General features: G+C 59.1%; 64 protein-coding genes and 1 pseudogene (2 of these 65 running past the window's edge). 27 read left to right on the top strand and 38 right to left on the bottom strand.

Annotated elements, in window-relative coordinates; all coding sequences use genetic code 11:
• From WH7805_RS14365 to WH7805_RS14355, 5 genes are all read right to left on the bottom strand, one after another.
• Window positions 1-2,672, bottom strand: partial view of a cadherin-like domain-containing protein gene (locus WH7805_RS14365; RefSeq protein ID WP_038004422.1) — the 5' portion only. It extends 8,278 nt beyond the left edge of the window; 2,672 of the gene's 10,950 nt are visible here — the first part of the coding sequence; the start codon lies at window positions 2,670-2,672; the stop codon falls past the left edge of the window.
• Between the two features lie 492 nt (window positions 2,673-3,164).
• Window positions 3,165-3,374, bottom strand: coding sequence for a hypothetical protein (locus WH7805_RS04690; RefSeq protein ID WP_232198951.1), 210 nt, complete (start codon window positions 3,372-3,374; stop codon window positions 3,165-3,167).
• A 63-nt stretch (window positions 3,375-3,437) separates the two neighbouring features.
• On the bottom strand, window positions 3,438-3,614 hold the full coding sequence (locus WH7805_RS04685; protein WP_198005732.1) for a hypothetical protein: 177 nt from the start codon (window positions 3,612-3,614) through the stop codon (window positions 3,438-3,440).
• 41 nt (window positions 3,615-3,655) lie between these two features.
• Complete coding sequence (locus WH7805_RS14360; protein WP_156783611.1) at window positions 3,656-4,060, bottom strand: hypothetical protein; 405 nt, start codon at window positions 4,058-4,060, stop codon at window positions 3,656-3,658.
• Window positions 4,061-4,991: 931 nt separating this feature from the next.
• A complete protein-coding gene (locus WH7805_RS14355; protein WP_156783609.1) occupies window positions 4,992-5,633 on the bottom strand; it encodes a hypothetical protein in 642 nt (213 codons plus the stop codon).
• An 865-nt stretch (window positions 5,634-6,498) separates the two neighbouring features.
• Here WH7805_RS14355 and WH7805_RS14925 point away from each other — a divergent pair.
• Window positions 6,499-6,801 (top strand): hypothetical protein, encoded by a 303-nt coding sequence (locus WH7805_RS14925; protein WP_232198950.1) that lies wholly within the window; start codon window positions 6,499-6,501, stop codon window positions 6,799-6,801.
• 6 nt (window positions 6,802-6,807) lie between these two features.
• Here the strand turns inward: WH7805_RS14925 and WH7805_RS04670 are convergent, their stop codons facing one another.
• Complete coding sequence (locus WH7805_RS04670; protein WP_006041845.1) at window positions 6,808-7,047, bottom strand: hypothetical protein; 240 nt, start codon at window positions 7,045-7,047, stop codon at window positions 6,808-6,810.
• Between the two features lie 100 nt (window positions 7,048-7,147).
• The gene (locus WH7805_RS14345; protein ID WP_006041844.1) at window positions 7,148-7,300 is read right to left on the bottom strand and encodes a hypothetical protein; all 153 of its coding nucleotides are present in this window, start codon (window positions 7,298-7,300) and stop codon (window positions 7,148-7,150) included.
• Window positions 7,301-7,400: 100 nt separating this feature from the next.
• Here WH7805_RS14345 and WH7805_RS04665 point away from each other — a divergent pair, with 100 nt between their 5' ends.
• Window positions 7,401-7,586 carry a hypothetical protein gene (locus tag WH7805_RS04665; RefSeq protein WP_006041843.1) on the top strand — a complete coding sequence of 62 codons (186 nt, stop codon included), beginning with the start codon at window positions 7,401-7,403 and terminating at the stop codon, window positions 7,584-7,586.
• A 108-nt stretch (window positions 7,587-7,694) separates the two neighbouring features.
• Here WH7805_RS04665 and WH7805_RS04660 read toward each other — a convergent pair whose 3' ends face one another.
• From WH7805_RS04660 to WH7805_RS04645, 4 genes are all read right to left on the bottom strand, one after another.
• Complete coding sequence (locus tag WH7805_RS04660; protein WP_006041841.1) at window positions 7,695-7,982, bottom strand: hypothetical protein; 288 nt, start codon at window positions 7,980-7,982, stop codon at window positions 7,695-7,697.
• Window positions 7,983-8,125: 143 nt separating this feature from the next.
• Window positions 8,126-9,397 (bottom strand): MFS transporter, encoded by a 1,272-nt coding sequence (locus WH7805_RS04655; protein ID WP_006041839.1) that lies wholly within the window; start codon window positions 9,395-9,397, stop codon window positions 8,126-8,128.
• A complete protein-coding gene (locus WH7805_RS04650) occupies window positions 9,394-10,032 on the bottom strand; it encodes a secondary thiamine-phosphate synthase enzyme YjbQ (protein WP_006041838.1) in 639 nt (212 codons plus the stop codon). Before WH7805_RS04650 ends, WH7805_RS04655 begins: the two co-directional genes overlap by 4 nt.
• Window positions 10,033-10,059: 27 nt before the next feature.
• Window positions 10,060-10,803, bottom strand: a complete 744-nt coding sequence (locus WH7805_RS04645) for an MBL fold metallo-hydrolase (RefSeq protein ID WP_006041837.1) — start codon at window positions 10,801-10,803, stop codon at window positions 10,060-10,062.
• Between the two features lie 192 nt (window positions 10,804-10,995).
• Here WH7805_RS04645 and WH7805_RS04640 point away from each other — a divergent pair, with 192 nt between their 5' ends.
• Window positions 10,996-11,706, top strand: coding sequence for a putative 2OG-Fe(II) oxygenase (locus WH7805_RS04640; RefSeq protein ID WP_038005039.1), 711 nt, complete (start codon window positions 10,996-10,998; stop codon window positions 11,704-11,706).
• Between the two features lie 70 nt (window positions 11,707-11,776).
• Window positions 11,777-12,031 carry a hypothetical protein gene (locus WH7805_RS14685; protein ID WP_006041834.1) on the top strand — a complete coding sequence of 85 codons (255 nt, stop codon included), beginning with the start codon at window positions 11,777-11,779 and terminating at the stop codon, window positions 12,029-12,031.
• Here the strand turns inward: WH7805_RS14685 and WH7805_RS04630 are convergent.
• The 6 genes from WH7805_RS04630 to WH7805_RS04605 form a co-directional block, all read right to left on the bottom strand.
• The gene (locus tag WH7805_RS04630; RefSeq protein WP_006041833.1) at window positions 12,010-12,276 is read right to left on the bottom strand and encodes a DUF3764 family protein; all 267 of its coding nucleotides are present in this window, start codon (window positions 12,274-12,276) and stop codon (window positions 12,010-12,012) included. The genes WH7805_RS14685 and WH7805_RS04630 overlap by 22 nt on opposite strands.
• Window positions 12,277-12,373: 97 nt before the next feature.
• Window positions 12,374-13,246 carry an EamA family transporter gene (locus WH7805_RS04625; protein WP_006041832.1) on the bottom strand — a complete coding sequence of 291 codons (873 nt, stop codon included), beginning with the start codon at window positions 13,244-13,246 and terminating at the stop codon, window positions 12,374-12,376.
• A complete protein-coding gene (locus WH7805_RS04620; protein ID WP_156783607.1) occupies window positions 13,247-14,449 on the bottom strand; it encodes a chloride channel protein in 1,203 nt (400 codons plus the stop codon).
• Complete coding sequence (locus WH7805_RS04615) at window positions 14,446-14,697, bottom strand: 2Fe-2S iron-sulfur cluster-binding protein (RefSeq protein WP_006041830.1); 252 nt, start codon at window positions 14,695-14,697, stop codon at window positions 14,446-14,448. Before WH7805_RS04615 ends, WH7805_RS04620 begins: the two co-directional genes overlap by 4 nt.
• Window positions 14,698-14,705: 8 nt before the next feature.
• Window positions 14,706-16,187, bottom strand: a complete 1,482-nt coding sequence (locus tag WH7805_RS04610; protein ID WP_038005037.1) for a cobyric acid synthase — start codon at window positions 16,185-16,187, stop codon at window positions 14,706-14,708.
• 91 nt (window positions 16,188-16,278) lie between these two features.
• The gene (locus WH7805_RS04605) at window positions 16,279-16,665 is read right to left on the bottom strand and encodes an Npun_F0494 family protein (RefSeq protein WP_038004418.1); all 387 of its coding nucleotides are present in this window, start codon (window positions 16,663-16,665) and stop codon (window positions 16,279-16,281) included.
• A 48-nt stretch (window positions 16,666-16,713) separates the two neighbouring features.
• On the opposite strand from WH7805_RS04605, the gene WH7805_RS04600 reads away from it, so the two are divergent.
• The 4 genes from WH7805_RS04600 (at window position 16,714) to WH7805_RS14335 (ending at window position 18,111) form a co-directional block, all read left to right on the top strand.
• Window positions 16,714-17,289, top strand: coding sequence for a nucleoside triphosphate pyrophosphatase (locus WH7805_RS04600; RefSeq protein WP_038004415.1), 576 nt, complete (start codon window positions 16,714-16,716; stop codon window positions 17,287-17,289).
• Between the two features lie 75 nt (window positions 17,290-17,364).
• Window positions 17,365-17,625: a hypothetical protein gene (locus WH7805_RS04595; RefSeq protein WP_006041826.1), complete on the top strand. Its 261-nt coding sequence runs from the start codon at window positions 17,365-17,367 to the stop codon at window positions 17,623-17,625.
• Window positions 17,626-17,716: 91 nt separating this feature from the next.
• Complete coding sequence (locus tag WH7805_RS14340; protein WP_156783606.1) at window positions 17,717-17,866, top strand: hypothetical protein; 150 nt, start codon at window positions 17,717-17,719, stop codon at window positions 17,864-17,866.
• Window positions 17,867-17,937: 71 nt separating this feature from the next.
• Window positions 17,938-18,111 (top strand): hypothetical protein, encoded by a 174-nt coding sequence (locus WH7805_RS14335; protein ID WP_156783605.1) that lies wholly within the window; start codon window positions 17,938-17,940, stop codon window positions 18,109-18,111.
• Between the two features lie 105 nt (window positions 18,112-18,216).
• Here WH7805_RS14335 and psbC read toward each other — a convergent pair whose 3' ends face one another.
• Both psbC and psbD read right to left on the bottom strand, forming a co-directional pair.
• Entirely contained in the window at window positions 18,217-19,605 is a 1,389-nt protein-coding gene (gene psbC, locus WH7805_RS04585; protein ID WP_006041824.1) for a photosystem II reaction center protein CP43, read from the bottom strand.
• Window positions 19,589-20,644: a photosystem II D2 protein (photosystem q(a) protein) gene (gene psbD / locus WH7805_RS04580; protein WP_006041823.1), complete on the bottom strand. Its 1,056-nt coding sequence runs from the start codon at window positions 20,642-20,644 to the stop codon at window positions 19,589-19,591. Before psbD ends, psbC begins: the two co-directional genes overlap by 17 nt.
• Before the next feature lie 221 nt (window positions 20,645-20,865).
• Between psbD and WH7805_RS04575 the strand changes: the two genes are divergently transcribed.
• Both WH7805_RS04575 and WH7805_RS04570 read left to right on the top strand, forming a co-directional pair.
• Window positions 20,866-21,402: a photosystem I assembly protein Ycf4 gene (locus WH7805_RS04575; protein WP_006041822.1), complete on the top strand. Its 537-nt coding sequence runs from the start codon at window positions 20,866-20,868 to the stop codon at window positions 21,400-21,402.
• 7 nt (window positions 21,403-21,409) lie between these two features.
• Window positions 21,410-22,096 (top strand): peptidylprolyl isomerase, encoded by a 687-nt coding sequence (locus WH7805_RS04570; protein ID WP_006041821.1) that lies wholly within the window; start codon window positions 21,410-21,412, stop codon window positions 22,094-22,096.
• A gap of 17 nt (window positions 22,097-22,113) precedes the next feature.
• Here WH7805_RS04570 and ilvN read toward each other — a convergent pair whose 3' ends face one another.
• Both ilvN and WH7805_RS04560 read right to left on the bottom strand, forming a co-directional pair.
• The gene (gene ilvN / locus WH7805_RS04565; protein ID WP_006041820.1) at window positions 22,114-22,644 is read right to left on the bottom strand and encodes an acetolactate synthase small subunit; all 531 of its coding nucleotides are present in this window, start codon (window positions 22,642-22,644) and stop codon (window positions 22,114-22,116) included.
• The gene (locus WH7805_RS04560; RefSeq protein ID WP_038005034.1) at window positions 22,641-23,621 is read right to left on the bottom strand and encodes an alpha/beta fold hydrolase; all 981 of its coding nucleotides are present in this window, start codon (window positions 23,619-23,621) and stop codon (window positions 22,641-22,643) included. The genes ilvN and WH7805_RS04560 overlap by 4 nt, the downstream gene beginning before the upstream one ends.
• On the opposite strand from WH7805_RS04560, the gene WH7805_RS04555 reads away from it, so the two are divergent.
• From WH7805_RS04555 to WH7805_RS04535, 5 genes are all read left to right on the top strand, one after another.
• A complete protein-coding gene (locus WH7805_RS04555; protein ID WP_156783604.1) occupies window positions 23,563-24,786 on the top strand; it encodes a N2,N2-dimethylguanosine tRNA methyltransferase in 1,224 nt (407 codons plus the stop codon). The two genes, WH7805_RS04560 and WH7805_RS04555, sit on opposite strands and share 59 nt — an antisense overlap.
• A 39-nt stretch (window positions 24,787-24,825) precedes the next feature.
• Window positions 24,826-24,924 carry a cytochrome b6-f complex subunit PetM gene (gene petM, locus WH7805_RS04550; RefSeq protein ID WP_006041817.1) on the top strand — a complete coding sequence of 33 codons (99 nt, stop codon included), beginning with the start codon at window positions 24,826-24,828 and terminating at the stop codon, window positions 24,922-24,924.
• A 54-nt stretch (window positions 24,925-24,978) separates the two neighbouring features.
• Window positions 24,979-25,941 carry an NAD(P)H-binding protein gene (locus WH7805_RS04545; RefSeq protein WP_006041816.1) on the top strand — a complete coding sequence of 321 codons (963 nt, stop codon included), beginning with the start codon at window positions 24,979-24,981 and terminating at the stop codon, window positions 25,939-25,941.
• Window positions 25,942-26,014: 73 nt separating this feature from the next.
• Window positions 26,015-26,230, top strand: coding sequence for a hypothetical protein (locus WH7805_RS04540; RefSeq protein ID WP_006041815.1), 216 nt, complete (start codon window positions 26,015-26,017; stop codon window positions 26,228-26,230).
• Entirely contained in the window at window positions 26,230-27,009 is a 780-nt protein-coding gene (locus WH7805_RS04535; RefSeq protein ID WP_006041814.1) for a methyltransferase domain-containing protein, read from the top strand. The genes WH7805_RS04540 and WH7805_RS04535 overlap by 1 nt, the downstream gene beginning before the upstream one ends.
• Here WH7805_RS04535 and WH7805_RS04530 read toward each other — a convergent pair.
• Entirely contained in the window at window positions 26,984-27,619 is a 636-nt protein-coding gene (locus WH7805_RS04530; protein ID WP_232199033.1) for a pseudouridine synthase, read from the bottom strand. The two genes, WH7805_RS04535 and WH7805_RS04530, sit on opposite strands and share 26 nt — an antisense overlap.
• A pseudogene (locus tag WH7805_RS04525) lies at window positions 27,598-27,834 on the bottom strand (Nif11-like leader peptide family natural product precursor); the annotation flags it as partial. The gene WH7805_RS04530 and the pseudogene WH7805_RS04525, both read right to left, overlap by 22 nt.
• Before the next feature lie 241 nt (window positions 27,835-28,075).
• Between WH7805_RS04525 and infA the strand changes: the two are divergent.
• Window positions 28,076-28,345 carry a translation initiation factor IF-1 gene (gene infA / locus WH7805_RS04520; RefSeq protein ID WP_006041809.1) on the top strand — a complete coding sequence of 90 codons (270 nt, stop codon included), beginning with the start codon at window positions 28,076-28,078 and terminating at the stop codon, window positions 28,343-28,345.
• A 3-nt stretch (window positions 28,346-28,348) separates the two neighbouring features.
• On the opposite strand, the gene trxB is transcribed toward infA, so the two are convergent.
• The 3 genes from trxB to WH7805_RS04505 form a co-directional block, all read right to left on the bottom strand.
• Entirely contained in the window at window positions 28,349-29,710 is a 1,362-nt protein-coding gene (gene trxB / locus WH7805_RS04515) for a thioredoxin-disulfide reductase (protein ID WP_006041808.1), read from the bottom strand.
• Window positions 29,711-29,837: 127 nt separating this feature from the next.
• Window positions 29,838-30,086 (bottom strand): hypothetical protein, encoded by a 249-nt coding sequence (locus WH7805_RS04510; RefSeq protein WP_006041807.1) that lies wholly within the window; start codon window positions 30,084-30,086, stop codon window positions 29,838-29,840.
• A gap of 96 nt (window positions 30,087-30,182) precedes the next feature.
• A complete protein-coding gene (locus WH7805_RS04505) occupies window positions 30,183-31,541 on the bottom strand; it encodes a DEAD/DEAH box helicase (RefSeq protein WP_232199032.1) in 1,359 nt (452 codons plus the stop codon).
• Window positions 31,542-31,720: 179 nt separating this feature from the next.
• On the opposite strand from WH7805_RS04505, the gene WH7805_RS14680 reads away from it, so the two are divergent.
• Complete coding sequence (locus tag WH7805_RS14680) at window positions 31,721-31,897, top strand: hypothetical protein (RefSeq protein WP_006041805.1); 177 nt, start codon at window positions 31,721-31,723, stop codon at window positions 31,895-31,897.
• A gap of 38 nt (window positions 31,898-31,935) precedes the next feature.
• Here the strand turns inward: WH7805_RS14680 and WH7805_RS04500 are convergent, their stop codons facing one another.
• Window positions 31,936-32,514 (bottom strand): hypothetical protein, encoded by a 579-nt coding sequence (locus WH7805_RS04500; RefSeq protein ID WP_006041804.1) that lies wholly within the window; start codon window positions 32,512-32,514, stop codon window positions 31,936-31,938.
• 122 nt (window positions 32,515-32,636) lie between these two features.
• On the opposite strand from WH7805_RS04500, the gene WH7805_RS04495 reads away from it, so the two are divergent.
• Genes WH7805_RS04495 through WH7805_RS04480 form a run of 4 tightly spaced genes read left to right on the top strand, consistent with a single transcriptional unit; the run spans window position 32,637 to window position 36,688 of the window.
• Window positions 32,637-33,776: a Re/Si-specific NAD(P)(+) transhydrogenase subunit alpha gene (locus WH7805_RS04495; RefSeq protein ID WP_198005731.1), complete on the top strand. Its 1,140-nt coding sequence runs from the start codon at window positions 32,637-32,639 to the stop codon at window positions 33,774-33,776.
• On the top strand, window positions 33,776-34,081 hold the full coding sequence (locus WH7805_RS04490) for an NAD(P) transhydrogenase subunit alpha (RefSeq protein ID WP_006041802.1): 306 nt from the start codon (window positions 33,776-33,778) through the stop codon (window positions 34,079-34,081). Before WH7805_RS04495 ends, WH7805_RS04490 begins: the two co-directional genes overlap by 1 nt.
• Window positions 34,081-35,499, top strand: coding sequence for an NAD(P)(+) transhydrogenase (Re/Si-specific) subunit beta (locus WH7805_RS04485; protein WP_006041801.1), 1,419 nt, complete (start codon window positions 34,081-34,083; stop codon window positions 35,497-35,499). Before WH7805_RS04490 ends, WH7805_RS04485 begins: the two co-directional genes overlap by 1 nt.
• A gap of 22 nt (window positions 35,500-35,521) precedes the next feature.
• The gene (locus tag WH7805_RS04480) at window positions 35,522-36,688 is read left to right on the top strand and encodes a YheT family hydrolase (RefSeq protein WP_038005033.1); all 1,167 of its coding nucleotides are present in this window, start codon (window positions 35,522-35,524) and stop codon (window positions 36,686-36,688) included.
• A gap of 48 nt (window positions 36,689-36,736) precedes the next feature.
• On the opposite strand, the gene WH7805_RS04475 is transcribed toward WH7805_RS04480, so the two are convergent.
• Window positions 36,737-37,732 (bottom strand): fatty acid desaturase, encoded by a 996-nt coding sequence (locus tag WH7805_RS04475; protein ID WP_232198949.1) that lies wholly within the window; start codon window positions 37,730-37,732, stop codon window positions 36,737-36,739.
• Between the two features lie 357 nt (window positions 37,733-38,089).
• Window positions 38,090-38,368, bottom strand: a complete 279-nt coding sequence (locus WH7805_RS14920; protein ID WP_369776012.1) for a ferredoxin — start codon at window positions 38,366-38,368, stop codon at window positions 38,090-38,092.
• On the opposite strand from WH7805_RS14920, the gene WH7805_RS15170 reads away from it, so the two are divergent.
• The gene (locus tag WH7805_RS15170) at window positions 38,312-38,467 is read left to right on the top strand and encodes a hypothetical protein (RefSeq protein WP_156783602.1); all 156 of its coding nucleotides are present in this window, start codon (window positions 38,312-38,314) and stop codon (window positions 38,465-38,467) included. The genes WH7805_RS14920 and WH7805_RS15170 overlap by 57 nt on opposite strands.
• Here WH7805_RS15170 and WH7805_RS04465 read toward each other — a convergent pair.
• Window positions 38,434-39,687 (bottom strand): 1-deoxy-D-xylulose-5-phosphate reductoisomerase, encoded by a 1,254-nt coding sequence (locus tag WH7805_RS04465; RefSeq protein WP_038005029.1) that lies wholly within the window; start codon window positions 39,685-39,687, stop codon window positions 38,434-38,436. The two genes, WH7805_RS15170 and WH7805_RS04465, sit on opposite strands and share 34 nt — an antisense overlap.
• 84 nt (window positions 39,688-39,771) lie before the next feature.
• On the opposite strand from WH7805_RS04465, the gene WH7805_RS04460 reads away from it, so the two are divergent.
• On the top strand, window positions 39,772-41,118 hold the full coding sequence (locus WH7805_RS04460) for a sodium-dependent transporter (protein ID WP_038005027.1): 1,347 nt from the start codon (window positions 39,772-39,774) through the stop codon (window positions 41,116-41,118).
• A gap of 6 nt (window positions 41,119-41,124) precedes the next feature.
• Here the strand turns inward: WH7805_RS04460 and WH7805_RS04455 are convergent, their stop codons facing one another.
• Window positions 41,125-41,538, bottom strand: coding sequence for a DUF2721 domain-containing protein (locus WH7805_RS04455; protein ID WP_006041795.1), 414 nt, complete (start codon window positions 41,536-41,538; stop codon window positions 41,125-41,127).
• A gap of 85 nt (window positions 41,539-41,623) precedes the next feature.
• On the opposite strand from WH7805_RS04455, the gene WH7805_RS04450 reads away from it, so the two are divergent.
• The gene (locus WH7805_RS04450; protein ID WP_006041794.1) at window positions 41,624-41,869 is read left to right on the top strand and encodes a hypothetical protein; all 246 of its coding nucleotides are present in this window, start codon (window positions 41,624-41,626) and stop codon (window positions 41,867-41,869) included.
• Window positions 41,870-41,879: 10 nt separating this feature from the next.
• Here the strand turns inward: WH7805_RS04450 and cysS are convergent, their stop codons facing one another.
• Genes cysS through WH7805_RS04435 form a run of 3 tightly spaced genes read right to left on the bottom strand, consistent with a single transcriptional unit; the run spans window position 41,880 to window position 47,597 of the window.
• Window positions 41,880-43,379, bottom strand: coding sequence for a cysteine--tRNA ligase (cysS, locus tag WH7805_RS04445; RefSeq protein WP_006041793.1), 1,500 nt, complete (start codon window positions 43,377-43,379; stop codon window positions 41,880-41,882).
• A 51-nt stretch (window positions 43,380-43,430) separates the two neighbouring features.
• Window positions 43,431-46,397 carry a DNA polymerase I gene (gene polA, locus WH7805_RS04440; protein WP_006041792.1) on the bottom strand — a complete coding sequence of 989 codons (2,967 nt, stop codon included), beginning with the start codon at window positions 46,395-46,397 and terminating at the stop codon, window positions 43,431-43,433.
• 24 nt (window positions 46,398-46,421) lie between these two features.
• On the bottom strand, window positions 46,422-47,597 hold the full coding sequence (locus WH7805_RS04435) for an efflux RND transporter periplasmic adaptor subunit (RefSeq protein WP_038004407.1): 1,176 nt from the start codon (window positions 47,595-47,597) through the stop codon (window positions 46,422-46,424).
• An 85-nt stretch (window positions 47,598-47,682) separates the two neighbouring features.
• Here WH7805_RS04435 and ychF point away from each other — a divergent pair, with 85 nt between their 5' ends.
• Complete coding sequence (ychF, locus tag WH7805_RS04430) at window positions 47,683-48,774, top strand: redox-regulated ATPase YchF (protein WP_006041790.1); 1,092 nt, start codon at window positions 47,683-47,685, stop codon at window positions 48,772-48,774.
• Between the two features lie 18 nt (window positions 48,775-48,792).
• On the opposite strand, the gene WH7805_RS04425 is transcribed toward ychF, so the two are convergent.
• Window positions 48,793-49,161, bottom strand: a complete 369-nt coding sequence (locus tag WH7805_RS04425) for a hypothetical protein (protein WP_006041789.1) — start codon at window positions 49,159-49,161, stop codon at window positions 48,793-48,795.
• A gap of 51 nt (window positions 49,162-49,212) precedes the next feature.
• Between WH7805_RS04425 and WH7805_RS04420 the strand changes: the two genes are divergently transcribed.
• A complete protein-coding gene (locus WH7805_RS04420) occupies window positions 49,213-49,482 on the top strand; it encodes a SemiSWEET family sugar transporter (RefSeq protein WP_006041788.1) in 270 nt (89 codons plus the stop codon).
• On the opposite strand, the gene WH7805_RS04415 is transcribed toward WH7805_RS04420, so the two are convergent.
• Together WH7805_RS04415 and WH7805_RS04410 are read right to left on the bottom strand one after the other, a co-directional pair.
• A complete protein-coding gene (locus WH7805_RS04415; protein ID WP_232198948.1) occupies window positions 49,479-50,156 on the bottom strand; it encodes a Coq4 family protein in 678 nt (225 codons plus the stop codon). The genes WH7805_RS04420 and WH7805_RS04415 overlap by 4 nt on opposite strands.
• Entirely contained in the window at window positions 50,122-51,315 is a 1,194-nt protein-coding gene (locus WH7805_RS04410; protein ID WP_006041786.1) for an MFS transporter, read from the bottom strand. Before WH7805_RS04410 ends, WH7805_RS04415 begins: the two co-directional genes overlap by 35 nt.
• A gap of 62 nt (window positions 51,316-51,377) precedes the next feature.
• Between WH7805_RS04410 and WH7805_RS04405 the strand changes: the two genes are divergently transcribed.
• Window positions 51,378-53,012, top strand: a complete 1,635-nt coding sequence (locus WH7805_RS04405) for an alpha/beta hydrolase (RefSeq protein ID WP_006041785.1) — start codon at window positions 51,378-51,380, stop codon at window positions 53,010-53,012.
• Window positions 53,013-53,027: 15 nt separating this feature from the next.
• Here WH7805_RS04405 and WH7805_RS04400 read toward each other — a convergent pair whose 3' ends face one another.
• Window positions 53,028-53,147 carry the final stretch of an ABC transporter permease gene (locus WH7805_RS04400; protein ID WP_006041784.1) on the bottom strand. 900 nt of this gene lie beyond the right edge of the window, so only the last 120 of its 1,020 coding nucleotides appear in the window; its start codon lies off the right edge, out of view; its stop codon occupies window positions 53,028-53,030.

Raw genomic sequence — 53,147 nt, 5'->3', positions numbered from 1 at the left:
CCATTCCCATCAGAGACGGAGTAGGAGATGTCAACGGTGCCATTGAAGTTTTGAGGAGTCGTGAGCGTCCAGGTGCCATCGTCATTGTTGGTGAAGTAGCCAACAGATGTCGTGAGGTTAGTGACTGAGAGAGTGTCTCCATCAACATCGGTGTAGCCCTGCAGAAGATCAGAAGCTTTGAGGGTGTAAGGGATATCTTCTTTTCCGTTAGGCAGCGATGCTGGAGTACCGGTCAGTTCTGGGGCGTCGTTCACTGGAGTGACGGTGAGATCAGCCATAGCTGTTGTCACCTCGCCCGTTTGAACAGTGGCTGCAGAGGTGCCTGCTGAGAAGTTGCTCTTGATCTTCAGCGTGAAAGCGTCATTGGAGCCGATTTGGCTTGTCAGTACTTTCACATCCTCACCAACCTGGAGAGCACCAGTCGTTGATCCAGAGATGATCAGCTGACCATTGTTGGTCTCGAGTATTTCTCGGGGATAGAGGGTGCCTTGGTGATCAATAACCTGCGTTATACCGAAGTTGCCATCTGAACTGACAGCTTGTATTTCTAAGGTTCCGTTGCTGCTGGCTTGACTCAATAGAATTCCGCCATTTGCCGCTTTACCGAGTCGATAGTGGTTGTTCGCGATAGGCTTGCTCCACAGGGACTTACCAGTGCTTCCTTGGATCTTCTCTAGGTTGCCCTTGTCGATAAAATAAAGACCATCCTCTTCTTCTATGACAACGATGTTGGAGCGGATCCAATTCTCCATCCGCGTCCATATCGTGGCGCCGGTTGTTTCATCGCGCGCAATCAGGTAGTTGTTGGCGCCAGCAGTATCACCATTTCCGATTGTCCCCACGCCATTCACTGAGCCAAAGGTGTACCCGTTGATGTAGGCAATGTTGCGGGACTGATCACTGACGATTTGGTTTCCGCCGGAGTTATATGAACCGGTGGTGTAGGCCTGTCTGATAGTCCCGTTTTCGGGGTTGAGTTTCAGTTGAAAGCCCTTCCATCCACCTGTGAAGTCAGCTCCATAGAAATTTGGGACGTCTTTGATGAAGGTGTAGGCATCATTGACTTCACTGATGCGTCCATTGATCAGTAGATTGCCGTTGGCATCGAGTGCAGCGGTTGCGCCGATTTCATGAATGCCAATACCGTAGTTCTTGTACCAGAGCTGGTTGCCATTGGTACTGATCGCGGTGGCATAGACATCAGAGTCGTTTTTGCCCGATTCACCGGAGGCACCTGTCTTGGTTCCGCCTGTGATGAATACGGTGTCATCACCATTAACCAAAATTTGACCGGCACTAGGTGCGTAATCAGCATTGATGTCAAGTGACCAGACAACCTGTCCACTGGTGGTCACTCGTTGAACGGTGACGGTGGATGAGCCGTTGTCATTTTGGCTGCTGACGGCGTGGGCGAGATCTCCATTGCTGAAGATCGCAAGACCACCGGAGTAATCATTACCGCTAGTGCCGCCGTATCGCAGCCATTGCTCGCTGACAGGCGTGCTTTCACCATCACTGACGGTGTATGAGAAGGAAACATCACCGTTGAAGTTTCCTGCTGGTGAGAAGGTCCAGGTGCCATCGGCGTTTTCCGTGATGGAACCTTGGCCCTCAATGAGCTTGAGGTTGGAGATGGAGAGGGCATCCCCATCGGGATCGGAGGCATTCGCGAGGAGTTGCTCAGAAGTGATGAGGAAGCTTGTGTCTTCTGGTGTTGAGCCAAGATCAACAGCTCCGGGGACGATCGGAGCATCGTTAACAGGAGTTAGTGAGAAAGTCTGGTAAGCGGGAGTGTATGCACCATTTCCATCAGTAACGGAGTAGGAGAATTCAACGGAGCCGTTGAAGTTTTGAGGAGTCGTGAGTGTCCAGGTGCCGTCGTCATTGTTGGTGAAGTAGCCAACAGATGTCCTCAGTTCAGTGACTGAGAGCGTGTCACCATCAGCATCGGTGTAGCCTTGCAGAAGATCGGAGGTTTTGAGTATGTAAGGGACATCTTCTTTCCCGTCAGGTAGTGTTGCAACAGTTCTAGTTAAAGCTGGGGCAGTGTTTGTATTGACTGATTTTGCTATTGATGCCGTGAATTTGAAGTCGTCGTCTCCATCCCATGTTCGCGGAGAAGTGACAAAATCAACGACATCTCCCTGAGAAAGCTGGATGTGTACATTGTAGTTGTATGCAGCAGTTGAATTAGTCGCAATCTGTGAATATACAATTTCGCCATTAACGGTGATAAATCCTTCGACGCCATCGCCTCCGCCCCCTTTGTTTGTATCATCAAAAATTCCGGTTATCTGAAATTCACCTGAAGACTCTGCAATCCATCGTCTAACAGTCCAGTGCACAATACCCGAGGTTGGCTTTGTGCTGATAGGACCATGCGGATGACCACCGTCAGGCCTTAGGCGTGTGTAATATGTTGAGTCAATATCCCAAAAAGTTCCGTTGTTATTGTAGTTCTGAAACTGATGGAAATTGTTTTGGTTGAGCTCCCCGCCATTGTAATATCCATAATACCAGTTGTTTTCTCCTTGAGTTGCTGAAAATTCTGTTACAGAATTTGCGACTTCAATTAGGTCATTTTCTAGGGTCGCTGCATCCGGTATGGCATGGGTGCCGTCATTGCTGCCTGTGTTGGTCTCCATGGTTTCGGCTTCGGTAATTGTGCTCATTGCTTTTTGTCTTGGGTGGTTTTCGAAGAGACTCTTGGGTTTGCTTGCTCCTCGGTGAGTGACTGTTAGGCACTATTACTTAGCCAAAAGCCAGGGTCTTGAGAAAAGCTTAAGTCCCTGGGTTTTCGTCTTTCTGGAGTAAAAGAAATGCTTTTTAGAGTTCATTTGCTCTGGTGAGCTGTTCATCCTCTCGGAGATTGCTTAGTGATAAATACCTGCAACACCTGTTCCGTTTGTGCAACGCAGCAGCCGAGTTCACGGGTTGGACCCTGCTGATAAGCGCAGCTTATGTCCTAACTCCACAACGATTCCATCTTCGGCGTGATGGATGCTCTGGTGATGGGTACCGCAAATGAATTTTCTGCAAGTTGGGTGAAGAAAATTTGCCCATAGAGGACTTTTGTCTGCTTCCGACTGCCTCTTGAAATCAGTGACCTTCCACATCCTCCAATGCTGTCGTTGCCGAAGTTGCCCTGGAGATTGTCGTTGCCATCACCGCCACGTATGAGGTCGGATCCAGCTCAGATCTCCGTTGATCGAGAGGATGTGCTGCATCAACACGGTGGATTCCAGGGGTAGAGCAGTGTGAAAAGTCTTGGTTTCGTTGATCAGCTGATCGACAACCGCCATGGCCACCTCCATCACCTCAGCGCTGACCAGTTCATCGCTGGATCGCACCGACATACGCCTTGCCTGCGTCATTGACCGTCAATGTCGCCAGTGCCGATGGACGCAGCCCCATGTATCCCACCAACCCGACGCCAGTCATAAATCCTCCCGACTGGCTTCCAGAGCGGCATCAGCAGGGGGGAGATAACATCTGGCGACTTCGTAGCGCTCAACGCCAAATTTCAGAAAGCGGCTGACGCCATCGAGATTGCGTTTACGCCCCACGCCACCCGTCGTCATCTCCGGAAAGTGGCGGTCAGCGTATGCCTTCATCACCGCCAGCCCCGTTTGTGGCTTGGGTTTCGTCTCTTCCATCACGATGACGATCCGCTTGAGCTAGGCACTGGTGTTGTCCCGTAGGCCGCTATGGGCATTGAGAAATCCGTTTCGAATGTGATCCAGCCGCCTGATGCACCTGTTGCATCACTCCCCAGGGGGTGGGCAGTTGAAGCCCGGTAACCATCGCGAGATTCTTTAACGGTGAGTTCGGGATGCTCTTCGAGCCTTGTTCGGATTCCGCTGACGCTGTTCAAGATTGCGGTTCTGTTGGCCGGGGCCCATTCGATGTCGAACACCACCGACTGTTCAAAGTTCTCAAGCCTGCGGATCAGTTGCGCTTTTCCCCATCGGTTCTTTAGAGACCAACCCAGACCATGTTCATCCTTGAGCGATTGCCTTAACCGCTTCTCCCATGGCGTTTCCTGCGTCTTCCTGGGCACCTCGTCTCAGCAGGGAACACTGCTGGAAATGTACCCAAAAATGTGCCCAAAAATGCTGTAACAAGCCATATCGGGTTGCAATAAGCGTGCCCATGCTCAGCCTGAATTCCAGTGAGAAATTGGCTTTATGACAGTTTTATGCGATGGTTTGACCCCGCAGGTTTGGATTTTGACCCGGCAGATACCATGCAGGGGGTCAGGAGTTCGAGTCTCCTTGGCTCCATTGAATGTAAGGACGAAAAGTGAGTGATTGTGGCTCTTTTTAGAGATTCAAATTAAGTGTTTAGTTTGTGTTGGATGTATTTGCATCGTTTATCTTTCTCGCTTCTCGGTGGTTGATACTAGTTTTTGATTGATTGCATTTTGGGGTTTGATTTTCTTGAGGTGGTTAAGGAAAGCCTGCCTCCCTGGTTATGAGTCGTTCTCAATGCTGCAGTGAGTTTGGGGTTTGTGCCTCTTCAGAGGGCGTTGGTTCTTGCCTCAACTTGTCTCAAGGTTTCGGATTGTTTTGTGGCGATGTTCAGGTTGGCAATTCTCAGGTGGGATCAATGTAAACGGCATTACTCGGCGTTGTCTGCGGATGGAATGGATTTATGCGTAAAGCGAATTGATGGGTTTGAGTCGCATCAGGCGATTGTCGCTCGTTACTTTAACGATGACGACCTGCTTACTAGTAGTCAGATGAAATGCCAAGATTCTCCTTTATGGTCACCACAATCTCATTCTGAAAAGGAGATGATTGATTGGTTAGAACGCGAGATCGCGCGAGACTGGGTTTGGCCTTTGCTCAAGCAAGAACGTGATGATTACGAAGACCACTTTTTCTCATGTGAGGAGAATGAATTTATCTTTTAGGTGATCTATTTAGCGTTTTCCTTGTTTTGTGCTGAGGCCCTCAGTATTAAGAGGGGGATTAGAGGCTTAAGCGCTTTTAGTCTGCGCTGCTAGCGTTCAAGAGTGTTCTTCCATCACCCGAGATCCATACTCTGGTTGTTGTTTCTGGTTGAGCATTCGACTGTTCCCACCCTGGCTTGCCGCCTGGGACTAGAAACTGGAAGCCGTCCCGACTCGCGTGAATGAGGCATGGATTGTTCACGGCACTCGTAAACATGCATGATCCTGGCCGGTAAATCCTTAGGCCTCCGTTGAATGTTACGACTGATCCTCTTGCTAGATTAATAGCGCGTCGAGCTGCGAGTGGGAAGCTTCGCGGATAGACGTTGACTTGATCTTGTGTTTGAGTCGCTAATGATTCCCACGCTTGTTTTTCAAAATTGATCGTAGTCTTGAAGGTTGAAGCTTCTTCGTTTGCAGAAGGGTTTTCAGGCGTTGATGTGTTTTTGTCTGTTTCTTCGGGTACTTGTGAATTCCTTTCGGGCGTTATCAACTCACAACCTATTTCTTCTGTGCTCAAGTCGACACTGCTGGCTGCGATGGGTCTCTTGGTTTTGCGATCAAAGCACTGATAAGTCACGTTGAGTTCGTCAGCGTTGATGCTGTACGCGGTTGCGCCATAAATAAGAGCAAGAGCAGCAAGCGTGAATCTCATCATGGTGAATTGATCTCGCGCCATCCTACTGCTGATCATGTTCAAATCGTTTCCAGAAGATGAGTAACTTGTTTCCTTCTGTAACTGATGGATTCGTTTGTCTCTTTTTGTTGGGGGTTGAAGGTCTTCCTTCGGTTCTTGTGGCGCGCTTGTTTGGGTTTAATGGTGGGTATTCTCTTGCTATTGTTTGATTATTGGCTCACTTGATTTGCTCTATTGAGTCAACGGTCGGATGCTTTTCGATCGCGAAGCGATGTTTTTGGCCCTATTTCGTGGCCATCCAATGCGGCTGTTGCTTTGATGTACAGATTGGGACTGTAGTGGAGTTCTGTGAGCTTGTTTGCATCGACTCATTGGTCGCTTTTGTGGGCATGCTGGCGGCGATGGGGGGTATGGCACCTAACGCAGCTGCCAAATAATTTGCCGTTCCTGTGTCCGTTTGGATGTGTTGAATCTGACTGATTAATGATTTTGTTGAATGAATGATGGCCTGGTTGTTTTGATTATTGCGGAATGATTTGCCTCTTCAGGGTGGCCTTTGCTGTCGTTCAATCTGTTTGTGCTGTTAGGCCTTGTCGCCTGCCCTTTGGTGGTAACTCGACTCCTGGGCCTCTTCGTGCTTGGTATTAGACTGATTTTCAGATGATGATTGCGCATGGGATGGAGGGATAATGCAAATGCGCTGTTGACAGGTCTCACGATCAAGCAGCGTGAAGGTCTCCGCCAAGTTCTCATTGATGTTCATCATGCCGGTGTTTGGTCTTGGTCGCTACCTGTTTTATTGAGAGATCGTTGCTGGATGCGCCTTGACCGTATTCAGCTCAGTCAGCTCCGTTGTTACCTTCCGCCTGAGGGGCGTGAGGAATCTCCTGAACTTGTGCATTACCGCATGCTGATCGCCGATGGAGTGGAGCCGCTGGTTGCTCAGCAAGTTTGCTGGCAACACTTCGGCATGGATGACTGTCAACGATCTCTTCGTGATTACTGGCAAAGCTGTATGGTCGAACACCATGGTTGGACTGCCTGTCGATATCGCCAACTCGTGATCGCTTATAGAGAGCGGATTGAACGCGGTGATGTTGTTGTCCCGATGCTTGTTCTGGCTCGGAGGGGGAGCAATGAGCAACATCGGTTGCACTGGATTTGCTTCACGCCATCGCTAAATGACGTCTCCACAACAGTTGCAATTTGATCCCACTTAATCCCAAGTCACGGTGCAGCGGTAGAGAGTTTCACCCCCGATCCCTCCGGCTTGTTTTTCTTCGCAGGATGTGTCGGTGACCGTTTTTCCTGCAGGAACTTTGCCCAAAGCACGATTTGTGGCCACGTCCTGATCGACCGACTGAAACGAGGCTGAACCCGCTTTGGAGCTGAGACCGCTTGTTCCGATTAAGAAAAGCGCAATTGATAGCGGAGCGATTCTGAGCAGGTTGTTCATGAGATTTCTTTTGTTGATTGAGTCGTTCTCATCTCAGTTGATTCTTTGCTTGCAGAGATGATGATGACTGGTCTGATCGGCGACGTCCTGTAGCCGTTTTTCAGCAGTCGTACTCGATGTGATTGAGGCGTTCCCGTCGGTTGATGTCGTCGTCGCGCATCCAGGCTTCGATGTACTCCTGTTGAGCTCTTCGATCCGGCTTGCTACCCGGTTTCAAGGTGGTCGTTCGCTGCCCTGCAGTAGGTGTTGTCATGGCTGATCATCTTCACTGTCTACACCGTTGAAATCTGCAGGCTTTTCGTCAATGAGTATTCACAGCCATTCCCAACAGTTCATGCAAGGCTGATGCCTTGATGTCTGAACGATTGGTGCTCGATCATCCTGATGCCATCTCTCTGGCACTGTTTGCTGTAGGGCTGGCGTCAACTGTCTTGGTGCTGTGGGTGTCCTCACGTCGAGTGGACTTGAATGAGCGGGAGCGCTCCCAGTTCATGCGCATGCGTTCACGCTTGGATCAGCTGATGCGTGAGCGTTCCTGAGCCATGACCCTTCTGATTGCTGCTGGTGCCTTGATTGCCCTGCTGTCACTGACCCAGTTTCTGGTGCGAAGGTCGATGGATGATGGACAGAGCTCCAACTGAGCTCAGTTAGCGCTTCGCCAGTCCTCGGCCGTTACCGATCAAACCGGCATCAATCACCAGGCCGATGGCTACCACCAGCAGACCGCTGAAACTGCTCAACCCCCCGAAAGAGGATTGGGCGAAGCACAGACCCAAGGTGGTGGTGGGGAGAAGCACCACTCCCAGCAGAGGAAGAATTGGGTTGGGGATCGGCAGACCCATGAATGGTTCCAGAACGAAGGCTGGACTGAAAATCCACAACAGGATCAGGATGATTCGCGGTGCGATCAGCCCGAGCGCAGCAAAAAGACACATCAGCCAGCTCCCACCACCTCAAACGTACCGCTGCTGGTGATCAAGAGCATCACCACGCTGGCGGCCACCAGCACCATTGGCCAGATCTCACGCTCGGCGTTCATGGCCAAAAATGCGGATGGTTTCCTTGTAGCAACCCTCTTTCAGGGTGACTCCTCCAAGGGCCGGAATGCTGTTTCGCGGGTAAAGAAAACCGCCGTGATCAAAGTGATCAGCCCTGCCAGAGCCACCCAGGCTCCTGGAAGCATTGGATTGCCTGTGCGGCTGATCAACCAGGTGGCAATCAAGGGGGTGGTCCCTCCGAAATAACCCTCGGCGATGTTGAAGGCCACGGCCAGACCGGTGCATCGCACAGCTGCGGGCATCAGCTCCACATTGGCTGGATTCTTACCGCCAGCGAGCAGGGCGACCGCAATGGTGAGTCCGAGTTCTCCGCGCAGCACCAGCTGCGGGTCAGTGCTGTGCATCAGATCAAAAAACGACAGCGCACCGAAACACATCAAGGCAGACCCGCTGATCAGCATCGGTTTGCGTCCGATGCGATCCGATAGCCAGGCCGCAATCGGATACAACAGCAAGAGCACCGCGAGGATGCCGGTGTTCAGGCTCAGCGCTGTGGTGTCGCGGAAGTTGTCGATGTCTTCCAAATAGCTCACGGCATACACAAAGGTGGCGTAGTAGCCGACGCTGCTGGCGATGTTCAGGGCCATCACCTGCAGCACCTGCAGCCGGTAACGTCCGAACGTCTCCCGTACCGGTGCTCGCACCTTCGGTTCGATTACCTCCGCGCCGATCCCCTGGCGAATGACAATGCCAGTGAAGGCAACAAGAGCTCCCAAGACGAAGGGCAAACGCCAACCCCAGCTCCCCAACTGATCGGGCGTCAGGGTGTGGGCGAGTAAATCCCCGAAGCCGGATCCCAACAGCATGCCCAGCACGGAGCCCCATAGCCCCCAGATCGCGTAGAACCCTCGCTGGCGCTGGGGGGCATGTTCGCTCAGAAAAATGATCGAGCTGGTGTACTCGCCGCCTACGGACAGCCCCTGGATCAACCGCAGCACCACCACGGCGATCGGAGCCGCTACACCGATTTGTTGATGGGTTGGCAGCACTCCCATCAGCACGGTTGGGATTGCCATCGCCATCACCGAGAGGCTGAGGGCACGGCGACGACCGAATAGGTCGCCGATGCGGCCGAACACCACACCGCCCAAGGGCCGCACCAGAAAGCCTGCGGCAAAGGCTCCGAAGGCTCCGATCAGGGAGCTGGCAGGGTCGCTCGATGGGAAGAACTCACGGCCGATCACCGTGGCGAAGTAGCCATACACCGCGAAGTCGTACCACTCCATCACGTTGCCGATCAGGCCGGCCAGCAGAACCCTGGTGGTGCTGGCTGTCGGTTTCGTCGGGGTCATCGTGGGTCGTCTGCGATTTCATGCAGGCGGTCGATGAGTAGATCCACCTCGGTGTCCACGCCGCCATCCTCGGCCCAGGCTTCCGGGATGTGTTTTGCCTGCACCAGTTCATTCAGTTTTTCGCCATTGCGGCGTTGCAGGTTGGTGCTGGTGTCGGCAACGGCTTTCTTGTTTGTTCGTGTTTCACCGATCAGGTGACAAGCGATCGTGCGCCGGTGAGGCGCCGAGCGGTGTTCCCAGAGATACACGGCTTGCCAGGTCCCGAGAAGCAGTTGGCCGTTCTCGACACTCAGGCTCAGGGTTTGATGGGTGAGCGCGGTGCGGATGTGGGCCGGCATGTCGTCGTTGCCTTCGTCGTCATGCAGGTAACGCCGCCGCTGTCCGTTGGCTGCCAGTGGACCGGCGCCATCCTGCGGAACGATCGCGTCCATCCAGGCCGCGAGATCCAGCAGCACCCGCGGGTCGGCGTTTTCATTGATGGTGAGGCTGCAACTGGTGTGCAGGCAGGTGAGATGTACAACGCCGCACTGCATCTGGGTGCTGCGGATCCAATTGTTCAGGGAACCATCGATGCGATTGAAGCCTGAACCCTTGGTCTGTATCTCCAGTCGGCTGAGCGCTTGATCCAGCGCCATTGACGTTCTGTTCCGATTCTTATCGCTTTAGCTAGGGCTCGCTGCGAGGGGAATGGCTTCACCCACGGTGGGGGTGATCAGCATGCATCTCTCGGTGGCCTCAGGGCTGGCTTCCGACTGACCGCCAGCTTCCAGCACTTTGCTGATCAGGCCGCTGAAGCGCACGTCTCCGCCTGTGGTGCTTGCCAGCACCTGTTGGGGCTGAAAGCGGCTGATCAGATCCGGCATCACGCTGGCGCCGGTGATGAAGTTGCCCACCAGGGGCAGGCCTAAATCCACCACAGGTGTGATCACCGTCTGCACGGGGCGCTCCTCTAGGGAGGGATCCAGCACCCCATGGGGTTCTAAGTAGAGAGATCCACCAGGCCAGTCGAGCAGGTACCCGTTCTCCACGGCCGGAACGGCAGCACCAGCGGTGGCGCGAATCTGCAAAGGGCCACGCTCTGTGCTTTCACCAGGGTTAAGCGTCTGAACGGAGGTGAAGCCCAGCCGCTTCGCCACCTTGGCCGCTGCGGCAGATCCCACCACGGGCAGATCTTTGCTCAACATCATGAGGGTTTCAGGGTGGGCGTGATCCTGAAGGCCCTGGGTGAGCAGCAGCAGATCAATTGACTCAGGCACAGGCTGCAGCGAGGGCATCTCTCCTTTCAGCAGCCAGGGGCCAGGGGGAAACACCAGGGGGCCAAACAGCCAGGGGTCCAACAGCACGCGCAGATCCGCAACCTCGAGAAACCAACCATTGGCGCCGAGGTAAGTGGCAGTTGCGGTCATGGGTGCATCTTTTTTCAATGCAAAAACCGTAGGGGTTCAACCTCTGACGACGAGAGCTACGACTGTTCCCGCTGCGGCAACGGTGATCACAAGCAGTAACTGCACAAGGAGTGCGTGACGCAGCATCACGATCGGGATGAGCAGCCCACCCTCTTTTGGGCTGCCAAAATGCCAGGAGAAGACCAGCCATTGGTGGACGTTCTCGATCTGTTTCCCCGCTCCATCCTGCGGGGCACCCTGCCGGATCCTCTGCTCCAGCAACTGATTGCACTGAGTGAGAGCATTCTGGCCAATCCAGATTCGAGCCCCGATGCATCCGCGAAGCTGGCGGGTCAACTGCGTCAGCAACGCGAACTGCGGCCTGAGCAACCCGGAGTGCAGGACCTCAGCAACAACCACCTTCTGCCTGCTTGCGAGCGTTGGATCCGCCACGTGATGGACCGTCAGCCTCCCCAAGGTCGGGGCCCCTGGGTTCCCGGTCGCTACCGCTTGCAGATGATTGATCTCTGGCTCAATTGCCAGACCGCAGGTGACTACAACCCCACCCATACCCACGGCGGCAGCTTTTCCGGGGTGATCTTTCTGAAGGTGCCACCCCAGATCAATGCCAACAGTTTTGATGGCCAACTCTGCTTCCACGGCCCGGAAGACTGGCATCTGCAATCGTTCCGTACCGGAATGGCGCATTACGTGCTTCCCATCCCCGGAGAGTTCTATGTGTTCCCGGCCTGGCAACCCCATTCGGTGATGCCCTTCCGTGGAGACGGGGAACGCTGGTCTCTTGCCTTCAATGCCGTGGCAATACCTGGTGTTGCGCCAGCCGCGATGCAGCAACCCTCAAAGCAGCAACCCCTCGGCAACATTTCTCTCTCGAGTCAGCGCCCCACGGCCAAAGGGTTTTAGAGACCCGTCAGAGTTCATTGGTTGCATTGATTCAAGATTCATCGAACAAACAGAGCTGTTGCAGCAAGTAATGCGCGCAGCGAGACCGGATCAGGACGGACAGAGGAATCTCGATCAGCTGATCATCCGCCATCAGATGCTGAACATTGAGTTGCAGGTTCCGTTCCGCCGCGGTCTCAGGGATGGACTGCCAGCCGCTGCTCTCGATGTGAAGGATCCAACACAGCTGTCAACTCGACCCATCGTTGCTGACCGCGCCCCCCGTGTTCTGGGTGGTCCAGGCCCGTGCTGGACGTCAGGCCATCAGGAATCGATGAAAACTTGAGTCAACGTGCTCTCTAGGACATGCCCTGAGGAGGCAATCATGTCTGTGTTGTCGGCGATGAACTGCTCCAGCACACCCGGCATTGCCTGCATCACCGCACACACCTTGGAGGGATCATCCTTGCTGACACCGCGGAACAGGGAGGTGATTCCAAGCGTTTTCTGGAATGGCAGTGACTCGTCGTAGACCTTGGCCCAATCGCTGAATGACTTGGTGATTGTGAAAGTAAGGACGTGGGTTTCCATCGACCAGGATCAAGGTGCTGGCGGAAACTATCACCAGAATTAGCAATCCTTAAATCGGCTTCACTACTCAATCGTCTGGTGCAAAAACCGTAGGGGCTTAACCCCTAACGGCGAGAGCCACCCCTACCACCGCCAGCGCCGAGGCCAGCCATCCAGCGGCGAGCGGATGATCGCCTTCTGCACGGGCCACCAACAGCGCCATCACCGGTGCGGTGCTGAGCACTGTGATGCCAACACCAAGAGGCAGCTGTTGCAGTACCACCTGCTGCAGAAGGATCCCCAGAACGGTGCCCAGCCCGGTGGCCAGCAGCACCCGAGGCCAACGGGCGATCTTTGGTCGGGGCTGCGGAAACGCCGTATGGAAACGCAACCAGGGAAGCAGCAGCAGCAAGCCGCCGAGCAGCCTGGCGGAGGCGCTTTGGATCGGGCTCAGATCCGTGGTCATCAGAACGTTGCGGGAGACCGCCGCTCCTGTCACACCGCAGATCACCGCCGCCAGGGCCAACGTCAGCCCGATGATCTGTTCGCGAGTGCTCCGGTCGTTTCGGCTGGTGTCATCCGGCGGTTGTTGCCGGGCCACCAACACCACTGACACAGTGACCATGACAGTGCCGAGCCAAGCCTGGCTTGAGAGCCGTTCCCCCATCACCAGTAGACCACCGCTGGCCGCTGCCAGAGGAGAGAGTGATTCGAGAGTGAGGGTGCGGCGTGTTCCCAAACGCCGCAATGCAGCCAGGTAAAAGCTGTCCCCCAGCGAGATCCCGATGCCGCCACTGAGCAGCAGCAGCAACAATCCGGGGACTTCGTGTGTCCAGGGGAGGCTGATCAGCACGGGCAGCAGCGCCATGCAGGCGATGGCGTTTTTGAGGCCATTGAGCTGCAGTGCGCTCAGGGAGGTCACCAGTCCGCGCCAGAGGCTGCTGGCCAGGGTCCAGGCCAATGCTGCGAAGAGTCCAGCAAGAACACCCATTCAGCGTTTGCGTTGGATCAGCTGGCCTACGAGAAGGCCGATCACAAGTGCTCCGGCTCCATGGCCTTGAAGGAGTGTGAGGCCAAGCATCAATCCCAGGACTGGTGAGTTGAGCAGAACGGACAAGCTGCCGCCCACAACGCCGGAACTCCAGCTCTGCAGGCCTCCGAGACAAGGCAGGCATTCATGCAGCCCCATGCCCAGGGCACTGCTGGCCAGGATCACAGGGAAGAATTGCCCCCCTTTCCAGCCAGTTTCCAGGCAGAGGCCCACCAACAGCAGCTTGAAGAGCGCTGACAGCAGCAGCACGCCAGTGCTCAGCGACCAGGCGCCGAGCACCAGGGGCTTGAGCTGGTTCTCTCCAGAGAACACAGACAGCGGCAGGGCCCAGAGGCTGAAGCCAAGGATCAGACCGGTTAGCACCGGGGTGAACCAGAAGCGTTCCTGCAGGGACAGCGACCGCAGCCAATGGCGCCAATGGCCCAGCAGCACACCGATGCAGCAGCCCACGAGACCTGCCAGAACTGCAGCGACCAGTGCCCCGAACCACTGCTCTTGATCCACTGGCCAGTCGTAGGGCACGCCGCGCAGGCCGCCGCCCAGGTCGCTCAATCCTCTGAACACCACGAAGCCAGCCACTCCGCCGAGGGTGCCTGGCAACCAGCGCCAGAGCAGCTGCCAGCGCTTGCCAGCCAGCGCTGCCCCTCCCACGAGGGGGGAGTGGAACAAGCCCAACGTTCCTGCCATCGCCGCAGCCACCAGGTCACGGTCGGTGCCCCTCCAGACGCGATGGCTGGCCACAGCAATCAAGCGGGTCATCAGCGCTTCCGGACCGAGGGTGCCGCCGCCGATTAACGCCAGACCTCCTCCGAGCAGCTGGCGTGACCCCTCGCTGGTCTGAAGGCCATCGGGCCGGCGCAGCTCCGTCAGGGTCTGCGCCAGTTCAGGCAGGGCGCTGGAGGGCCGGTGCCGTTGCAGCAGGCTGATGGCCAGGCCGATTCTACTGCACCAGAGCAGGCACCAGCACAGGGAACGCTCCGAGGGCAGACCCTCAAGCACTGCTGAACCCCAGACCCATTCCTGTAGGGACAGGACAACTTTCACCACAACAGCCGCCAGGGCTCCGCCGGCCGCTCCTGCCAGCATGGCCCTCAAGCTGCCCCGCAGAAGGGTGTGGCGGGGTGAGTGTGGAGGGTCTGTCACCAGTGGGGGTCAGTGGCCAGTTCCACCGTGAGTTGACCAGTGGCCGGGGCCGGCACGGTGCTGATGCAGGCCCTCACCACGGTGCCGTTCACTTCGATTTCGCAGGCGCCGCAACTTCCGCCAAGGCAGCCGGTGGGGATGTGAACGCCTGCGCTCCTGGCGGCGGCAAGCCAGTCCTCGCCCTTTGGGCAATGGCTACGCCGTCCGTCCGGCCACTGAATGGACACCATCAACGATTCCGAGGGCATACCGGATTTCACAGCAGCGGCTCCAGGTTCACATGGGTTTCAAAGGCATCGGCGAGGCGATCGAGAAGGGCATCCCGTTGGCGGCTGTGGTGCGGCTGCTGTTCACTGAGCAGCTCGAGGCCCCGTCGGATGCGCAGCTGATTCAGCCAGCGGCGCCGCCAGGGGCCGTTGTCGAAAATGCCATGGAGATAGGTGCCAGCGGCGATGCCTCCCTGGTCTCCGCAGTCGGCCACCCAACCGAGTGCTGGGTCCTCGCAAAGGGGGCTGCAGGGTTCGAGTGCTTGCGTGTGGCCGCGATGGAGCTCGAATCCCTCCACGCTGAGATTGGGTTGGTGAACGGGCCAGTGCACGTTGCTCTGCCGATGGCGTAGGGCTTTCTCGCCACCGAAGCGTGTTCGCAAGGGCAGGAGTCCGAGGCCAGCCACAGCGCTGCTGCTGGCCGGACCCTGGCCTTCCAGTCCATCGGGATCCTCCAGTTCCCTGCCGAGCATCTGCATGCCGCCGCAGACTCCGAAGACGGCACCGCCTGAACGGGCAAAGCGCTGCACGGCGCTGCCCAGTCCGCTGCTGTGTAGGCGATCCAGATCACGAAGGGTCTGCTTGCTGCCGGGAATCACCACCGCATCGGGTGTTCCCAGGGGCTCGCCAGGTTCCACCCAGCGCAGCTGCACCGTTGGCTCTGCTTCCAGGGGATCGAGGTCGGAGAAATTGCTGAGCGATGGCAGCTTCAGCACAGCGATCTCCAGCTCGGCACCGCGTTTACGGCCGCGGCGCTCGAGCAGGTCGAGGGAATCTTCCGGTGGAAACAGTTCATCCAGCCAAGGCATCACCCCCAGCACGGGGATGCCGGAGTGTTGCTCGAGCCAGCGCCGACCTTCATCGAACAGTTCACGGCGACCGCGGAAGCGGTTGATCAGTAAGCCGCCAATCAGGGGACGCTCCACGGGCCTGAGCAAAGCCAGGGTCCCCACGATCTGGGCGAACACCCCGCCGCGTTCGATGTCGGCCACCAGGAGGCAACGGGCCCGCAGGTATTGAGCCAGGCGCAGGTTCGTGAGGTCGCGCGCCTGAAGGTTCACTTCCACGGGACTGCCGGCTCCCTCGAGCACCAGCCGCCCCTCGGGGCGCTGGTCTTGCAGGGTGTGTAATCCCTGTCGGATGGCAGCCCAGCCCGGACGGAACCAGTCGCGGTAGTAGTGCTCGGCGCGGCAGGTGCCCACCGAACGGCCCAGGTGGATCACCTCGCTTGTGCTGTCGCCCTGGGGTTTGAGCAACACCGGATTCATGGCGCATTCGGGTTCTCTTCCTGCGGCCCAGGCCTGCAGTGCCTGGGAGTAGGCCATTTCTCCGCCACCTGGGTCCACCCAGGCGTTGTTGCTCATGTTCTGCCCTTTGAAGGGAAGTGGGGTTTCTCCGCGCCGTTTCAGCACCCGGCATAGGGCTGCAGTCATCAGCGATTTCCCTGCTCCACTGCTGGTGCCGAGCACCATCAGCGGGGTGTGGGTTCGCGCTTGGCTCACGGCTGCCTCGAGGAGGGTGCTGCAGCGAAGCATCGCAGCGCGTCTGGGGATCGAGCGACTCTCACCAGCGCGGGCGGCGACGCCGGCACCAGTGCATCACCCGACTCAGCGGGTCGGCAGCAGGAATCACCTCAGGCCAGTCAGCCAGAACATCCCTGCCCAGCGGCGTGATTCTCACCCGCTCGGTGAGCCCCTGACCATCCACTTCACGCCGCAGCACGCCCAGCTGGATCAGCCAGATGAGCAACGTTTCGGTTTCTCCTGCTCCCAGCCGCTGCGAGGTGTTCACACGCCAGTCGGGGCGATTGGCCAGCTCCTTGCTGCTTTGGGCGCTCTCTTCCAGGAGCCGGTAGAAGCTGCGCCGAAATGGCAGGCAGCGCACGGCCTGCCGGGCTCGCCGCAGGGCGTGCTGGGTGAGTTCGCTGGGGTCCTGGGCGATCACGCGCATGCTGCTGACGCTGTCATTCTCGGGGTCTGCAGCGTTCTCTGAGGCCCCATGCTTCTGCTGGCTTCCGCGTCCCCGGCCCGCCGTCGTCTGCTGGAGCAGGCTTGCATCCCCCATCGTGTGCAGGTGAGTGGGGTGGATGAAGACGGCATCCAGCATCCCCAGCCAGCTCACCTCGTGTGCCTGTTGGCTGAGGCCAAGGCCGCAGCGGTGCATGCCCAGCTGACGGATCCAACGATCCATGCCGTGTTGGGGTGTGATTCCGTGCTGGCCTTTGAAGGCGAGGTGTTCGGCAAACCCGCCGATGCCGAGGAAGCCAAAGCTCGGTGGCAAAGGATGCGGGGCCATTGGGGCGACTTGCACACCGGGCACTGTTTGATCGCGATGTCGCAAGCGAGCGAGATTTCCAGCCAATGCCAATGCGTGACCACGCGGGTGTTGTTTGCTGATCTGAGTGATGCGGAGATCGACGCCTACGTGGGCAGTGGTGAACCGTTGCAATGCGCCGGAGGATTTGCGTTGGAAGGGCGGGGTGGCTGCGTGATTGAGCGCCTCGACGGCTGTTACTCCAACGTGATCGGCCTCAGTTTGCCGCTGTTGCGTTGTTGGTTACCGCAGGGATCTTGACCGTCAATGGGCTGCGTTGCCATTTTTCTTTTGCCGTAGCTAAAGCAAAAGCAGGCCCTCCTCACACCTTTGGCCATGCATCGTTTTTTGCTCCCCGGACTCGGCGTGCTGCTCCTGTCTGGCTCCCTCACCCTGAGTGCTTCCGCCATGGAGCCACTCGCCATCAGCGCCACGGATCAGGCTGATGAGTCCATGGTGCTGGATGCTGAACAGGCTTATTTCACTGAATCCAGTGACGACTGGAGTCGCTCAGCGGAGGGATTCCGCCTGCCAGACCCGGCGGTGCAGCGGGATCAGCCGCCCAAGGGGTATGGCCTGCTGGACATGAGTTTCTGATCGCTCGTCCATGTTGCGTTGTTTTCGCCGATCGTTCAAAGCAGCGCTGGTGGCTTAACTGGCGTTGCTGTTGACCGTTGTGAACCCTTCGTTGGCAGCAGCCTCCAACAAATTATCCGGGTATGGCATGCCCGGATTCAACGTCGACATGCTCAAGGCGTCCAAAAAGGGATGGACGCTTTCCGTTGGTAAGTCCGAATTGGCCCAGGTCAAGATCTTTGGCGTGCCTTCAACGTCTTGACGACCCCAGCCAGCTCTGTGGTCAAGGGGAACGTTTGAGCGAATGTCTGCATCGCTGGTCTTGGCCCCGGGATGGCGTTCAGTGATCGTCCAGTCAGGCAGGAGATCGTCTCCGACGGCAAGGGCAACCAGGGTCTTGAGGCCCGGCTGTCTGATCGCGAGCGCGCATTTCCGCTGCTGTCCGTCACGGAAGCCGATGCCGAGATCAACGGAGTTAGGACCCAACAGTTTTTTCCATTGCGCTGACGCACCCTTGCTCAGCCCCCGGGATCCTGGCCCGATCGGTGCAATAAAAAAACCCCCGCCTTGCGGCGAGGGTGGGTTGACGATCGTTGGGGATCAATCCGTGGATCAGTCGAGGTCGGGCATAGCCAGTGTGGGCTCGGCCTGACGGTCAATACCTTTTTCGAAGCCAGCAGCGGCAGCGCGGGCGCGGCCCGCATGCCAGAGGTGACCGATCAAGAAGAAGAAGGCGAGGATGAACTGCGTGGCAGCCAGCCATTGGCGGATGTTCACGAAGTTCACCGAGTTGGGCTCGGTGATGATGCCACCCACAGAGTTGAGGGAAGCATTGGGAGCGTGAGTCATGTACTCAGCGGCACGACGCACCTGCCAAGGCTGGATGTCGTTCTGCAGCTTGTCGAGGCTCAGGCCATTGGGGCCACGCAGGGGCTCCAGCCAAGGACCACGGAAGTCCCAGAAACGCATGGTTTCACCACCGAAGATGATCTCACCGGTTGGGGAGCGCATCAGGTACTTACCAAGACCGGTGGGGCCCATGGCCGAACCGATATTGGCGCCCAGGCGTTGGTCACGCACGAGGAAGGTGAAGCTCTGGGCCTGGGAGGACTCAGCGTTGGTGGGGCCGTAGAACTCGGAGGGGTAAGCGGTGTTGTTGAACCAGATGTAAGCCGAGGCAATGAAGCTCATGAAGCTCAGAGCTCCAAGGCTGTAGCTCAGGTAGGCCTCACCGTTCCAGATGAAGGCGCGACGCACCCAGCCGAAAGGCTTGGTGATCACGTGCCAGATGCCACCGAAGATCAGGGTCAGACCCAACCAGATGTGGCCACCGATGATGTCCTCCATGGAGTTCACACCGATGATCCAGCCCTCGCCACCGAAGGGGGCGCGGAACAGATAACCGAAGATCACACCGGGATCAAGCGTTGGGTTGGTGATCAGACGTACATCACCACCGCCCGGAGCCCAGGTGTCGTAAACGCCGCCGAAGAACATGGCCTTGAAGACCAGCAGCAGGCAACCGACACCCAGAAGGATCAAGTGATAACCAATGATGTTGGTCATCTGGTTCTTGTCACGCCAGTCCTGTGAGAAGAACGAGGAGTAGTTCTCGAGGATCTCGGGGCCACGCAGGGCGTGATAAAGACCGCCGAGGCCGAGCACGGCGGAGCTGATCAGGTGCAGCACACCCACCACGAAGAAGGGGTAGAGATCGGTGACCTCACCACCAGGACCAACGCCGTAACCAAGGGTTGCGACGTGGGGGAACAGGATCAGACCCTGTTCATACATGGGCTTATCAAAGGTGAAGTGGCTCACCTCGAACAGCATCATGGCGCCGGCCCAGAACACCATCAGACCAGCGTGGGCCACGTGGGCACCCAGCAGACGGCCGGACAGGTTGATGAGACGGGCGTTTCCAGACCACCAGGCGTAGCCGGTGGAGTCGAGGTCTTTACCGCCAGTGGCGATAAGACCGGAATTAAAGGGCGTTTCCACGGGGCAGAACCTCTTCAGGGAAGACGAAGTTTTCGTGCGGCTGGTCAGCCGGTGCCATCCAGGCACGCAGACCTTCATTGAGAAGGATGTTCTTGGTGTAGAAGGTCTCGAATTCGGGATCTTCTGCAGCGCGGATCTCCTGCGACACGAAGTCGTAGGCACGCAGGTTGAGGGCTAGGCCGATGATGCCGATGGAGCTGGTCCACAGGCCCATCACAGGCACAAACAGCATGAAGAAGTGCAGCCAGCGCTTGTTGGAGAAAGCGATTCCGAAGATCTGGCTCCAGAAGCGGTTGGCGGTGACCATCGAATAGGTCTCTTCTTCCTGGGTGGGCTCGAACGCCTTGAAGGTGTTGGCCTGCTCACCGTCCTCAAACAGGGTGTTTTCCACGGTGGCGCCGTGAATGGCGCAAAGCAGTGCGCCGCCGAGGATGCCGGCTACGCCCATCATGTGGAAGGGATTCAGGGTCCAGTTGTGGAAGCCCTGGAGGAAGAGGAGGAAGCGGAAGATTGCGGCCACACCGAAGGAGGGCGCAAAGAACCAGCTGCTCTGACCGAGGGGGTACATCAGGAAAACACTGACGAACACCGCAATCGGGCCGGAGAAGGCGATGGCGTTGTAAGGACGGATGCCGACGAGACGAGCAATCTCGAACTGACGCAGCATGAAGCCGATCAGAGCGAAGGCACCGTGCAGAGCCACGAAGGCCCAGAGACCGCCGAGCTGACACCAGCGAACGAAGTCGCCTTGGGCTTCAGGGCCCCAGAGCAGCAGCAGGCTGTGTCCCATCGCATCAGCGGGGGTGGAGACAGCAGCGGTCAGGAAGTTGCAACCTTCCAGGTACGAGGAGGCAATGCCGTGGGTGTACCAGGAGGTAACAAAAGTGGTGCCTGTGAGCCAGCCACCGATGGCCAGGTAGGCCGTGGGAAAGAGAAGAATGCCGGACCAGCCGACAAAAACGAAGCGGTCGCGCTTGAGCCAGTCATCGAGGACGTCGAACCATCCCCGCTGAGGCGCGCGTCCTACAGCGATCGTCATGAGAGGAGAACGGTGCGGTTAACCGCAGGCTGTGGGATACCTGGCGACCTTAACAATCTCAACGGGCTCTGCGGGGATGATTGCTTGCAGCTGAAATCCGTTGTATCGGAGCGTTTCTTCGGGCTTTCTTTCGATTTTTCAGGGCCTTTCGTGGCAGTGCTAGGGCGTCTCGTCAACACTGAGGCCCGACCGTTCACAATAAGCACTGTTTCCAGGCTTCGATGGCCGCTGAACTGCTCGAACAGCCGGTGCTGGGCTCGCGCCGTCTGTCCAACGTTTTGGTCGCCGTGATGGTCACCATCGGCGGCGTTGGCTTTCTGTTCGCTTCCCTGTCCAGCTATCTCGGCAGGGACCTGCTGCCCCTTGGGCATCCGGCTGGATTGGTGTTCGTCCCTCAGGGATTGGTGATGGGGCTTTACAGCATTGCTGCTGCTCTTCTAGCGACCTATCTGTGGGCCGTGATTGCCATTGATGTGGGCTCAGGTTCCAATCGCTTCGATAAGCAGGCCGGAGTGATCACCATCTCCCGTCGCGGGTTTCGCAAGCCGATCAGTGTGGAAATTCCGCTGAAGGATGTTCAGGCTGTGAAGGTGGAAGTGCGCGATGGTTTCAACACGCGCAGGCGCGTTTCATTACGCGTTCAGGGCCGGCGTGACATGCCCCTCACCCGCGTGGGTGAACCCCTTCCCCTCGCCCAGTTGGAGCAGGATGGAGCCGAACTCGCCCGGTTTCTGGGCGTGAATCTCGAGGGACTCTGATCTCACCATGTTCCACCGTTCATTGCGCGCTCTGATCACCCTGGCGCTCTGCGTTCCTCTATTGGTGAGTTGTGCCACCACCACCGCCTCCGTTCCAGATGGCTGTGTGCAGGCTTCAAGTCCCTGTCTTCAGGGCAAGGCCAGCGTTGCGATGGAGACCAGCCGCGGCACGATCACGTTTGAGCTGGATGGCGATGCGGCGCCAGTCACCGCCGGTAATTTCGCTGATCTTGTCAAACGCGGCATTTACAACGGCACCGTGTTCCATCGGGTCGTCAGGGATCCTGTTCCGTTCGTGGTTCAAGGCGGCGATCCTGCCTCGAGCAATCCCCAAACGCCAAAGGCTCAGTACGGCACCGGCAGCTTTATCGATCCTGAGAGCGGGCAGGCCCGATTCATTCCCCTGGAAGTGGCGTTTGAGGGGGAGGATCAACCTCGCTATGGGCGGGTGGTGAGCAACCCCAGTGAACTGCTGCAGCTGAAGCTCAGTCATGACCGCGGTGCCCTGGCCATGGCCCGATCCCAGTCTCCAGATTCGGCCAGTGCTCAGTTCTATATCGCCTTGAAACCCTTGCCTGAGCTGGATGGTCGTTACGCCGTCTTTGGCCGGGTCACCGATGGCATGGAGGTGGTGGATGCCATTCGTCAAGATGACACGATCATCAAAGCCACCCTGCTAACACCTGGTCTTTGACCAGCATCCAGTGCCTCTCAGGCGGGAACTCGCCCTCCTGAGATCGACGCTTTCAGCAGTTCAGTGTTCACCCCCGAGGCTCGCTCCAAGGCGACCTTGCCGGTGCGAGCGATTTCCTGAATGCCGTAGGGACCCATCAATCGCTCCAGGGCAACCAGTTTCCCTGGATCGCCAACAACCTCCAGGGTGAGCGCGTCGTCCGCCACGTCCACCACCTTGGCCCGGAAGACCTGCACCAGCTCAAGGATGGCACTGCGTTGGCTGGCCGGCGCTGTCACCTTCATCAGCATCAGCTCCCGTTCCACCGCTGGTCGCTGGGACAGATCAAGCACTTGCAGAACATTCACCAGCTTGTCCAGCTGTTTGGTCATCTGCTGGAGGGTCTGCTGATCACCCTCCACCACCATCGTCAGCCGCGAACGTCCGTCTGCTTCCGCGGGTCCCACGGCCAGGCTGTCGATATTGAAGCCCCTGCGGGCGAACAAACCGGCAATGCGGCTGAGGGCACCGGATTCGTCTTCCACCAGAACCGACAGGGTGTGCTTCATGCCTGTTGCTCGATCCCAGATGCGTGTTCGTATCCCAAATTACGGTCCAGCCAGTGCAGCAGCTCCTGATGAAACAGTTCGGGGGTTTCGTCATGGGGGCAGTGGCCGCTGTTCTCCACCACCTTGAGCTCGATCCAGGGGTGTTCGTTCTGCACACGCTCACCAATGGGCAATGGCACAAAGCGGTCTTCACGCCCCCAGAGCAACAGCATCGGTGGGGGCTGCGGGCTCTGGCGCAGCTGCTGCAGCAGAGCCGGTGCCGTGGCACCTTTCGGACGAAGGGCCATGCCGACGCTCATCGCCCGCAGTGCTCTGGGTGCCGTGAGGCGTCGCGCCGGCAAAGCGATCAGGCGCTGCAGTTCCCTGTCCATGCCGATCGGCCGGTGATACGCCCCCTGCAGTCCTGCCTTGAGCAGTGGCGTGCGACTGATCAGTGGCACCAACAGCTCCAGTGGCAGCAACCTGCACAGCACCGTCACGATGGCGCGCTTGAGTCGCCTCGCTTCTCGCTTCTGCCGCATGGCAACCGGGTTGAGCAGGGCTGGGTCCGGCAGTGGGGCGGCGACCACCGCAGCCACCAGTCGCGGGGCCAGCACTGCGGTGGTGAGAGCGGTTAGACCGCCCAGAGAGTTGCCCACCAGCACCGCTGGCGACTGCACCACCTGTTCGAGAAAGGCGGTCAGTTGCCGTCCCCATAGGCGGTTGTCGAGGGCCATCCGGCGCTGTAAGCCGGGCTGATCGGAGCGGCCGAAGCCGATCAGATCCAAGCCATAAACGCGGTACCCAGCGTCTGCGAGTGGACCGGCGTTGTGGCGCCAGTGGCTGCTGCTAGCGCCAAAGCCATGCAGCAGGACAACGGCGGGGGCGCTTCTGGCGCCGAGGACGCGCCAGTGACATTGGAATCCTTTCCATGTCCAGGTGGCCGCATCGCCCCAGTCAGCACCGGTGGAGGCAGGCTGGAATGTGGATGCAGACACGCGACTGGACTTCCAGGATTCTCACTATCGCGAAGGCGCTGCCTGTTTGCAGACGGGATCAGGCTTCTTCCGGGCGGAGTCCCGTCCATCCAGGGACCTGTCTGTGCTGCTGGCCGCCTATCAGGCCTCCAGGGCCAAGGGCCCTCAGCACTGGCTGGACCTGATGGCTGGTTGCGGCATCCGTGGCCTGCGCTGGGGGCTGGAAAGCGCGCCCCAGACGCCGCACCCCCTCGAGCTCTGGCTGAATGATGCCGATCCCGAGCGGATGGACCACCTCCAGGCGAATCTCAAGCCTCTGTCTGGCCATGCCGGCGTTGACCTCATGCTCACCCAGCAGCCTGCAGAACGTTTGCTGCGGCAGGCTTATCTCGATCAGCGCCGCTTCGATCTGATCGATCTGGATGCTTTTGGTTGCCCGAACGGGCTTCTGCAGTCGGTGCTTTCGGTGCTGCGTTTCGGAGGGGTGTTGATCCTGGCCAGCACCGATGGTCGCTCGCCGACAGGCCATGACCGCTTGGCTGCGGTGCGGCGGTTTGCGGCGGCGGCACGCGCCCATCCATCCAGCTGGGAGTTGGCCTTGCGGCTGCAGCTCGCGGCTTTGGCGCGGGAGGCCTGGATGTTGGGGCGAGGGCTTGAACCGCTGGCTTGCTTCAGTGATGGCCGAACCTTCCGGCTGGCCGTTCGCCTGCATAGGCGTGTTGCCTCTAATGAAGAAGGCAACCTGGGCCTCCTTGCCCGTTGTGAACACTGTGGCGATCAAACCGTTCAGCCTGTGCTGAAGCTCAGCGGCTTACGCGCCTGTGCCTGCCTGCCTGACACTGGGCGATGGGCCGTGTCGGGGCCGCTCTGGCTGGGTCCATTGCAGTCCCCGGCGCTGTTGCAGGAGCTGCTCACCCTGAGCGAAGCCATGCCGCAGACTCTGACGGCCCCCAGCCGGCGGCTTCTCGAACGCTTGCAGGGGGATCCGGGGCTGCCGGTGTGTTGCTGGTCCACCGATGAACTGGCGCACCGTTTGGGGCTCGCCGGCCCCCCTTCTCTGCACAGGCTTGTGCAGTCATTGCAGGATGTCGGTTATCAGGCTGGTGTCAGTGGCGTGATGGCTGGGCAGCTGCGCACGGATGCGCCATGGAAGGTGTTGTTACAACGGTGTGCCGATCTGGCCTGAGGGCAGCTTTTAATAGGTGCTGATCGTGAACACATCCCCATGGCTTCGGAGATTTTCGGCATTGCAGTGGTGTTCTGGGTGCTGATTCCTGTGGGTCTGGCCGGAGGTGCCCTTCTCTTGAAGCTTCAGAAGGATTGACCCTCAAAGAAGGTTGAACGCCCCTTAGGCTCCTGCCTTGGAAGAGCGAGCCCCATGCAGGTTCTGGTGGTTGGTGGAACGGGAACCCTGGGCAGGCAGATTGCCCGTCGTGCCTTGGATCAAGGGCACGAAGTGCGCTGCATGGTGCGTTCTCCGCGCAAAGCTCCTTTTCTGCAGGAGTGGGGGTGTGAGCTGACCCGCGGGGATCTGCTCGAGCCAGCCAGCCTCGATTACGCCCTCGATGGGGTGGATGCCGTGATCGATGCGGCCACCAGCCGCCCTAACGATCCCCAGAGCGTTTATGTCACCGACTGGGACGGCAAACTCAACTTGCTCAGAGCCTGCGAACGCGCGGGGGTGAAGCGGTTTGTGTTCCTCTCATTGCTGGGTGCAGAGAAGCATCGTGATGTGCCGCTGATGGACATCAAATACTGCACCGAGAAGCTGCTCAAGGAGTCAGATCTCGACTACACCATCCTCCAGGGTGCCGCTTTCATGCAGGGGGTGATCAGTCAGTTCGCCATCCCGGTGTTGGAGAGCCAGACCGTCTGGGTGAGCGGCAGTCCCACGCCGATTGCCTACATGAACACCCAGGACATGGCCCGCTTCGCGGTGGCTGCTCTGGATCACGCGGAGACGGTGCGCGGCAGTTTCCCTGTCGTCGGCCCGAAAGCCTGGAATACAGGCGAGGTGGTTCAGCTCTGTGAGCTCGCCTCCGGGAAGTCAGCTCGCGTGTTCCGAGTTCCCCCCGTTCTGATGCGGTTAATGGAAGGTGCTTGCTCCTTTTTCGAGCCTGCCGTGAATGTGGCGGAGCGTTTGGCCTTCGCTGAAGTCACCGGTGGCGGTGGTGCCCTCGACGCACCGATGGAGTCCAGCTACAGCCACTTCGGTATCGATGCGTCGGAGGTGACCGGCCTTGAGGAGTACATCCGGGAGTACTACGACACGATCCTTAAGCGCCTTCGTGCCATGGAGGCGGATCTCGACAAGGACGCCAAGAAGAAGCTTCCGTTCTGAAGACCTATACCTACTTGTGAGTGGTTGATTTGTACTGGTTTTCGTTAGTGTCGGGTCCCGCCTGATTTGTTTTATGTCGGTTGCTCAAGTCAAGAATCTGCAGCGACGTCTCGACAACCTCTGCCGTGAGGCCGAAACCGAGCTCACCCGTACGTGCGGACATGAGCTTTGGCGCACCTTGGGATTTGATGCCTTCGATGGCCTTGATGACAGTGACCGCCGGGCCAGCGCCAATTATTACTACGGTCAATGGATGACCGCACGAGAGCTTCAGGAGGCCTTGGGGTGATGGCAGAACAATGTTGTGGACCGGCTTTAGACCAGACCCAGGCCGTTGAATCCCGATACGGCGCAGCGGCCCATCAACAGGAAGCCTGCCTGTGCACCCCTGTCGCATTTAATGCGTCGCTGTTGAAGGTGATCCCTGCTGATGTTGTGGAGCGCGATTACGGATGCGGTGATCCCACCCGATGGGTGCAGGCCGGCGACGATGTCCTCGATCTCGGAAGCGGCAGCGGCAAAAATGCCTTTATTTGTTCTCAGGTGGTGGGACAGCGTGGATCGGTGATCGGCGTGGATCGCAACGACGACATGCTGGCTCTGTCCTGCGCGGCAGCGCCGGTGGTCGCCAACCGCATCGGCTTCGCAAATGTGCGCTTTTTGAAAGGCGCGATCGAAGCCCTGGATGCTTCGACGGGATCAGGCTCCCCTTTGATTGAATCCGCCAGTGTTGATGTGGTGTTGAGCAACTGTGTGCTCAACCTGGTGAACCCCTCGGCCCGTGCTGTACTTCTGGCCAACATCCGCCGGGTGTTGCGTCCGGGTGGGCGCGTGGCCATCAGCGACATCGTGTGCGATCGGCCTGTGCCGATGAGTCTTCAGCAGGATCCTGACCTCTGGAGTGGTTGCATCAGCGGGGCCTGGCTTGAGGATGCCTTCCTGGCCGACTTCCGTGCCCTTGGTTTTGAGCAGGTGGGCTATGCCGACCGTTCCGACACGCCCTGGAGGGTTGTGGAGGGGATTGAGTTCCGGGCGGTCACCCTCACCGGCGTGCTCCCTGGTTCCTGAGTAAGGCTTTGAGCCGCTCCTGTTCTGCAGGCTTGACTGGTCTCCATTGCCCTGGGGCCAATCCCTCAAGGCTGAGAGGAGGTTCACTATCCATCAAATCGATGCTGCGGCGAATCAAACGCAGGGTCGGCAGACCAACAGCCGCTGTCATTCTCCTGATCTGGCGGTTGCGGCCTTCGCGCAGGCTGATGCTGAGCCAGGAGGTGGGGATGGAGCGGCGTACACGGATGGGGGGTGTCCGCTCCGGTAGATCACGCCAATGGCTGGCGTCGAGGAATGTCGCCTGGGCTGGACGGGTGCTCTGCCCTTTGATCACCACCCCTTGTTCCAGGGCAGTGAGTTGGGAGTCTTCAACCAAACCCTCGACTTGCACCCAATAAGTTCGCCAGTGGCCGAAGCGGGGGTCGGTGAGCCGTTGCTGCAGGCGACCGTTCTCAGTGAGGATCAAAAGCCCCTCGCTGTCGGCATCCAGTCGGCCGGCTGCATACACATTCGGCACATCAACCCAGTCGGCCAGGCACCCCCAGCGGCTGCCGGGCTCTCGGGTGAATTGACTGAGTACCCCGAACGGCTTATGCAGCAGCAGGGTCAGAACTGACCTCCGAAGCAGAGCAGCAGGGCTTCGCCCCAGCTCGTCGCTTTGTTCAGATGGTCGTCATGCAAGTGCTGCATCTTTTCAGCCTGCATTTTCATCATCGCTGCCTGAGTGAACTCGTGACTCTGCTTCTTGGCGAGATCCACCACATGTTGAGGGCTTTGGGCTTGTCTGACCTGCTCTCTCACTTGAGAATCGGACTGCACCAGTGATGCGAAAGCAACGAGGGCTCACTCGGACATGGATGGATGCAGTTCTCGAAGATTAAGTGGGTTTCTGCCGTGACCGCCACAGATTCACAGCTCCGATCGAAATCATCAGCAGGCCCAGGTCCATGGACAACGGGGGCAAAATCATGCTCCTTGATTCGAGGAAGTCGACCCTAGGGACGGTGCTCAGCGGCTGCGACTGAGGGGAGCGCCGATGGCCTTCTAAAATTGAACCACTCTTGATTCAGGCTTATTCCGGCGCATGATTGAAACCTCGGGTGTGATTGAAAAAGAGCAGGGCAACGGGTTCTACCTGGTCACCCTCGAGCAGCCCGCAGGTCATCAATGCCTTTGCCGTGCGGCGGGCAAGCTCACCAAGTTCAGGATCAAACTCCTCGCTGGTGACAAGGTGCTGGTGGAGATCAGTCCCTATGACCTCACCAGGGGACGCATCACCTACAGGGAACGCAATGCCGGAGCACCAGGTGGTCGTCCCGGTGGCAACCGCCCCGGGGGACCACGCCGCCGTTGAGGATCAACTCTCCTGCAGCAATGAGCGGATCGAGGCCATGAATTCACTGCGCTGCTTCACGCCCCGCCATTGCTGTTTGAGCTGCTTGTCGTAAAACAGCTGCACGGTGGGTGTGCCATTGACGCCAGCCTGTTCAGCAATGGCCTGGTCGGTTTCGATATCGATTTCGATCCCCTGAGCGCTTCCTCCGAGCTCATCGAGCACTCGCTTGAGCTGGGGCTTGAGCACGTGGCATGGGCCGCAACTGGGGGATGTGTAAACAACCAGGAGCGGACGCCGGCTGTCGTGGTAGAGCTTCCTGAGGGCGTAACTGCCTTTCTGCCAAAGAGCGTCCGGGTCGTAGCTGGATTCCGTGGTTTCCGCCGTGGCTTTGGGTGTGTCCGCCTTGGCGGGCTCGGCCTGATCGCGCTTCACGAGTTGAGCCAGATCGTTGTGACTGAGCCATCGCTCAGCGGCGAGGGCTGCTTGGCAGCCGCTTCCTGCGGCGGTAATCCCTTGCCGCCATTCCGCATCCGCGACATCTCCGGCCGCAAACACTCCTTCTTTTGACGTTTCAGGACGACCAGGCTGGGTGATCAGGTAACCCGTGCCATCGCAGTTGAGCTGATCGCGCACCAGTTCTGTGTTCGGCGTGTGGCCGATGGCATAAAACATGCCCTTGACCGGCAGGTGCTCTTCCAGGCCGCTATCTCGGCGTTGCAGCCGCAACCCACTCAGCCATGCCTCTCCTTCAGCGTCGGCCACCTGAGTGTTCCAGTGCACGGTGATCTGCGGATTGGCCTGCACTCGGTCAGCCATGGCGGCACTGGCACGCAAGCGGTCTGAGCGCACTAGTAGGTGCACATGGCTTCCGTATTTAGTGAGGTACACAGCCTCCTCGCAGGCGGAATCACCGCCGCCCACCACGGCCAACTCCTCATTGCGGAACTGGGGCGTCGCGCCATCGCAGATGGCGCAAGCGCTGATTCCATGGCTCCAGAATCTTTCTTCGTTCGGGAGGCTCAGGCGATTGGCACTTGCACCTGTGGCGATGATCAGTGCCTGGGTTTCGATGGTGTTGCCGTCGGCTTCAATTCTGTAAGGCCTCTGGCTCAGGTCGATGCTGTCTGCATCAGCCTCTAGCAGGCGCGTTCCCCAGCGTTCCGCCTGCGCCTTCATCAGGTCCATCAGGTCAGGACCCAGCACGCCATCAGGAAAACCAGGGAAATTTTCCACATGGGTGGTGGTCATCAACTGACCACCCGGGATTCCTCCGCGCTGAAACCCCGTGATCAGAAGCGGATTGAGGTTGGCGCGGGCGGCATAAATCGCTGCGGTGTATCCAGCAGGGCCAGACCCCACGATCACCAGGTTTTCGACCGCCATGTCTAATGCGGAATGACTATGAGTTAAGTGTAGGCGGTCGGGTGGCGTTGATGAGCTGTTCCTTCGGCGATAAGGCCTGGTTTTTGTCGAATCGACTCACTCGGAATTCGTCTAATTAATAGTTTCTTTAGATTTCAAGGGTGTCTTCTGAGGGGGTGTCCACGCGCAAGTGTTGACGTTTGCCAAGCGATTGTTTAAGGCACATCACGGAGTCCTCGAGCATCTCCGGATGCTCTCCGATGCAGAGGATCCATTCCCGGAATTCCTGGGTCAAGGCATAACTGTCTTCGTAGCGCTCAGCACTGTCCAGTACTGCAATCCGGGTTGTTGCCCAGCAGGTCGCAACGCTGACGCGACGTTCAAGAGCTGCGTCCATGACTTTCTCCCAGATGGTGCCCAGGCTGAATGCTGATGGCGTTCCATCAGGCCTGATTTAGCAGACCGTCGCATTTTTTCTTTCAAGAAGATGTTTTCAGCGCTGCAAAAAATCCGGTAATTCCGGGGTTCGCATACGGATCACCGCACCGGCACCGTCACCGACGGCTTCCAGGGGCAGGCTCGGCCCTCGCCATGATCCTCCCGTCGCGAACTCCTCTGGCGTTTCTGATCTGGCAGGAGCCGCAATGCGATAAGGCTCAGAAAGCGACCAGTTGCGCGCGTATTGCATCAACAGGGGGTCGGCCGGTGCGAACACAAATGAGGGATCGCGGGGAATGGCTTCAAGATTGGCCCTCTCACCGCAGAGGCGTACGGCCCGGGTAATGCCCTGGATGAAACGGCTTCGGGTGGCAACCGTTGTCAGATAGGCCACCACCCGCAGCCGGGGGGCATCGAATCCTTCGGCGCACATATCGATGCTCACAAGCCAGTCGGCATCCCCCCGTTCAAAGCGGTTCAGTCGATCCGAAGCTCCCGGGTCCTGGGAATGAACCAGGTCCACCCGGTCGCCTTGCTCCTTGAGAAGGGAGGAGATGGTTCGGGCGTGGTCGATGTCCCGAGCGATCACCAGGCCTGCCGCACGGGGATGGTGCTGGCGCACTCGCTCCAGTTGGCTTCGGGCGCGAAGCAACAGTTGCAGCGCGATGCTGCTGCTGTCCGCCAGGCGGATGGCCCTGCGCAGGTTGCGTGCCCGCCAGCTCTCCCGCTGCTCAGACGACAACGGCGACACCTCCCGGTCAGGCTGACCGTCCTGGCTGTGTTCCACCCACCCATCCTGGAATCGAAATTCCAGCGGTCTCACGTCACCGGCGGCGATCAGTTCCCGCGGCTCCACACTGAGATCTGGCTGGATCTGCTCCATCCGCTCACCGTCCTGCTCCACCTGCACTCTCCGGGCGGCACAGAACGCCAAGTTGTCGGCGCGGAAGGGCGTTCCAGTCAGCCCGAGCCGCAGCCTGGCGCTCTGACTCAGGTCTAAAAACGTCCGGCCCCACACCGGTCCTTCGGGCTCTTCCGGCTCCACGCCGAGATGGTGGGCTTCGTCTGCGATCGCCAGATGCTCGCCATTGCTCCATAGGGCGAGCTCGGCCTTGAGTGCCTCGGTTTGTCGGCCTGCCCCCTGATAACTCACCATCCAACCGTCGGCTTCGAACGGGGCACTTCCGGGACCGTTCCAGGCTTGTAGTTGCAGTCCCAGGCGCTCGGCCGCTCGTTGCCACTGTTCGAGAATCGAGGTGCGGTGGCAGAACACGAGCACACGACTGAGACGCTCTTCTTGCTTCATCGCCTGGAAGGCGAGTAGGGCGCCGAGGGTTTTACCGGCCCCAGGCCCCGCATGGATCAGCACATCTCGTGTGCCCGAAGCAACCGGATCCAGTCGTCGGCGCAGCAGCTGGATCAGTTGCTGCTGCCACTGACGGGGCCGGATCGCGTGGCCTGGTGCAGGTCCACCGAGAGCAAAGGACGGCGTTGTGATAGCGGATCTGAAAGATAGGTCTTTCTAACCATTCCAATCGCTTTCGCCACCCTTACCTTCCGACCATCAGCCCTCGGGTTTTCGCCCTTTTTTCTATGGCCCGACGTCGCTATCCGCCCATGACCGGTCCGGAATCCAGGCGCTCCCTCGAGCGGTGTTGGCCCCTTGATTGTGATCTGGATCCGCTCATCCTTCGCGCCCGTCTGCTGCATCACCAGGGCCGCCGGCCCATGGCGCACTCGGTTGAGCAGGAACTGATGCCTTTGTTCTGAGGGCTCAGGTCCTGCTCGTTCGTGCGATGCGTCTGGACTCAGAGCGATTCGGTGTGGTTGCAGAGCAACCGCTCCACTTCCACAAGTCCATCTTCAGCGGCCTGTTGGGCCCGGTCCATCCGTCCTCCTGCAGGCTCCACCAAACGGCTGCTAATTCGCTGTAAGAGTTGCTCTCGTTGTGATTTCAGCAGTCCAAGAATTTCTTCGTCGATCAGCTGGCGCACAGCCTGGCTGCGCAGGTGGTCGTCCGAGGCTTCATCAAATGTGCCCTGAACCAGCTCCTGGATGAACAGGCGGTGAACCTCACTGCTGCGCAGAAAGCTTTCCGTGGCGTTGATGATGCCGTCGACAAGGGTGCGGTCAGGTTCTGAATCCTGCTCACTCAGCTTGAACTCCCAGTCCAGGTGGCGTCGTTGCCAACCGGCCGCATGGAGGCTGGGCATCACGGTCTGGGAGAAAGTGTCCACAGACATCTCGTAGATGCGCTCGGCCAGCCGTTCGCACCATTCGCGGCCATGGTCTGCCAGCAGCTTTTCCATGGCATTGCGCTCAACGGCGTGGCCGCCGTGATGGCTGTGACAGACGCCGTCCGGGCATTCGATCGCTGTGAGTCCCATGGTGTTGCAAACAGGATCCTTTCCATAGCCATCAACAGCCCTCGCTTATCTGCTTCTTCAGAAAAGATCTAGGCGGAATCCGGCGACGGCCTAACCTCGATTTGGTCGGCGGCATCACGATCTTGCCCATACTTTTGATCCCGGTGGAGACAGCGGCGGGGGAAACCCGCGTTGCGGCCTCACCGGAAACAGTCAAGAAGTTCATCGCTCTCGGTTGTCGGGTGGTGCTCGAACGTGGAGCCGGACGAACGTCCGGTTTTCTCGATGAGGCCTATTCCGAGGCCGGTGCGCACCTGGTGACTCCAGGAGACAGTCAGGCCTGGGAAGAGGCCGACGTGCTTCTGTGCGTCCAGTCGCCCTCTCCTGCCCACCTCGGCCGATTGCGCCGAGGCGCGCTGGTGGTGGGTCTGCTCGCTCCTTACGCCAATGTCGAGCTCGATGCAGCGTTGAAGCGTTGCGGCCTCTCGGCCATGGCCCTTGAGCTGTTGCCTCGGATCAGCCGTGCCCAGTCCGCTGATGCGTTGTCTTCACAGGCCAACATCGCCGGTTACAAGTCTGTTCTGTTGGCTTCAGCGGCGCTGGATCGCTACTTCCCGATGCTGATGACTGCGGCGGGCACCGTCCAGCCTGCACGGGTCGTGGTGCTCGGTGCAGGGGTGGCCGGTCTTCAGGCCGTGGCGACTGCACGCCGGCTGGGTGCCGTGGTCTACGTCAGCGATATCCGGCCGGCGGTCAAGGAGCAGGTGGAATCCCTCGGTGCCCGCTTCATCGATCCTCCCGAGATGGAGGACAAACCCGCCGAGTCGGGTGGTTACGCGAAACAGGCCTCCGATGCCTTTCTTGCGGCCCAGCGTCAGCAGCTGTCCGATCAGCTCGCCGAGGCCGACGTGGCCATCTGCACCGCACAGGTGCCAGGTCGGCGTGCACCGCGTTTAATCAGTGAAGACATGCTCGATCGCATGCGCCCCGGGGCGGTGGTGGTGGATCTGGCCGTCGCGCAGGGAGGCAACTGCGCAGACACCGTTCCCTCTCAAACCGTTGATCGCAACGGTGTGAAGTTGATCGGTGCGAATGACCTCCCCTGCTCCGTTCCGAACCACGCCAGCTTCCTTTACTCCAAAAACCTGCTGGCGCTGCTGCAGCCCATGCTTCAAGACAGCCAGCTGACCCTCGACCTCGAGGATGAGCTCATTGCCGGTTGCCTGATCAGTCAGGACGGCAACATTCGCCGCAGCGACGTTCTCACCCCAGGAGCCAACTGATGGAAACAAGCTTTGTGGAGTTCCTCTGGGTGCTGCTGCTGGGCAGCCTTCTGGGACTGGAACTGATCGGCAAGGTCCCCCCCACCCTGCACACTCCGCTGATGAGCGGGGCCAATGCCATTTCAGGCATCACCGTGCTTGCCGCGCTTACGGCGATCATCCGCTCCGGGGACAACCTGGTGCTGCTGATTCTCGGAGCCGTTTCCCTGGGTTTTGCCCTCTTCAACGTGATCGGGGGGTTCCTGGTCACCGATCGCATGCTGGCCATGTTCAGCCGTAAGCCCGCCCGCAAGGAGAACCGCTGATGGATTTTCTCAAGTACGCCATTGAACTCGTTGCCGTACTGCTGCTCGCCCTGGGCATCAAGGGCTTGTCGAAAGTGCGCTCTGCCCGCAGTGCCAACCAGCTGGCCGCTGTGGCGATGGCCTTGGCTGTTCTGGGCCTTCTGATCAACTATCTGGGTACATCAGGCATTTCGGCTGCGGCCTGGACGTGGATCATCATCGGCACGGTGATCGGCGGCGTTCTCGGTGCCATCACGGCTCAGCGGGTTCCGATGACCTCCATGCCGGAAACGGTGGCGCTGTTCAACGGCTGTGGTGGCATGTCATCGCTGCTTGTGGCGCTTGCCGCAGCCTTCTTCCCGCTCCAACTCGAGGCCGCGGGACTGGTCGCCGTGGTGTCCATTGTGATTTCCGTGTTTGTGGGTGCCATCACCTTCACGGGATCGATCGTGGCCATGGCCAAGCTCCAGGGCTGGCTGTCAACGCCCGCCTGGATGCAGAGCAAGGCCCGTCACGTGGTCAACATCGCTCTTGCTGTGGCTTCTCTCGTTGCCGCCATCAAGTTGATTACAGATGGAAATGGCACCCAGGGGCTGTGGCTGCTGGTGGTGGCCTCCGGTTTGCTCGGCATCGGCGTCACCCTGCCCATCGGCGGCGCAGACATGCCCGTGGTGATTTCGCTGTTGAACAGCTATTCCGGTGTGGCGGCTGCCGCTGCCGGTTTCGTGGTGGGGAGCCAGTTGCTGATCGTGGCGGGTGCGATGGTCGGCGCCGCCGGTCTGATCCTCACCCAGGTGATGTGCAATGGAATGAACCGTTCGCTGGTGTCGGTGCTCTTTGGCGGTGCTCTGGGCGCCAGTGCTGCTTCTGGAGGCGGTGGTGGTGAATACACCAACATCACCAGTTGCAGTGTGGAGGAATGTGCCCTCACCCTGGAGGCTGCTGAGCGGGTGGTGATCGTCCCCGGTTATGGCCTTGCCGTGGCTCAGGCCCAGCACACCCTGCGCGAGGTCACGCGCTCGCTGGAGGCTGCCGGTATTCAGGTGGATTACGCCATTCACCCGGTGGCTGGTCGCATGCCGGGTCACATGAATGTGCTGCTCGCTGAGGCCGATGTGCCCTATGAGCAGCTCAAGGAGATGGATGTGATCAACCCCGAGTTCCCTGCCACCGATGTGGTGTTGGTGCTCGGCGCCAACGATGTGGTCAATCCCCAGGCGAAGAACGATCCCAGCTCGCCGCTTTACGGGATGCCAGTGCTCGATGTGCAGCAGGCCCGCACTGTGTTTGTGGTCAAGCGGGGCATGAGCGCCGGCTACTCCGGCATCAAGAACGACTTGTTCGACTTGGCTAACACCTCCATGGTGTTTGGTGATGCCAAGAAGGTGCTGGGCGACTTGCTGGGCGAGCTCAAAGAGCTCGGTGTCGGCAAAAAGTGATCAGCGCGACCCCATTCGGCTTTTGAAGGCATCACACGCGAATCCTCCAGACAACCCCCAGCTGTTGCAGCAGCTGGGGGTTGTTCCTTATCAGCAGCGTTTTCCCTGGATCGGTGGAGACCTTCAGACCCTGCGCGACACGCTCCGCCCGGTCTCGCTTCCTCCTGACCGTGGGGAACCGATTCCGATCGCTGTCCCTGCTTTGGCGAGTGGTGCTGCAGCCGCTGGTGAATTGCTGGCGTTTCTGGATCGCCCGGATCTCAGCTTCGACTTGCGAGGCGCACCTCCCAGAGCACTGGTGCTGCTGTTGCACGGTCTTGGCGGCTCCAGTCGCCGTGAGGGTCTGAGGCGTCTTGGCATCGCTCTCCAGAACAGCGGTTTCGCGGTGCTCAGGCTGAATCTGCGCGGAGCGGATCCCGGTCGCCATCTGGCTGGAGGCACCTATGCAGCTCGCTGCAACAGTGATCTTCTGCCGGTGATTCAACGCGCGCGTCAGTTGTGTGCTGAGTTGGTCGCATCAGCCAGGCCATTGCCCCTGTTTGGTGCTGGAGTGTCCCTGGGGGGCACCATGCTGCTCAATGCCTGCATGGCCAGCGTGGAGGAGAGAGCAACGCATGGCTGGGAAGGCCATGCACCGCTGCTGGATGGTCTGTTCTGCGCCAGCAGTCCCTTGGATCTTGCCGCCTGCAGTGCTTCGATCGAACGTCCGCGCAATCGCGTGTATCAGCGTTGGCTTCTGAAGCGCCTCGTACGCCAGACACTGGCGGATCCCTTCGGCGTCAGTGCCCAAGAGCAGCAGCGACTCACCGCTGACCCGCCCCGGTCGATCCGTGCCTTTGATGAAGCGGTAACGGCACCGCGTTGGGGCTTCTCGTCTGTTGACGATTACTACGCCGGTGCTTCACCCCTGCCGCGTCTTCTGTCGGCATCGCAGCCACTCCCGCCGACCTTGATCTTGCAGGCCCTGGATGATCCTTGGGTGCCAGCGACCTCTGCGATCCAACTCCAAACCACCGTGGTTGCTGATGGCTTGCCTCCGGGTCGACGACGCCTTGAGGTGTTGTTGACGGCCCAGGGCGGCCACAACGGCTTTCATGGTCCCGGAGACAGTCTTATCAAAGGGTGTTGGTCTGATCGCTTGGCTTGTTCCTGGTTCAATCATGGGATTGAGACCTCAGGCATCGAATGAGCTTCGGGTGGGCTGCTTTATAGAGAATTTTTGACCCGAGATTTTTCACTAGAAGTAATAGGCTTGATCGTGAGAATTTTGATACACAGCTCCGCCACATTTCGTTGCGATTCTCCAAAGTGCTTCGGGAATTGGTGTGGCGTCGTAGAGCACCAACTCAGGGAATCGTTGTCTGAGTAGAGCGGTTCCCCTCCAGGCGTTGTAGTGAGGAATTGCAGAGTTCACATGGTGGCAAACATGGGTAGACCCGATGCCATGGTGCAACAGATTGAGTATGGGGCCATAGGGGCGATCAATCGTTTGCAGCGCTCCCTTCACCCAACACCACGTTGTATTGGAGAAATGGGGAATATTCTGGTCAGTGTGCTGCAGCCAGGTGTAAGTGATGAGCCAAATGTTGATCACCAGGTATGGCAATCCATACACGCACATCACACGTAGGGGAGACGATTGAATTGCAGCGATGATGAGAAAGGTGATCATCGCCAGGCAGCCGATGTTGGACCGCACCATCAACGTGCAAAATCTTTTAGGAAATAGGCTTCGCTTGCCATTTGAGAATGGATGGCCGTTCCAGAAATGGGACGTGGGAAAGCCGTAGTCTTCCCCGCCAGTGGCTCCTAGAAGCAAATAGAGCGGCCAGCCGATCACCAAATGATTGAGGAGAGAGATGATCCCAAACAACGTTGGGTTCAGTTTCCTTTTGAGTTGTTCTGTGACTTGACCTAGAGCCGATGAGGCCCGCGGAGGGACGTGGGTTTCCCCTTGCTCAAGGTGATTGCAGTGGGCGTGGTGAACGCTGTGGCTGCGCGCCCAGCTGTAGTAAGGCACCAGCAGTGCGCTGTGAAGCAGGAATCCAACGACGCCCTCAATGCGTCGGTTTGGGTGAAACGCGTTGTGGCCACATTCGTGGGCTAACACCCAACAGCCCATGGCAATGGTGCCGCAACCGATGCCGTACAGCACCCACAGCGGAGTGGCCAGGAGGGTGAGGGGGATTTGGGTCCCAATCCCTAAAGCAGCGAGAGACAGGCCTGCCGACATGATCAGGCTCCCCCACGCTTTGATTGGGTTGAATTGAGTCAGCTCTGGCGGTAAAGCACTGAGGAGTTCTGCCTTGCTCGGATAGGTCGCTTGTGGGGAGCTGCGATTGAAACGAGGTGATGATGGGCGAGTGGTGGAGGTCGTCGTGATTGCCGATGCCAAAAGAATGCCTGCAAAAAGCACCCCTTAAATGGTGCTTTAGATTTGCTTAAGACTCTAGTAGTTGGTTGAGCTGCTCTGTGGCTTTTGGCTGTTGGGACGTCGTTTGTTTGTGTGCCGATGCGTGATCAGTTTCTTGACTGATCAATCTTTTTCTTCGTGAATTGGTGGTCGCGATGTTTCTTTTTCGCAGAGTCGCTAGCCTGATGGGAGTGGATAGCTTTGAAATGGAGTTGTCTTGTAAATCCACTCTTCAATGGGTTGGTTGTTGATGATATGGCTGCGAATAATCGCCTCTATCTTGTCTGCTGTGACGTCTGCGTACCAAATGCCCCCAGGCCAAACCACCAGGATTGGCCCACGTTCGCACACCCTCAGACAGTCAACTTTGCTTCGTAAAACGATTCCTTCTGGGCGCTGTTGACTCTCGAGCCCAAGATCCCGCACGAGGCGTTTCAGTTCATTCCAGGTTTCCAGTCCTTTGGCCGGATCGCAGCACTTCGCATTCGTCGGAGTGGCGCAGAGCAGCAAGTGATGGCTGATCAAGCAGCCACCGCCGCCATCGACATCCGCTGAGTTCCCCGGGCCACCTGCTCACGCACGGCAAGGCGAGCCCACTGGTCCACGGCCAGCACGTCATCCAGCTGGGGGTGGTCGATGCGATCGGGCTTGTGCCGTTCGCAGGACGCTTCGATCAGATCGGGAATGTCGAGGAAATGGATGCGTTCCTCGAGGAACTGGGCGACGGCCTCCTCATTGGCTGCATTCAGAACCGCCGGCATGGTTCCACCAGCACGCCCTGCCGCATAGGCCAGTTCCATGCAGGGGTATTTGGCGGGATCGGGTTTTTTGAAGGTGAGCTGTCCCACTTCGGTGAGGTCAAGGCGTCGCCAAGGCGTTTCCAGCCGTGATGGCCAGCTCATGCAATACAGAATCGGCAGTTTCATGTCGGGCCAGCCCAGTTGGGCCAGCACCGAAGAATCCGCCAGCTCGATCATGGAGTGGATGATGCTCTGGGGGTGAATCACGATTTCGATGTGGTCGTAATCCAGCCCGAAGAGGTAGTGGGCTTCGATCACCTCCAGCCCCTTGTTCATCAGGGAGGCGGAATCCACGGTGATCTTGCGGCCCATGCTCCAGTTGGGATGGGAGGTGGCATCGGCCACGGTGGCATTTTCGAGGTCAGCTGCGGCCCAGTCACGGAAGGCGCCGCCGGAGGCGGTGAGTTGAATGCGCCGCAGACCCGGAGTTGGTATACCGGTGGAGAGGCGGGCGTTTTCAGCCCAGGGCGTTCCCTGCAGGCACTGGAAGATGGCCGAGTGTTCGGAATCTGCAGGCAGCAGCCTGCTCCCACTTTTCTTGAGCTCGGGCAGCACCACCGGGCCTGCTGCGATCAAGGTTTCCTTGTTGGCCAGGGCCAGATCCTTACCGGCGCGGATGGCCGCCAGGGTGGGCAGCAGGCCGGCGCAGCCCACGATCCCTGTTACCACGAGATCGGCTGTGTCCCAGGAGGCGGCCACGTTCAATCCGCTGGGACCACCTACGAGCTGGGGCTTGCGTTTCGGCTGGTGTTCAGCCGGCAGAGCCTGGAGGCGCTGCTCCAATTCTGGGAGCAACGATTCATCAGCCAAGGCGACCAGCTCGGGGCTGTGGCGTTGGATCTGCTCCACGAGCAGCGAGAGATTTCGGCCCGCCGAGAGGGCAACAACCCGGAACTGTTCCGGAAAGCCTTCAACAATGTCGAGAGTCTGTGTGCCGATTGAGCCGGTGGAGCCCAGCACGCTGATGGCTTTCACACGGATCCCGGCAAGTGCTGCCATCTTCCCACTTTGTTTCCAGAAGCTGGCAAACTTCCGCCGAGAGAGCTGGACAGCACGTTCATGGCGGCGGTGAGAAAGGAGCAGTGGCAGTCCGGCGTCGGGTTTGTTCTGGCTGCTGCTGGCAGTGCCGTTGGCTTGGGCAATCTCTGGGGGTTTGCGTACCGAGCGTCCCAGGGTGGCGGTGGCAGTTTTGTTCTTCTTTACCTCCTGGTCGTTGGCTTGATCTGCCTGCCCGTTCTCGTGGCGGAGATGGTGCTGGGTCGCAGCACCGGCCACAGTCCACTGCTCGCTCCGATCAAGGCTGCCGGTCAGGCTTGGTGGCCGATGGGCTGGATGTTCATCGCGGCATCCTGCGGAATCCTGGCCTTCTACGCCGTGTTGATGGGCTGGACGGGACAGACTCTCTTTCATGCCCTGTTCGTCGGGTTACCTGAGAACAAGCAGGCCGCTGATGCGTTCTTTGATGCTCTCAGCGGGGGCAACAGTGCGCTGGCCGGTCAGGGAATCAGCCTTCTGCTCACTGCCCTTGTTGTGGCTGCCGGTGTTCAGGGGGGTATCGAACGGCTCTCGCGTTGGGCTCTCCCTCTGCTTCTTGTTCTGCTGATTGGCCTGGTGATCTGGGCCAGCACGCTTCCGGGTGCTGGCGAGGGCTATCGCACGTTCCTGTTCCGCTGGGATGGGGCGCAACTCATGAACCTCACCACCATTCGCAATGCCTTCAGCCAGGCCTTCTTCTCAATCGGAACAGGCATTGGCTCGATCATGGCTTACTCCGTCTATCTGAACCAAAGGGCTCGTCTTCCTCAGCAAGCTGCCGCTGTGGTCGGTCTTGACACGAGCGTGGGGCTTTTGGCCGGCATGCTCACGTTCCCGGTGGTGATCAGTTTCAACCTGTCCGATGTGGTGAGCGACTCAACAATCGGAGCCATTTTCATCGCCTTACCCACAGGACTGGCCTCGATCGGCATGACCGGTCAGGTGGTGGCCGTTCTGTTTTTTGCACTGGCTTACTTGGCGGCGATCACCTCATCGGTGTCCTTGCTGGAGGTGCCGGTGTCGTCATTGATGGATCGCGTTGGTTGGAGCCGCAGCAGGGCCACCTGGATCAGTACCGCTGTGATTTTTGTGCTCGGGATCCCAGCCAGCATGAGTCTGGAGGTGCTGGGGGTCATGGATGCTGTTTTCGGCAATGTGTTGCTGATGACCGGTGGTCTGTTGATTGCCGTACTGATGGGCTGGGTGGTGCCGACTCTGTTTCTGAACGACCTCAAGGACAGTGACGCTTCATCTCCTCAGATCAGACGCGTGCTGATCTTCTGTCTTCAGTGGATCTCCCCAGTGGTGATCGCTGCTGGCTTGCTGATCAGCGTGGTGGATCTTCTTCGCACGTGGTTTGCAGCCTCTTGAGAGGTCTCAGATCATTCGCTTGAGCTGATTTGACGCCAGCCGCACTTCTCGGAGAAAGCAGATCGCAGCAATCATTATCAGACTCATCGAGGTGATGAAAAGCGGCGCCACCACGAGGGTGAGGTTGACTCTGGAAATCACACTGAGAAACATCGCCGACACCATGGCGGCGATCAGGAGGGTGGCCGCTGTCATCAGTTCGATTGAGCGAATGACGAGCTGCATCCGCTGCCTAATCAGACGACGCTCCACGTCATTCACGGCTTTACCGGCATCGGCGGTGCTGCGTAATTGTCTGGCGTAGTCAACGATCCTGGCCAAGCGCCCCGACAGGACATTCATCAAGGCGCCGATGCCTGTCAGCAAGAACACCGGAGCCACAGAAAGCTGGATTGCTTTGGAGAGACTTTCCGGCTGCATCTCCTGTTCATGGCTCGGATCGCTTGAAGCTAGCTCTGATGGCCGCTTGAATCCGGTAGACAGGTGCCCAGATGTAGGGATCTCCATGCTGTGGCTCAAACGCTGGAATTTCATTGAGCGAGCTCGGCTGGAACGGGAGCTTTGGGATGCCTTCGAAGCCAGGGAGAATCCAGAAGACAAGATCAGCGCACTGCAGGCCTGGATCGACAGTGCGGATCCCTCCGATCCCACGCTTGGCGATCAACGCTTTCGTCTTGAGGTCTGGACCACCACTCTCACGAGAATCCGCAAGATCGAAGCGCTGATGGCCAATCAGCAGCGCAAGCCCTGAGCTCTGCTGGTCAGCCCCGTCGCCACTCGGTGATTCCGCCCGGTTTGTCGATCAGTTCGATGCCCTGGGCGGTGAGCTCCGCCCTGATCCGATCCGCTTCTGCGAAGTCCTTCGATTGTTTGGCCATCCGGCGAGCCTCAATCGCTGCTTCGATGGCTTGGCTGTCGAGGTCCGTCTCCGTGTCGTTGCCTGAGGGGTGCTCCAGCCGTAGCCCCAGAACCCCAGCGAGCTCCCTGAGCAGCAACCAGCGCTGCTGAAGCCCCCGGCCTTCGTCATCGCTGTGGGTTGGTGCATCGCCCCGGTCGAGGCGATTGGCCAGTGCCCTCAACGGACGGGCCAGGTCGAACAGCACCGCCAGCGCCCCGGAGCTGTTGAGGTCATCGTCCATGGCATCGCTGAAGCGCTGTCGTGCGCCGAGCAGCATCTCGTTGGCTGAGGGCGCAGAAGCGAGAACCGCTCCTCCGTTCATGGGGGCTGCGGCACCCCATCCGAGTGCTTCCGCATGGAGATCACCAAGGCTGAGCGCTGCGTTCAGCCCTTTCCAACCGGTCGTTGCGGCCTCCAGCGCATCGCTGGTGAAATCGAGCGGCTTGCGGTAGTGGGCCTGGAGCACAAAGAGCCGCAGCGTCATGGCGGAGAGGCCACTCTCCAGCAGGGCGCGGATGGTGGTGAAGTTGCCAAGTGATTTGCTCATCTTTTCTCCGCCCACATTCACCATGCCGTTGTGCAGCCACACGCGCGCCAGCTCCTGGCCGGTTGCTGCTTCGGATTGAGCGATTTCATTCTCGTGGTGTGGGAACACGAGATCGGCACCCCCAAGGTGGATGTCAATGGTGTCGCCGAGCTCCTCGCGCACCATGGCGGAGCACTCGATATGCCAACCGGGCCGGCCGTCACCCCAGGGTGAGGGGAAGCTGGGTTCACCGGCTTTGGCCCCTTTCCAGAGGGCGAAGTCGAAGGGGTGTTGCTTGCGCGCTTCCTCGGCATCAGCCACCCGTCCGTCCGCATTGGTCTGTTGGTCAGCCAGGTCGCGGCCGCTGAGCTTGCCGTAGCCGGCATGTTTCATCACCGCGAAGTACACATCTCCTTCGGCGGAATAGGCAGCACCCTTCGCCTCCAGCTCAGAAATCAGGGCCCGAATCCCTTCAAGGCAGCGGGTGGCTCGGGGCATGCGATCGGGACGCAGGATGCCCAGGGCATCCATGTCGGCATGAAACGCGTCGATGTTGCGCTCACTCACCACCTCCATCGACGAACCCTCCTCCGCAGCACGCTTGAGGATCTTGTCGTCGATGTCGGTGAAGTTCTGCACGAAGGTGACGGCGTAGCCACTCCAAATCAGATAACGGCGCAGCACATCCCAATTGATGTAGCTGCGGGCATGGCCCAGATGGCAGAGGTCGTAGACCGTGACACCACAGCAATAAATGCTCACCTGCCCTTCTTTCAGGGGCTGAAACGGTTCCGTGCGGCGGGTGAGTGTGTTGGTGAACCGCAGGGACACAGGCATTCGGGATCTGCGGGCGAGGTTACGGCCTAACCGGTGAACGGTTCAGGTCAGTTATTTCGCTTCCATCCAATTGCTGCCGCTGCCGGTTTCGGCTACGAGGGGCACGCTCAGCTCCACAGCCGTCTCCATGGTGGAGACCACCAGAGCTTTCACGTCTTCCAGAGCAGAAGGCTCCACCTCCAGCACCAGTTCATCGTGCACCTGCAGCAGCAGGCGAGCGGGAAGGGACTGCTGCTGCAGAGCAGCCTGCAGCTGAATCATCGCCAGCTTGATGATGTCGGCACTCGAGCCTTGAATCGGTGCGTTCGCAGCGGCGCGTAGCTGCTGGGCTTCCATGCCACCGCGGCGAGCCACATCGAGATCGATCTCGAAGGGATCCTTGCCGAGAAGACGACCGAGGCCGTTGCGGTCGAAGTGGAAGGGCCGGCGCCGGCCCAGGATCGTTTCCACATAGCCACGGCTCAAGGCCAAGCGTTCCTGCAGTTCCAGGAACGCGAACACCTTGGGATACCGCTCCCGGTATTTGCTGAGGAACTCTTTGGCTTCCGCTTGGCTCACCCCGGTTTCGCGGGCGAAGCGCTGGGCGCCCATGCCGTAGATCACACCGAAATTGATCGTTTTGCCCAGCCGGCGCTCGTCGGCCGTTATCTCGTCTTTGTCGAGAAGCAGCCGGGCGGTGAGGGCATGCACGTCATCGCCATCGCGGTAAGCCTGCTGCAGCACCTCCTCCCCGGAGAGGTGCGTGAGGATGCGCAGCTCAATCTGTGAATAATCGGCGCTGAGAAGGGTCCAGTGCTCCTGGGGCAGAAAGGCTTTGCGGATACGACGGCTGTACTCGGTGCGAATTGGAATGTTCTGGAGGTTGGGATTGCTGCTGCTGAGACGGCCTGTGGCCGTTACAGCCTGGTTGAAATCCGTATGCACGCGCCCGGTTTCGGCCTCCACCAACTGGGGCAGCGCATCCACGTAGGTGCTTTTGAGTTTGCTCAGCACCCGATGCTCCAACACCAGCGGCACCACGGGGTGGTCATCCGCGAGCTTGTCCAGCACGGTGGCATCGGTGCTGTAGCCCGTTTTGGTGCGGCGAGATTTCTTGCGGTCCAGGCCCAGCGTCTCGAAGAGCAGCTCTCCCAGTTGCTTGGGAGACGCCAGGTTGAAGTCCACGCCGGCCGCCTGCTTGGCATTGGCCTCGAGTCGCGTCAGGGTCTCGCCCATCTCTTTAGAGAGGGTGTCCAGATAGGTGAGATCAATGCGGATGCCGGTGGCTTCCATTAGGGCCAGCACTGGCTCCAGCGGTAGTTCCACCCGGTCGAGCAGGTTGGTCAGCTGCTGGCCACTGGTCTGGAGCTGCTCGCGCAGATCAAGCGCAAGCTTGCGGGTGAGGTGCACATCCATCGCGCAGTAGAGCGCTGCCTGATCGATGGGAACTTCGGCAAAGCAGCTGGCCTTGCCGTCCTTGGGCTTGCCCACCAGGTCACTGAACACGGTGGGAGTGATGCCGTAGTCCCGCTCGGCCATCACGTCGAGGCTGTGCTTGGCCGCTGCATCGCGGAGGTAATCCGCCAGCAGGGTGTCCATCACCACGCCGCCCAGGAGCAAACCGTGACGCAGCAGGATCAGGCGGTCGTATTTAGCGTTCTGCAGCGCTTTGGGGTGTTTGGGGCTGCTCAACCAGGGGGCGAGCTGCTCCAACACGACCTCAAGTGGCAGTTGGGATCCTTCAGGGGCCTGATGCCCCACAGGGATGTAAGCCAGGTCACTGAGCCAGGGTCCCCAGCACACACCGATGCCCACCAGCTGGGCCTTGAAGGGGTTCAAATCCGTGGTTTCGGTGTCCACGGCCACCGGTTCAGTTGGGTTGGTGCACCCCATCAGTTGCTGCATCAAGCCCTGCAGTTGATCCTGCGAGCAGATCACCAGCGGCGTGAGTTGGGGAAGGGTGGATTCGGCGATGTCCGCCGCAGGCGCTGGATCTGTGCTTGCAACGGCGGAATTGGACGTTGATCTTTTGGTGCTTGCATCTTCAAGAAGATGGGCGTTCGCCGTTAGTCCGCCGCTCGAAAAGGTGGCCACGAAGCTTGGGATCTGGCGGACCAAACTGTTGAGTTCGAGCTCCTGAAGCTGCTCCTCCAGTCCCTCACCATCCACCGCTCCAAGCTCCAGGACAGGCTCCTCCGGTAGGGGGATGTCGACGAGGATTTCAGCGAGATGGCGGGAGAGGTAGGCCTTGTCGCGATCGGCGCCGAGCTTTCCCTTGAGCGCACCCTTCACGGCACCGCGACTGGCTTTGGGACCTTCGGCTTCAACCTCCTCCAGCACGCGATAGACACCGTCGAGGTCGTTGTTTTCCTTGAGAAGATTGATGGCCGTCTTGGGGCCGACCCCCTTCACGCCAGGGATGTTGTCGGAGCTGTCGCCGGTGAGAGCCTTGAGGTCCACCACCTTGTCAGGCATCACCCCGAGTTTGGCCACAACGCCGGCTTCATCGATCAGGGTCGGTCCGCTGCTCTTGGCGTAGGGTCCGCCCCCCATGTAGAGCACGGCGATGTCCCGCTGGTCATCCACCAGCTGGAACAGATCCCGATCCCCGCTGAGGATGCGGACGCGCCAGCCCGAGGTGGCAGCACGGTTGGCCAGGGTTCCCAGCACGTCATCGGCTTCGTATCCAGGAGCCAGGCAGAGGGGGAGCTTCAGGCGTTCGCGCAGGATCGTTTGCAGTTGATCCAGGTCTTGAAAGAACACCTCAGGGGCCACATCCCGATGGGCCTTGTAGTTGGCATCGGCTTGATGGCGGAAGGTGGGCTCAGCGGTGTCGAAGGCGATCGCCACTCCTTCCGGTTTCAGGCCTTTGCTGTTGTCGAGCAGGGCTTTGAGAAAGCCATAGGTCACGCTGGTCGGCCGGCCGTCTTTTGTGGCTAATCCGCCCTCACCTCCTTTGCTGAAGGCATAAAAGCTGCGAAAGGCCAGAGAGTGGCCATCCACAAGCAACAGCAGGGGTTTCTCGGGGGTTTCAGGCATGGATTCGGGCAGGTCGGATCTCGATCAGTCGCGCTTCTTCGCCCAAGGCGGAAGGTCGATGAATACCTTTGAGCCGGGTTTCACCCCCGAGAGAATCGCACTCTGGCTGCCGCTGCTGGAGCCCAGTTCCACCACCTGGAAGCGGGGCTGGCTGTCTTTGCCAACGAGGAGAACACCGGGCTGGCCGTTCTCCGTCACGATCGCCACGGTGGGCACCAGGGTGCTCTCAGCGGTCCGACCGGTCTGGAAATCCACGTCCACCGTCATGCCGATGCGCAGGGTCGGCGGAGGATCGATCAGGGTCAACTCCACTTCAAAGGAGATCACGTTGTCGGTTTTCTCTGCCCGCGGAGCGATATCCCTGACCCGTGCAGGGAAGCGCTGATCGGGGAAGGCATCCACACGGACGCTCGCGTTTTGGCCGACCAGAATCCGACCGATGTCGTTTTCAGGCACCTTCGCCACCACTTCAAGACCTTCGGAGAGCTCAACGATGGATGCACTGGTGGCTCCGGCATTCGCTGAGGCGGTGGTGGTGGGAGTCACGAAGGCACCCGGTTCGGCGAATCGCTCGGTGATCACCCCGCTGAAGGGGGCTCGGATGAGAAGTTCACTTCCTTCCACGTCACGCTGCTGAATGCGCTCCCTGGCTGCGGCCAAAGCTTCCTTGCTGCTCAGGAACGCTGCGCGGAAACCGTCAAGATCAGATGCACTGATCGCTCCACTGTCCTTGAGTTTTCTGTAGCGGAGGTAATCGGCCCGTTTTGCCTCGTAGTCCGCCCGTGCCTGGCGCTCGAGGGCCGAGAGCTCGTCCTTGCGATCAGTGAAGTCTCCGATCTCCATGCGGGCCAGCACCTGTCCTTTGGTGACGGCATCGCCTTCATCGACAAAAAGTGCATCCAGCAGGCCCTGACGCTTTGGGCTCACGTTCACGCGTCGAATCGCTTCGAGTTCACCACTGGCAGTAATCACACCTGGAAGGGTTCCCCGTTCAGCCGTGGCGGTGTAATTCGCAAGTTTGTTCTCCCTTCCGGATCCAGACCCCTTGATCCAAAGCAGAGCACCGCCGCTCAGTACAAGAACGGCTGCAGTGGCTGCGATCAATCTCCATCGTCTGCGTTTGATCCCGCTCAGTCGGGTGAGCGACCTGAGGGCTTCTTGCGTGGCCCCTTCGGAGGTCTCGCTTTTTTGGCTCCCCATCGACGCCGAACATGATTCTTTACGCATTCTCGCGCGTAAGCGCCATGACTGGGTAAAAAGAACCACTGACGATAGATTTCACGGCATGCTTAAAGCCGGAATCGTCGGGTTGCCCAACGTGGGCAAATCCACTCTTTTCAATGCCTTGGTGGCCAACGCTCAGGCACAGGCGGCCAATTTCCCGTTCTGCACCATCGAGCCCAATGTCGGCACGGTGGCCGTGCCTGATTCCAGGTTGCAGTTGCTGTCCGATCTCAGCAGCAGTGCTGAAATCATTCCCACGCGGATGGAGTTCGTAGACATCGCTGGGCTTGTGAAAGGCGCCAGCCAAGGAGAAGGACTGGGCAACAAGTTCCTTGCCAACATCCGTGAAGTGGACGCGATCGTTCACGTGATCCGCTGTTTTGAAGACGACGATGTGATCCACGTGTCTGGTGCGGTCGGCCCGGCCCGAGATGCCGAGGTGATCAATCTTGAGCTCGGCTTGGCGGACCTGTCGCAGATTGAGAAGCGGCGGGAGCGCCTCAAGAAACAAGTGCGTACCAGCAAGGAGGCCCAGGTTGAGGATGCGGCTCTCGAACGCATTCAAGTGGTGCTTGAGCAGGGTGGTGCCGCACGCAGTGTGGAGCTCAGTGATGAGGAGGCTCTGATGGTGAAACCGCTGGGCTTGCTCACGGCCAAGCCAATCATTTATGCCACCAATGTGAGCGAGGACGATCTGGCAGCCGGAAACGCGTTTTGTGAGGAAATTGTTGCCCTAGCGGCAAAGGAGGGCGCGGAAACCGTGCGCATCTCTGCCCAGGTGGAAGCTGAACTGGTTGAGCTCGGTGATGAAGAACGTCAGGACTATCTCGATGGTCTGGGTGTGACTGAGGGTGGTCTGCAGAGTCTGATCAGGGCTACCTATCGGCTTCTCGGCCTTCGCACCTACTTCACCACCGGTGAGAAGGAAACACGGGCTTGGACCTTCAAGGCCGGAATGACTGCTCCCCAGGCCGCCGGGGTGATACACACTGATTTTGAGAGGGGTTTCATCCGCGCCCAGACCATCAGCACCGACAAATTGCTCGAGGCCGGGTCTCTGGTTGAAGCGCGAAATAAGGGTTGGCTCCGTAGTGAGGGGAAGGAGTATGTCGTGGATGAGGGAGATGTGATGGAGTTTTTGTTCAACGTGTAATCACGTTCAGCGCTTCGTTCACAGCGCATCGAGGGCCTTCATCGCTGGGATGAAGTCAGGGCTGTTCTGATCAAAGTCATCGCAGGTTTGGTTCATGGCTTCGCTGGTGAGTGCCACGACACGGATGGCTTGCGGCGATTTCAACCATTCAGCCTGTTGCTGCCATCCATTGGTTTTGATACCGCTCTGCACGATCGCCTGTGCCCTTGCCCGGCTGTAGCCACTGTTTAAAACCTTGCATTCGGCGTAGGCGGCCAATCCCACCAGAGCCTGCCGGGTTTCGGATGCTTGAACGGGTTGAACAAGCTCCCCGATGCTGCAGGCCAGCAGCGCGAGTGCGCTCGATGCCCCCGCCAGGATTTGCACGGTTGAGCGAGAGAACGCCATGGCTTTGGCAAGACTGGCGGCAGTTTATGGATCTCGCCGATCCCTCATGCCATGGATGTGGATGCGATCGGTTATACAGCTGCAGCCCTAACCACCATCAGCTTCTTCCCTCAGGCGATCAAGACACTGCGTCTGGATGACACGCGATCCATTTCGCTTTCGATGTATGGCCTGTTCACCAGTGGTGTGGCGATCTGGGGGGTGTTCGGATGCCTCACAGGGAATGGTCCTTTGATCGTGGCCAATGGCCTCACGTTCATTCCTGCGGCCTTCGTGCTGCAGAAGAAGATCCGCCACCGCTTCCTGCGCGGAGAGCGTTAGTACACCGCACCGAACGCTTCGCTTTCCGCACTGTGAACACCGAGTTCCTGCCTCCACTGACGCAGGGGCTTGTCCCAGGCTTCTTCCCAGCGCTGCAGCACCAGGGGCTTCGCTTCAAGTCCGATGCGGTTGCCGAAGGCAATGCCCCGGCTGACGCCGGCCAGCTCTGCCGGGGCGAAGCGGAAGGCGCGGAAGGACGCCAAGGTATTGATGAGCACGTAGGCAGGAAAGCCGATCTGCGTTGCCGTGATGGCCAGCACACCCGATTCGCCAGCAGCCTGGGTGTTGAACCCGCCGATCACGTGATGGAGATCGTGGGTGGTGGCGATCCGCTGGGTCAGCCAAAGCGCTTCACTGCTGGTGTCTCTAGGTCGGAAAAAGTCGGGGTCGTAGTTGAGCTTGCGGATCATGCCCGCGTAGGCCTGGCCTAGGCTTCCTTTTGGGAGCGCCTCCAGCGCAGAAAGGTCTGGCTGGAAGGGGGGATAGCGCTGCTCGACCATGTCCGCACCTCCCGGCAAGGCCTTGAAACGTTCCACACAGATGGCCATCGCCTCGCTGTCGATGAAGTTGTCGACCAAATCCCCGACGCTCTGGAGGCCACCGTCGGTGGCGGCCATCTCACGGATGATCGACAGATTCTTAACGGAGCGGAGCAGTTCTCGGGCTCGAGACATTGTTGGATTGTTCCAGGGGAATGGCGCTTAAACCTGGGGTATAGCGGGGCCTCACCGTTTTCAGCAGCGGCACCATCAGCAAACAAAGCGAGCCCATCAAGACCCAGAGCAGCAGGCCATGGCCCTGCTGATCAAGCAGAAACCCCGCCATCAGAGGAGCTCCAGTGGCGCTGATGGCAAAACACTGGGAGAACAGTGCCATAGCCAGGCCTCGATGCTGAAGGGGTGTTTCCTCCACCATCGCTTCGGCGGCTGTGGGAAGGAAGGCGGCTTCTCCAAAGGCAATCGGCAGCATGGCCAGCGCAATGAGTGCGATTCCTCCACTCCAGAGAGCGGAAGCGGCTAACAAAACGCATCCCAACACAAAACCCCCGAGCCCAATTCCAAGCCCGAATCGGAGACTGTGGCGTGAGACCCAGTTGCCGACAGGCCATTGCAGCGTCACGAGAAGTGCCAGCTGTAGGGCGATCAGTGTGCCGCTCCAGGCTTCACTCAGAGGTGCTCTGGCCAGGCCGCCGCGCACCAGATCCAGGGGGAGCGCGCTCTGCATGAGCGCGATGATGCCAGTGGCCACAATGCTCACCGCCAGCACCGGGACCAGAGGGGGTAGCCAATGCCAGCCTTCAGAAGCCAGATCTGTGTTGGTTGAGTCTTCAACGGTGGGATGCAGCAGGGCGGCGCGGCCATCCGGAAGGGGGCGCAGGCTGAGCACTACCAGCATCAGGATCACGGCCGCTGCCTCCACCAGATACACCACACGGATCAGCCCCAAAGCGGTCAACGCCGCACCGATCAGGGCTCCGATGGCGACGCCGAGGGCGTCGGCACTGCGGGCGAGGGCATACCCGCGACTGGAGTTAAATCCCGTACAACTCAGGGGAACAGCCAGTTCAATCGCTGGAAAATAGAAACCTGCCGCTACTCCAATCAACAACTGACCGGCCAGGTATCCGCTGAAACCTTGGGCCTGGAACAGCACGAGATCAGCAAGAAGAGCCAGAACAGCTGCAATACGGACTGGCCAGGAACAGGACAGGCCTCGATCGAGAAGCACTCCACTCATCAGCCGTGCCGCCGTGCCGATCAGTGCCGAAGCTGCCAGTCCCTGGCCGACTTGACTGGCGGAGAAGCTGGCTTGATGGAACACGATCGGTGTCATGTAGATGACCCCTCCTGCGCCGAGAGAAGCCAGCAACCGGATTGACGCCACTTCCTGCAGAGATGCGGGAAACTGGCTCCACCAGAGAATTGGCCTTGGCCTTGGGAGGACGCTTAACAGGACGACTGATTGCTGCGGGATTCATGAGCAGTCTGCTGCTCTGGGCTGCCCCTCCGCGACCAGGACATGCAGCCAGTGAGCTGGAGGTTCGTCTTGACGGGATGGCGTTGCCGATTTCCATCGACGATTTGAGTGTCTGGGTTCGCAGTGGAGGGACGCGTTCTTCTGAGCTGGGCGTCTGGTTCAACCTGCTGGAAGAGCAAAGCAGGTCAGGGGTGATCGATCTGCTTCAAGCACCCCTGATCAATGACAGCAGCATGACGCGCCAGATCCTCAACAGCTGGGCAGGTCGCCAGCTGTTGGATCAGGTGGGTGATCTGGTGCAGGTGGATAACGAAACGACAGGTGTGACGGTTCAGGCCACCCTTGAGCGGCTTCTTGAGGAGCGCCCGGAGGTGACCACGCTTGAGTTACTAGAGGCTCTCCCGGCCCAGAAGGTTCGTCTTGATCTCGATGCGCTGCTGGATGTAGCGGCCAGTTGGCGCCTGCAACTCGAGCGTCAACTTTCGTTGGTGGAGCGTCTTGGCCGCGAGCCTGTGTCTCAGCGACGCTTGGTACAAGCCACTCAATCGTCAGCGTTCGCCGATGCGCGGTTCGAGCGTTGGGCTCTGCCAGTGCCCCACCGCGAGCGTGCTCTTCAACTGCAGTTGTGGTTGCCCGACACTTCGGTCGAATTGGTACGCAGGTCCTGGCTGGTGCTGATGCCGGGGTTGGGCGGAAGCCCTGATCACTTCGGCTGGTTAGGGCGTGCTCTCAGCCGCAACGGCTGGCCAGTGGTCGTGTTGGAGCACCCGGGAAGTGATGCCGTCGCTGTACAGGCCCTCTTGGAGGGGCGGCGTCCTCCACCAGGCGCCGAAGTGCTTCCGGAACGTCTGCAAGATCTTCAGGAAGTGCTCTCGGCTTTCGAGAGGGGAGAGCTACCACTCTCGGGCGATCAACTGGTGCTTTTGGGGCATTCCCTTGGTGCTCTGACGGCTCTACTGGCAAGTGGAGCGCAGCCTGAGCCTGGCCTGGGCCTTCGCTGCCAAAGGGCGCTGGATGATCTGCCACTCAGCAATCTCTCCCGCCTTCTGCAATGCCAGATCCAGGATGTGTCTCTGCCGTCTGTTGTCCCCCCTCCCTCGCTGGCGGGTGTCGTGGGTCTCAACAGTTTCGGCAGCCTGCTCTGGCCAAAGAACGTGGCCGTTGCCAGCGATGTGCCCGTATTGCTCAGCGGTGGTTCCTTGGACCTGATCACACCTCCCATCAGCGAACAGTTGGGTCTTTTGCGGGCCTTGCCGCCCAACCCTGGGACGCGCGTGGTGCTGGTGGAAGGAGCCAGTCATTTTTCCCCGGTGCGTGTGGAGGGTCAGAGCGGCAGTCAGGGGCAAGATCTGTTCCAGCTTGGGGAGGAGCTCGTCGGTGTGCAGCCGCTTCAGGTTCAGGCTTTGCTGGAACAGGAAATCCTGCGCTTTCTCGACAGGTTGGAAACCGGTCGCATGGTGAAGCCAGGAGAGAGAGACGCCGAACATGTCCAGGTGGGTTCCCTGCATCTTTATCGGTTGAATCAGGGGGCAGCCACGCGTTTGCTCGATTGACGCTGCATCGGTTGGCTAGTAGCGCACCCTTGGATCGAGAAGTGCCACCAGCAGATCCACCGCCACACTCACCAGGACGACTAGAGAGGCCACCACCACCACGATTCCCTGCACAACGGGGTAGTCACGTTGGTT

Origin of the sequence: Synechococcus sp. WH 7805 (assembly GCF_000153285.1) — a bacterium.
Lineage (GTDB): Bacteria > Cyanobacteriota > Cyanobacteriia > PCC-6307 > Cyanobiaceae > Synechococcus_C.
The sequence above is the reverse complement of the archived record's forward strand: the minus strand, read 5'-3'. Positions and strand labels throughout refer to the sequence as shown.

What these genes read in the sequence shown, in the direction of transcription:
- WH7805_RS04450 (WP_006041794.1), top strand. Translation starts at nt 41,624, where the DNA reads ATGCTGTGGCTCAAACGCTGGAATTTCATTGAGCGAGCTCGGCTGGAA.
- ychF (WP_006041790.1), top strand. Translation starts at nt 47,683, where the DNA reads ATGCTTAAAGCCGGAATCGTCGGGTTGCCCAACGTGGGCAAATCCACT.
- cysS (WP_006041793.1), bottom strand. Translation starts at nt 43,379, where the DNA reads ATGCCTGTGTCCCTGCGGTTCACCAACACACTCACCCGCCGCACGGAA.
- WH7805_RS04670 (WP_006041845.1), bottom strand. Translation starts at nt 7,047, where the DNA reads ATGAACAACCTGCTCAGAATCGCTCCGCTATCAATTGCGCTTTTCTTA.
- trxB (WP_006041808.1), bottom strand. Translation starts at nt 29,710, where the DNA reads ATGGCGGTCGAAAACCTGGTGATCGTGGGGTCTGGCCCTGCTGGATAC.
- WH7805_RS04420 (WP_006041788.1), top strand. Translation starts at nt 49,213, where the DNA reads ATGGATGTGGATGCGATCGGTTATACAGCTGCAGCCCTAACCACCATC.
- WH7805_RS04615 (WP_006041830.1), bottom strand. Translation starts at nt 14,697, where the DNA reads ATGCCCTCGGAATCGTTGATGGTGTCCATTCAGTGGCCGGACGGACGG.
- WH7805_RS04475 (WP_232198949.1), bottom strand. Translation starts at nt 37,732, where the DNA reads ATGTCGGCAGGCCTGTCTCTCGCTGCTTTAGGGATTGGGACCCAAATC.
- psbD (WP_006041823.1), bottom strand. Translation starts at nt 20,644, where the DNA reads ATGACGATCGCTGTAGGACGCGCGCCTCAGCGGGGATGGTTCGACGTC.
- WH7805_RS04645 (WP_006041837.1), bottom strand. Translation starts at nt 10,803, where the DNA reads ATGACCGCAACTGCCACTTACCTCGGCGCCAATGGTTGGTTTCTCGAG.
- WH7805_RS14335 (WP_156783605.1), top strand. Translation starts at nt 17,938, where the DNA reads ATGGCGTTCAGTGATCGTCCAGTCAGGCAGGAGATCGTCTCCGACGGC.
- WH7805_RS04625 (WP_006041832.1), bottom strand. Translation starts at nt 13,246, where the DNA reads ATGGGTGTTCTTGCTGGACTCTTCGCAGCATTGGCCTGGACCCTGGCC.
- WH7805_RS04410 (WP_006041786.1), bottom strand. Translation starts at nt 51,315, where the DNA reads ATGACACCGATCGTGTTCCATCAAGCCAGCTTCTCCGCCAGTCAAGTC.
- WH7805_RS04630 (WP_006041833.1), bottom strand. Translation starts at nt 12,276, where the DNA reads ATGGAAACCCACGTCCTTACTTTCACAATCACCAAGTCATTCAGCGAT.
- WH7805_RS14345 (WP_006041844.1), bottom strand. Translation starts at nt 7,300, where the DNA reads ATGACAACACCTACTGCAGGGCAGCGAACGACCACCTTGAAACCGGGT.
- WH7805_RS14925 (WP_232198950.1), top strand. Translation starts at nt 6,499, where the DNA reads ATGCTGATCGCCGATGGAGTGGAGCCGCTGGTTGCTCAGCAAGTTTGC.
- WH7805_RS04425 (WP_006041789.1), bottom strand. Translation starts at nt 49,161, where the DNA reads ATGGCGTTCTCTCGCTCAACCGTGCAAATCCTGGCGGGGGCATCGAGC.
- WH7805_RS04575 (WP_006041822.1), top strand. Translation starts at nt 20,866, where the DNA reads ATGGCCGCTGAACTGCTCGAACAGCCGGTGCTGGGCTCGCGCCGTCTG.
- WH7805_RS04660 (WP_006041841.1), bottom strand. Translation starts at nt 7,982, where the DNA reads ATGTGTCTTTTTGCTGCGCTCGGGCTGATCGCACCGCGAATCATCCTG.
- WH7805_RS04405 (WP_006041785.1), top strand. Translation starts at nt 51,378, where the DNA reads ATGCGGGAAACTGGCTCCACCAGAGAATTGGCCTTGGCCTTGGGAGGA.
- WH7805_RS14680 (WP_006041805.1), top strand. Translation starts at nt 31,721, where the DNA reads ATGGCCCGACGTCGCTATCCGCCCATGACCGGTCCGGAATCCAGGCGC.
- WH7805_RS04535 (WP_006041814.1), top strand. Translation starts at nt 26,230, where the DNA reads ATGGCAGAACAATGTTGTGGACCGGCTTTAGACCAGACCCAGGCCGTT.
- WH7805_RS04435 (WP_038004407.1), bottom strand. Translation starts at nt 47,597, where the DNA reads ATGGGGAGCCAAAAAAGCGAGACCTCCGAAGGGGCCACGCAAGAAGCC.
- polA (WP_006041792.1), bottom strand. Translation starts at nt 46,397, where the DNA reads ATGCCTGAAACCCCCGAGAAACCCCTGCTGTTGCTTGTGGATGGCCAC.
- WH7805_RS04570 (WP_006041821.1), top strand. Translation starts at nt 21,410, where the DNA reads ATGTTCCACCGTTCATTGCGCGCTCTGATCACCCTGGCGCTCTGCGTT.
- WH7805_RS04665 (WP_006041843.1), top strand. Translation starts at nt 7,401, where the DNA reads ATGTCTGAACGATTGGTGCTCGATCATCCTGATGCCATCTCTCTGGCA.
- ilvN (WP_006041820.1), bottom strand. Translation starts at nt 22,644, where the DNA reads ATGAAGCACACCCTGTCGGTTCTGGTGGAAGACGAATCCGGTGCCCTC.
- WH7805_RS04655 (WP_006041839.1), bottom strand. Translation starts at nt 9,397, where the DNA reads ATGACCCCGACGAAACCGACAGCCAGCACCACCAGGGTTCTGCTGGCC.
- WH7805_RS04605 (WP_038004418.1), bottom strand. Translation starts at nt 16,665, where the DNA reads ATGCGCGTGATCGCCCAGGACCCCAGCGAACTCACCCAGCACGCCCTG.
- WH7805_RS04500 (WP_006041804.1), bottom strand. Translation starts at nt 32,514, where the DNA reads ATGGGACTCACAGCGATCGAATGCCCGGACGGCGTCTGTCACAGCCAT.
- WH7805_RS04455 (WP_006041795.1), bottom strand. Translation starts at nt 41,538, where the DNA reads ATGCAGCCGGAAAGTCTCTCCAAAGCAATCCAGCTTTCTGTGGCTCCG.
- WH7805_RS04510 (WP_006041807.1), bottom strand. Translation starts at nt 30,086, where the DNA reads ATGGACGCAGCTCTTGAACGTCGCGTCAGCGTTGCGACCTGCTGGGCA.
- WH7805_RS04685 (WP_198005732.1), bottom strand. Translation starts at nt 3,614, where the DNA reads ATGAAGGCATACGCTGACCGCCACTTTCCGGAGATGACGACGGGTGGC.
- WH7805_RS04415 (WP_232198948.1), bottom strand. Translation starts at nt 50,156, where the DNA reads ATGTCTCGAGCCCGAGAACTGCTCCGCTCCGTTAAGAATCTGTCGATC.
- WH7805_RS04600 (WP_038004415.1), top strand. Translation starts at nt 16,714, where the DNA reads ATGCTTCTGCTGGCTTCCGCGTCCCCGGCCCGCCGTCGTCTGCTGGAG.
- petM (WP_006041817.1), top strand. Translation starts at nt 24,826, where the DNA reads ATGGCTTCGGAGATTTTCGGCATTGCAGTGGTGTTCTGGGTGCTGATT.
- WH7805_RS04460 (WP_038005027.1), top strand. Translation starts at nt 39,772, where the DNA reads ATGGCGGCGGTGAGAAAGGAGCAGTGGCAGTCCGGCGTCGGGTTTGTT.
- WH7805_RS04595 (WP_006041826.1), top strand. Translation starts at nt 17,365, where the DNA reads ATGCATCGTTTTTTGCTCCCCGGACTCGGCGTGCTGCTCCTGTCTGGC.
- WH7805_RS04540 (WP_006041815.1), top strand. Translation starts at nt 26,015, where the DNA reads ATGTCGGTTGCTCAAGTCAAGAATCTGCAGCGACGTCTCGACAACCTC.
- WH7805_RS04485 (WP_006041801.1), top strand. Translation starts at nt 34,081, where the DNA reads ATGGATTTTCTCAAGTACGCCATTGAACTCGTTGCCGTACTGCTGCTC.
- infA (WP_006041809.1), top strand. Translation starts at nt 28,076, where the DNA reads ATGATTGAAACCTCGGGTGTGATTGAAAAAGAGCAGGGCAACGGGTTC.
- WH7805_RS04545 (WP_006041816.1), top strand. Translation starts at nt 24,979, where the DNA reads ATGCAGGTTCTGGTGGTTGGTGGAACGGGAACCCTGGGCAGGCAGATT.
- WH7805_RS04650 (WP_006041838.1), bottom strand. Translation starts at nt 10,032, where the DNA reads ATGGCGCTGGATCAAGCGCTCAGCCGACTGGAGATACAGACCAAGGGT.
- WH7805_RS14685 (WP_006041834.1), top strand. Translation starts at nt 11,777, where the DNA reads ATGCGCGCAGCGAGACCGGATCAGGACGGACAGAGGAATCTCGATCAG.
- WH7805_RS14355 (WP_156783609.1), bottom strand. Translation starts at nt 5,633, where the DNA reads ATGGCGCGAGATCAATTCACCATGATGAGATTCACGCTTGCTGCTCTT.
- WH7805_RS04610 (WP_038005037.1), bottom strand. Translation starts at nt 16,187, where the DNA reads ATGGTGCTCGGCACCAGCAGTGGAGCAGGGAAATCGCTGATGACTGCA.
- WH7805_RS04690 (WP_232198951.1), bottom strand. Translation starts at nt 3,374, where the DNA reads ATGACGCAGGCAAGGCGTATGTCGGTGCGATCCAGCGATGAACTGGTC.
- WH7805_RS04490 (WP_006041802.1), top strand. Translation starts at nt 33,776, where the DNA reads ATGGAAACAAGCTTTGTGGAGTTCCTCTGGGTGCTGCTGCTGGGCAGC.